This window comes from Corynebacterium sp. MSK035 (genome assembly GCF_030232615.1).
In the GTDB taxonomy this organism is placed as follows: domain Bacteria; phylum Actinomycetota; class Actinomycetes; order Mycobacteriales; family Mycobacteriaceae; genus Corynebacterium; species Corynebacterium jeikeium_D.
On the sequence record NZ_JASPJP010000003.1, the window covers coordinates 1 to 57,671 of the forward strand.

General features: G+C 58.5%; 50 protein-coding genes (1 of these 50 running past the window's edge). 41 read left to right on the forward strand and 9 right to left on the reverse strand.

The features are described from left to right. Positions 1-157 precede the first annotated feature (157 nt). Entirely contained in the window at positions 158-1,012 is an 855-nt protein-coding gene (locus QP978_RS02745) for a tyrosine recombinase XerC (protein WP_070566971.1), read from the forward strand. A 14-nt stretch (positions 1,013-1,026) separates the two neighbouring features. On the opposite strand, the gene QP978_RS02750 is transcribed toward QP978_RS02745, so the two are convergent. Next, positions 1,027-1,548 carry a murein hydrolase activator EnvC family protein gene (locus QP978_RS02750; protein ID WP_070854154.1) on the reverse strand — a complete coding sequence of 174 codons (522 nt, stop codon included), beginning with the start codon at positions 1,546-1,548 and terminating at the stop codon, positions 1,027-1,029. A gap of 378 nt (positions 1,549-1,926) precedes the next feature. On the opposite strand from QP978_RS02750, the gene rpsB reads away from it, so the two are divergent. The 5 genes from rpsB to QP978_RS02775 all read left to right on the forward strand — a co-directional run bounded on the left by rpsB (position 1,927) and on the right by QP978_RS02775 (position 6,124). Further along, positions 1,927-2,748: a 30S ribosomal protein S2 gene (gene rpsB, locus QP978_RS02755; RefSeq protein ID WP_040360682.1), complete on the forward strand. Its 822-nt coding sequence runs from the start codon at positions 1,927-1,929 to the stop codon at positions 2,746-2,748. A 55-nt stretch (positions 2,749-2,803) separates the two neighbouring features. Next, the gene (tsf, locus tag QP978_RS02760) at positions 2,804-3,631 is read left to right on the forward strand and encodes a translation elongation factor Ts (RefSeq protein ID WP_049170780.1); all 828 of its coding nucleotides are present in this window, start codon (positions 2,804-2,806) and stop codon (positions 3,629-3,631) included. A 181-nt stretch (positions 3,632-3,812) separates the two neighbouring features. Beyond that, positions 3,813-4,538, forward strand: a complete 726-nt coding sequence (pyrH, locus tag QP978_RS02765; RefSeq protein ID WP_005509726.1) for a UMP kinase — start codon at positions 3,813-3,815, stop codon at positions 4,536-4,538. Between the two features lie 83 nt (positions 4,539-4,621). Beyond that, positions 4,622-5,179 carry a ribosome recycling factor gene (gene frr / locus QP978_RS02770; protein ID WP_038628675.1) on the forward strand — a complete coding sequence of 186 codons (558 nt, stop codon included), beginning with the start codon at positions 4,622-4,624 and terminating at the stop codon, positions 5,177-5,179. A 39-nt stretch (positions 5,180-5,218) separates the two neighbouring features. After that, positions 5,219-6,124: a phosphatidate cytidylyltransferase gene (locus QP978_RS02775; protein WP_048735546.1), complete on the forward strand. Its 906-nt coding sequence runs from the start codon at positions 5,219-5,221 to the stop codon at positions 6,122-6,124. A gap of 21 nt (positions 6,125-6,145) precedes the next feature. On the opposite strand, the gene QP978_RS02780 is transcribed toward QP978_RS02775, so the two are convergent. Then, positions 6,146-6,574, reverse strand: a complete 429-nt coding sequence (locus QP978_RS02780; RefSeq protein WP_065421645.1) for a lipopolysaccharide assembly protein LapA domain-containing protein — start codon at positions 6,572-6,574, stop codon at positions 6,146-6,148. A 117-nt stretch (positions 6,575-6,691) separates the two neighbouring features. Between QP978_RS02780 and rlmN the strand changes: the two genes are divergently transcribed. Continuing rightward, positions 6,692-7,789 carry a dual-specificity RNA methyltransferase RlmN gene (gene rlmN / locus QP978_RS02785; RefSeq protein ID WP_049189669.1) on the forward strand — a complete coding sequence of 366 codons (1,098 nt, stop codon included), beginning with the start codon at positions 6,692-6,694 and terminating at the stop codon, positions 7,787-7,789. 117 nt (positions 7,790-7,906) lie between these two features. Here rlmN and QP978_RS02790 read toward each other — a convergent pair whose 3' ends face one another. Next, positions 7,907-8,308, reverse strand: coding sequence for a DUF2631 domain-containing protein (locus QP978_RS02790; protein ID WP_016422566.1), 402 nt, complete (start codon positions 8,306-8,308; stop codon positions 7,907-7,909). A gap of 215 nt (positions 8,309-8,523) precedes the next feature. On the opposite strand from QP978_RS02790, the gene QP978_RS02795 reads away from it, so the two are divergent. The 4 genes from QP978_RS02795 to QP978_RS02810 all read left to right on the forward strand — a co-directional run bounded on the left by QP978_RS02795 (position 8,524) and on the right by QP978_RS02810 (position 14,110). Next, on the forward strand, positions 8,524-9,756 hold the full coding sequence (locus QP978_RS02795) for a M50 family metallopeptidase (RefSeq protein WP_070546673.1): 1,233 nt from the start codon (positions 8,524-8,526) through the stop codon (positions 9,754-9,756). A 59-nt stretch (positions 9,757-9,815) separates the two neighbouring features. Further along, positions 9,816-11,663 carry a penicillin-binding transpeptidase domain-containing protein gene (locus QP978_RS02800; RefSeq protein ID WP_088611510.1) on the forward strand — a complete coding sequence of 616 codons (1,848 nt, stop codon included), beginning with the start codon at positions 9,816-9,818 and terminating at the stop codon, positions 11,661-11,663. Positions 11,664-11,731: 68 nt separating this feature from the next. Then, entirely contained in the window at positions 11,732-12,643 is a 912-nt protein-coding gene (gene map, locus QP978_RS02805) for a type I methionyl aminopeptidase (RefSeq protein WP_070856674.1), read from the forward strand. A gap of 3 nt (positions 12,644-12,646) precedes the next feature. Continuing rightward, complete coding sequence (locus QP978_RS02810; protein ID WP_016422570.1) at positions 12,647-14,110, forward strand: cobyric acid synthase; 1,464 nt, start codon at positions 12,647-12,649, stop codon at positions 14,108-14,110. Here the strand turns inward: QP978_RS02810 and mtr are convergent. Then, complete coding sequence (gene mtr, locus QP978_RS02815; RefSeq protein ID WP_016422571.1) at positions 14,107-15,531, reverse strand: mycothione reductase; 1,425 nt, start codon at positions 15,529-15,531, stop codon at positions 14,107-14,109. The two genes, QP978_RS02810 and mtr, sit on opposite strands and share 4 nt — an antisense overlap. Positions 15,532-15,613: 82 nt before the next feature. Continuing rightward, positions 15,614-16,654 (reverse strand): alpha/beta hydrolase, encoded by a 1,041-nt coding sequence (locus tag QP978_RS02820; RefSeq protein WP_284856816.1) that lies wholly within the window; start codon positions 16,652-16,654, stop codon positions 15,614-15,616. Between the two features lie 163 nt (positions 16,655-16,817). On the opposite strand from QP978_RS02820, the gene mqo reads away from it, so the two are divergent. From mqo to QP978_RS02855, 7 genes are all read left to right on the forward strand, one after another. Then, positions 16,818-18,314 (forward strand): malate dehydrogenase (quinone), encoded by a 1,497-nt coding sequence (mqo, locus tag QP978_RS02825; protein WP_016422573.1) that lies wholly within the window; start codon positions 16,818-16,820, stop codon positions 18,312-18,314. A gap of 93 nt (positions 18,315-18,407) precedes the next feature. Further along, the gene (locus QP978_RS02830) at positions 18,408-19,565 is read left to right on the forward strand and encodes a magnesium chelatase ATPase subunit I (RefSeq protein ID WP_016422574.1); all 1,158 of its coding nucleotides are present in this window, start codon (positions 18,408-18,410) and stop codon (positions 19,563-19,565) included. A gap of 106 nt (positions 19,566-19,671) precedes the next feature. After that, the gene (locus QP978_RS02835) at positions 19,672-20,349 is read left to right on the forward strand and encodes a vWA domain-containing protein (protein WP_016422575.1); all 678 of its coding nucleotides are present in this window, start codon (positions 19,672-19,674) and stop codon (positions 20,347-20,349) included. Continuing rightward, positions 20,330-20,950 carry a cob(I)yrinic acid a,c-diamide adenosyltransferase gene (gene cobO, locus QP978_RS02840; RefSeq protein ID WP_042389270.1) on the forward strand — a complete coding sequence of 207 codons (621 nt, stop codon included), beginning with the start codon at positions 20,330-20,332 and terminating at the stop codon, positions 20,948-20,950. Before QP978_RS02835 ends, cobO begins: the two co-directional genes overlap by 20 nt. Next, positions 20,944-22,320, forward strand: coding sequence for a cobyrinic acid a,c-diamide synthase CobB (locus QP978_RS02845; RefSeq protein WP_049170806.1), 1,377 nt, complete (start codon positions 20,944-20,946; stop codon positions 22,318-22,320). The genes cobO and QP978_RS02845 overlap by 7 nt, the downstream gene beginning before the upstream one ends. Positions 22,321-22,330: 10 nt before the next feature. Further along, the gene (gene cobA, locus QP978_RS02850) at positions 22,331-23,422 is read left to right on the forward strand and encodes a uroporphyrinogen-III C-methyltransferase (RefSeq protein ID WP_049170808.1); all 1,092 of its coding nucleotides are present in this window, start codon (positions 22,331-22,333) and stop codon (positions 23,420-23,422) included. Further along, positions 23,415-23,696, forward strand: a complete 282-nt coding sequence (locus QP978_RS02855) for a hypothetical protein (RefSeq protein ID WP_016422579.1) — start codon at positions 23,415-23,417, stop codon at positions 23,694-23,696. Before cobA ends, QP978_RS02855 begins: the two co-directional genes overlap by 8 nt. Here the strand turns inward: QP978_RS02855 and QP978_RS02860 are convergent. Further along, the gene (locus tag QP978_RS02860) at positions 23,693-24,430 is read right to left on the reverse strand and encodes a YaaA family protein (RefSeq protein WP_042389272.1); all 738 of its coding nucleotides are present in this window, start codon (positions 24,428-24,430) and stop codon (positions 23,693-23,695) included. The two genes, QP978_RS02855 and QP978_RS02860, sit on opposite strands and share 4 nt — an antisense overlap. Before the next feature lie 60 nt (positions 24,431-24,490). Between QP978_RS02860 and QP978_RS02865 the strand changes: the two genes are divergently transcribed. Beyond that, a complete protein-coding gene (locus QP978_RS02865) occupies positions 24,491-26,263 on the forward strand; it encodes a proline--tRNA ligase (RefSeq protein ID WP_016422581.1) in 1,773 nt (590 codons plus the stop codon). Here the strand turns inward: QP978_RS02865 and QP978_RS02870 are convergent. Further along, a complete protein-coding gene (locus tag QP978_RS02870; RefSeq protein ID WP_049189652.1) occupies positions 26,260-27,225 on the reverse strand; it encodes a DUF4439 domain-containing protein in 966 nt (321 codons plus the stop codon). The two genes, QP978_RS02865 and QP978_RS02870, sit on opposite strands and share 4 nt — an antisense overlap. A 101-nt stretch (positions 27,226-27,326) precedes the next feature. Between QP978_RS02870 and rimP the strand changes: the two genes are divergently transcribed. The 9 genes from rimP (at position 27,327) to QP978_RS02915 (ending at position 37,213) form a co-directional block, all read left to right on the forward strand. Then, positions 27,327-27,899: a ribosome maturation factor RimP gene (gene rimP / locus QP978_RS02875; protein WP_016422583.1), complete on the forward strand. Its 573-nt coding sequence runs from the start codon at positions 27,327-27,329 to the stop codon at positions 27,897-27,899. Beyond that, on the forward strand, positions 27,896-28,882 hold the full coding sequence (gene nusA / locus QP978_RS02880; RefSeq protein ID WP_016422584.1) for a transcription termination factor NusA: 987 nt from the start codon (positions 27,896-27,898) through the stop codon (positions 28,880-28,882). The genes rimP and nusA overlap by 4 nt, the downstream gene beginning before the upstream one ends. Positions 28,883-29,053: 171 nt before the next feature. Then, a complete protein-coding gene (locus QP978_RS02885) occupies positions 29,054-29,446 on the forward strand; it encodes a YlxR family protein (RefSeq protein ID WP_016422585.1) in 393 nt (130 codons plus the stop codon). Positions 29,447-29,575: 129 nt separating this feature from the next. After that, positions 29,576-32,464 (forward strand): translation initiation factor IF-2, encoded by a 2,889-nt coding sequence (gene infB, locus QP978_RS02890; RefSeq protein WP_284856817.1) that lies wholly within the window; start codon positions 29,576-29,578, stop codon positions 32,462-32,464. Positions 32,465-32,484: 20 nt separating this feature from the next. Continuing rightward, complete coding sequence (locus QP978_RS02895; protein WP_016422587.1) at positions 32,485-33,213, forward strand: hypothetical protein; 729 nt, start codon at positions 32,485-32,487, stop codon at positions 33,211-33,213. Positions 33,214-33,574: 361 nt separating this feature from the next. After that, positions 33,575-34,006, forward strand: coding sequence for a 30S ribosome-binding factor RbfA (gene rbfA, locus QP978_RS02900; protein WP_016422588.1), 432 nt, complete (start codon positions 33,575-33,577; stop codon positions 34,004-34,006). Positions 34,007-34,048: 42 nt separating this feature from the next. Further along, entirely contained in the window at positions 34,049-35,110 is a 1,062-nt protein-coding gene (locus QP978_RS02905) for a DHH family phosphoesterase (protein ID WP_049170820.1), read from the forward strand. 4 nt (positions 35,111-35,114) lie between these two features. Next, a complete protein-coding gene (locus tag QP978_RS02910; RefSeq protein ID WP_149420960.1) occupies positions 35,115-36,521 on the forward strand; it encodes an MATE family efflux transporter in 1,407 nt (468 codons plus the stop codon). After that, complete coding sequence (locus tag QP978_RS02915; protein WP_049170823.1) at positions 36,500-37,213, forward strand: 4'-phosphopantetheinyl transferase family protein; 714 nt, start codon at positions 36,500-36,502, stop codon at positions 37,211-37,213. The genes QP978_RS02910 and QP978_RS02915 overlap by 22 nt, the downstream gene beginning before the upstream one ends. Positions 37,214-37,229: 16 nt before the next feature. Here the strand turns inward: QP978_RS02915 and truB are convergent, their stop codons facing one another. Beyond that, entirely contained in the window at positions 37,230-38,216 is a 987-nt protein-coding gene (truB, locus tag QP978_RS02920) for a tRNA pseudouridine(55) synthase TruB (RefSeq protein ID WP_284856818.1), read from the reverse strand. A 64-nt stretch (positions 38,217-38,280) separates the two neighbouring features. Here truB and QP978_RS02925 point away from each other — a divergent pair, with 64 nt between their 5' ends. From QP978_RS02925 to galK, 7 genes are all read left to right on the forward strand, one after another. Continuing rightward, the gene (locus QP978_RS02925; protein ID WP_284856820.1) at positions 38,281-39,276 is read left to right on the forward strand and encodes a bifunctional riboflavin kinase/FAD synthetase; all 996 of its coding nucleotides are present in this window, start codon (positions 38,281-38,283) and stop codon (positions 39,274-39,276) included. Positions 39,277-39,417: 141 nt separating this feature from the next. Further along, positions 39,418-39,687, forward strand: a complete 270-nt coding sequence (rpsO, locus tag QP978_RS02930; protein WP_016422594.1) for a 30S ribosomal protein S15 — start codon at positions 39,418-39,420, stop codon at positions 39,685-39,687. A 509-nt stretch (positions 39,688-40,196) separates the two neighbouring features. After that, complete coding sequence (locus QP978_RS02935; protein ID WP_048733516.1) at positions 40,197-42,464, forward strand: polyribonucleotide nucleotidyltransferase; 2,268 nt, start codon at positions 40,197-40,199, stop codon at positions 42,462-42,464. 157 nt (positions 42,465-42,621) lie between these two features. Then, complete coding sequence (locus QP978_RS02940; protein ID WP_049170826.1) at positions 42,622-43,578, forward strand: aldose 1-epimerase family protein; 957 nt, start codon at positions 42,622-42,624, stop codon at positions 43,576-43,578. A 278-nt stretch (positions 43,579-43,856) separates the two neighbouring features. After that, a complete protein-coding gene (locus QP978_RS02945) occupies positions 43,857-45,518 on the forward strand; it encodes a sodium:solute symporter family protein (protein WP_172954607.1) in 1,662 nt (553 codons plus the stop codon). Between the two features lie 16 nt (positions 45,519-45,534). Then, positions 45,535-45,816, forward strand: a complete 282-nt coding sequence (locus tag QP978_RS02950; RefSeq protein ID WP_049170832.1) for a hypothetical protein — start codon at positions 45,535-45,537, stop codon at positions 45,814-45,816. Between the two features lie 9 nt (positions 45,817-45,825). Then, entirely contained in the window at positions 45,826-48,237 is a 2,412-nt protein-coding gene (galK, locus tag QP978_RS10880) for a galactokinase (protein WP_502870672.1), read from the forward strand. A gap of 32 nt (positions 48,238-48,269) precedes the next feature. On the opposite strand, the gene QP978_RS02965 is transcribed toward galK, so the two are convergent. Beyond that, a complete protein-coding gene (locus tag QP978_RS02965) occupies positions 48,270-49,658 on the reverse strand; it encodes an MDR family MFS transporter (RefSeq protein WP_284856822.1) in 1,389 nt (462 codons plus the stop codon). A gap of 236 nt (positions 49,659-49,894) precedes the next feature. On the opposite strand from QP978_RS02965, the gene dapB reads away from it, so the two are divergent. The 6 genes from dapB to QP978_RS02995 all read left to right on the forward strand — a co-directional run. After that, the gene (gene dapB, locus QP978_RS02970) at positions 49,895-50,677 is read left to right on the forward strand and encodes a 4-hydroxy-tetrahydrodipicolinate reductase (protein ID WP_284856823.1); all 783 of its coding nucleotides are present in this window, start codon (positions 49,895-49,897) and stop codon (positions 50,675-50,677) included. Positions 50,678-50,697: 20 nt separating this feature from the next. Then, positions 50,698-51,450 carry an FAD-dependent thymidylate synthase gene (thyX, locus tag QP978_RS02975; RefSeq protein WP_049170838.1) on the forward strand — a complete coding sequence of 251 codons (753 nt, stop codon included), beginning with the start codon at positions 50,698-50,700 and terminating at the stop codon, positions 51,448-51,450. A gap of 58 nt (positions 51,451-51,508) precedes the next feature. Next, on the forward strand, positions 51,509-52,414 hold the full coding sequence (gene dapA / locus QP978_RS02980) for a 4-hydroxy-tetrahydrodipicolinate synthase (protein WP_049170841.1): 906 nt from the start codon (positions 51,509-51,511) through the stop codon (positions 52,412-52,414). Continuing rightward, entirely contained in the window at positions 52,414-54,495 is a 2,082-nt protein-coding gene (locus QP978_RS02985) for a ribonuclease J (protein WP_049170842.1), read from the forward strand. Before dapA ends, QP978_RS02985 begins: the two co-directional genes overlap by 1 nt. 89 nt (positions 54,496-54,584) lie before the next feature. Then, complete coding sequence (locus QP978_RS02990) at positions 54,585-55,202, forward strand: TIGR03085 family metal-binding protein (RefSeq protein ID WP_284856825.1); 618 nt, start codon at positions 54,585-54,587, stop codon at positions 55,200-55,202. A gap of 105 nt (positions 55,203-55,307) precedes the next feature. Then, positions 55,308-57,671: the 5' portion of a DNA translocase FtsK gene (locus QP978_RS02995; RefSeq protein ID WP_049193034.1), read on the forward strand. Its footprint extends 933 nt past the window's final position; 2,364 of the gene's 3,297 nt are visible here — the first part of the coding sequence; it begins with the start codon at positions 55,308-55,310; the stop codon falls past the right edge of the window.

The window sequence follows — 57,671 nt, forward strand, 5'->3', positions numbered from 1 at the left end:
AGCTATTCTTTGGTGATTTGTGGTGTGTGGTCTGGGGTTATGGTGGCATGCGGACACACTTTTCTTTACTTAACCCGCATCTACTAAGGTCAGAACCGTGAAGCGCGCAACCAATAACGACGACAGGACTGAGCTGGATCTCGGGTTATCCGCCAATATTGAGGCCGTGCTCATGGATTTTCTCGATGAGCTGACTTATTCCCGCAGACTCTCTGACGCAACCGTCCGTGCCTATCGAGCCGATCTCATCCCCCTCCTCGCCGGCCTGGACCACATCAGTGAACTCTCCACCCCTGTCATCCGTGCGCACCTCGGCGCGAAGCATGCGGAGGGTGCTGCGCGGTCATCGCTGGCTCGCTTAACGACGTCCATTCGCCAGTTCTGTAGTTGGCTCGTAGCTCGGCAAATTCTCGATGCTGATCCGTCGCTGCGGCTGTCAACGCCGAAGAAGCATCAGCATCTTCCGGAAGTGCTCTCGCCGGAGAGGGTCGAGGAGGCAATCGAGAAAGTCTCCGCCGAGGACAGCGCAGTAGCAGCTCGAGACTTGGCCATTGTGGAACTGTTGTATGCCACCGGGATGCGTGTAGAGGAGCTGTGCAAGGCCGACGTCTCTGATGTGGACTTTTCCCGCCACATCATCTCGGTAGTGGGTAAGGGGAACAAGCAGCGCATCGTGCCCTTCGGTGCACCAGCGGAGGCGGCACTCAAAGGCTGGCTCCAGGTGCGTGGAAGCTTTCATGCTTCCGCACAGGCCGAACATGCGCTTTTTCTCGGTGTGCGTGGAGGTAGATTGAATCCTCGTCAGGCGCGCCGAGTTATTCATAAATGGGCTGATGTTTCACCGCATGCTCTCCGACATTCTGCGGCCACGGCCATGGTGGAAGGTGGCGCTGACTTGCGTGTGGTGCAGGAGATGCTCGGTCATTCGAGTCTGGCGACCACGCAGATTTATACCCACGTCTCAGCGGATCGTCTCCGTGAAGTACATAAGCGGGCACATCCGCGCGCTTAATTGCGCAGGGTTGTTTAATTGCGTACAGACTTGAGCACGATTGGTCTCCGCTGTATCAAATCCAGTGGGTTGAGATAGTCTTTGCCTCGCAGTGCGCCCCAATGCAGGCCCGGTTCGGGATGTTTGGCGTTGACCACAAGATGACCAATCACCTGGCCAGCGGCCACGTGGTCTCCCTTTTCTAACGCGGTATCTATGGGCTGATAGGTTGTGCGGATGCCATCGGCGTGCATGATTGACACGGAAGTCATTCCGGCGATCGAACCGGCGAAATGCACCACACCGGGAGCTGAGGCGCGGATTGGCTGACCCGGGGAGGCGTTCAGGTCTACTCCGCGATGTCCAGGCTGCCAGCGTTTTTCCGGTGGGGCGTAGTCGCGTAGAACTTTGCCGTGCACAGGGAAGGTATGTGCAATAGCGGATATTGGCTCGCCGGTAGCTGCAGGTGGGCTTGGGGGTGTTGTTAGCGCGACAGCGAGCACGAATAGCGCTAATGTGCGCATTAGCGAGCGCCTGAAACTCTGCTTGGTTGTCATGCGCGATAGTGTGGCGGACGCTACACCCGTCGACAAGCGGCAGTGCATTGCAAACGGTTCTAGCTGTGGATGACTTTTTGTCCTGTGGATAGCAGGGCGTGTCAGATATTGCGACCTGCGCGATGTATCAGATAAGATGACGCTCGCGGTGTCTGCCTTAATCGGGCGGTCATTAGCACAAAGACTACGCGCGCGACCCATTCCGGCTGGTTCACGGGTGCTCGGCAAGAATATCTGTCGGGTGTGAGGCAGCGGGGGAGCGCTAGGGCACAGGGAAAGCCTGTGCGTGAACTGTAACCACCTATATCGGATAAGAAAGGAAGGGAAGCAGCCGCAGCCCTAGTCAGGCTGGACGTGAGGATCTTCCCTGAATATGACATGGCTGTTGTATCCATGCGAGAACTGCTCGATGCAGGTGTCCACTTCGGTCACCAGACCCGTCGTTGGAACCCGAAGATGAAGCGTTTCATCTTCACCGAGCGCAATGGCATCTACATCATCGACCTGCAGCAGACCCTGACCTACATCGACGAGGCTTTCGAGTTCGTCAAGGAGACTGTCGCTCACGGTGGCAACATCCTGTTCGTCGGTACCAAGAAGCAGGCTCAGGAAGCCGTTCAGAACGAGGCAGAGCGCGTTGACATGCCATACGTCAACCACCGCTGGCTCGGCGGTATGCTGACCAACTTCGCCACCGTTTCCAAGCGCCTGGCTCGCCTGAAGGAGCTTCAGGCAATGGACGCTGCTGAGAACGGCTACGAGGGTCGCGGCAAGAAGGAAATCCTGATGCTGACCCGTGAGCGCACCAAGCTGGAGCGCACCCTGGGCGGCATTCGCGACATGTCCAAGGTTCCGTCCGCACTGTGGATTGTTGACACCAACAAGGAGCACATCGCTGTCGCCGAGGCTAAGAAGCTGGGCATTCCGGTTGTTGCCATCCTGGACACCAACTGCGACCCGGATGACGTTGACTTCCCGATCCCGGGCAACGACGACGCAATCCGCGCTGCTTCCGTGCTGACCCGCATCATCTCCACCGCTGTTGAAGAGGGCCGCAAGGCTCGCGCTGAGCGCGAGGCCAACGCTGCTCGCGAGGCAGCAGGCGACGCTCCGATCGAGTCCGCCGCTGAGAACACCGACCAGGCTGCAGAGATGGACGCCGAGGGCTCCACTGCAACTGAGACGGCATCCGCTGAGTAAAGCTGAACTTTCTAACCACCACAAGTTCTAACCACCACAAGGAGGAACGCCCAGCATGGCGAATTTCACTGCTGCTGACGTCAAGAAGCTCCGTGAGCTGACCGGCTCCGGCATGAAGGCTTGTAAGGACGCACTCGTCGAGACCGACGGAGATTTCGACAAGGCTGTCGAGATCCTGCGTATTAAGGGCGCAAAGGACGTCGGCAAGCGTGCAGAGCGCACCGCCGCCGAGGGCCTGATCGCTGTTTCTGGTAACACCATGGTCGAGGTCAACTCCGAGACCGACTTCGTTGCCAAGAACCAGGAGTTCATTGACTTCGCCAACAAGGTCGCCGACGCTGCCGCAGCAGTCAAGGCAAACTCCCCGGAAGAGCTCGCAGCAGCTGACCTCGACGGTCAGACCGCAGCTGACGCTACCCAGGAGCTCTCCGCAAAGATCGGTGAGAAGCTGGAGCTGCGTCGCGCCGCTACTCTCGAGGGCGACAACATCGCTGTCTACCTGCACCGCCGTGCAGCAGACCTGCCGGCAGCTGTCGGTGTTCTGGTTGCTTACACCGGTGAGGGCGAGGGCGCTGCAGAGACTGCTCACGCAGCAGCTATGCAGGTTGCTGCTCTGAAGGCTCAGTACCTGTCCCGCGAGGATGTCCCGGCCGACCGCGTCGAGGCAGAGCGCGCTGTCTACGAGAAGATCACCCGCGAAGAGGGCAAGCCGGAGCAGGCTATCGCCAAGATTGTCGAGGGTCGTCTGAACGGCTTCTACAAGGACGTTGTTCTGCTGGAGCAGCCGTCTGTCGCCGACAGCAAGAAGACCGTTAAGCAGCTCATGGAAGAGGCTGGCGTTACCCTGACCGGTTTCGTTCGCTTCGAGGTTGGCCAGCACTAATTCCCTGTAATTTGTGCATAAGCCTCTAGCTGTGAGCTAGTTTAAATGCCCCGCTCGGGAACCCGGGCGGGGCATTTTGCTGTCCTGTAGCCGATAATGCGGAGCGTCAAGTGCGCCTTGCTGTCGTGACCGGGTAGACTCGTCTGCGACTTTTTAAACGGTGTGAGAAAGGTGCATGGTCATGGCAGAATCTGTCGAGCGCAATGGCTTCAAGCGTGTGATGCTCAAGCTCGGTGGTGAGATGTTCGGTGGCGGCAAGGTTGGCGTTGACCCGGACGTGGTGCAAAACGTTGCCCGACAGATTGCGGAAGTTTCCCGAAAGGGCGTCGAGGTCTGTGTCGTCATCGGCGGCGGTAACTTCTTCCGTGGCGCACAGCTTCAGCAGCGCGGCATGGACCGCGCACGCTCTGACTACATGGGCATGCTGGGCACGGTCATGAACTGCCTGGCTCTGCAGGACTTCCTCGAGCAGGAGGGCGTGGACTGCCGTGTGCAGACTGCTATCAACATGGCACAGGTCTCAGAGCCGTACCTGCCGCTGCGTGCTAAGCGCCACCTGGAGAAGGGCCGCGTGGTCATCTTCGGTGCAGGTATGGGTATGCCGTACTTCTCCACCGACACCACCGCGGCCCAGCGTGCCCTGGAGATCGGCTGCGAGGTGCTGCTGATGGCCAAGGCCGTTGACGGTGTCTACTCGGCCGACCCACGTGAGGTGCCGGACGCAGAGCTGTTCGATGACATCACCCACCGTGAGGTTCTGGAACGGGACCTGCGCGTTGCTGATGCCACCGCCTTCTCCCTGTGCATGGACAACAACATGCCGATTCTCGTGTTTAATCTGCTTACCGACGGAAACATTGCGCGCGCGGTAGCCGGTGAGCAAATCGGTACTCTCGTCCACAGCTGATAAATTTGTTCGTAATACGTTCTTTCCACAGAGCGCTCTAGAACTATCTAGAACCCGCGTAGAAACCCGAGGTTAAAAACACAATGATTGATGAAGTCCTGCTTGACTGTGAAGAAAAGTACGGTAGCTCCGTAGAACACTGCCGCGAGGAGCTGACCCACATTCGCACTGGCCGTGCGAACCCGGCGATGTTCAACGGCGTTATTGCGGAGTACTACGGTGTTCCGACTCCGATTACCCAGATGGCTACCATTTCGGTTCCAGAGCCGCGCATGCTGCTGATTAAGCCGTATGAGCTGAGCGTCATGGGCGACATCGAAAACGCGATTCGCAACTCCGACCTGGGTGTGAACCCGACTAATGATGGCCAGGTCCTGCGCGTAACTATCCCGCAGCTGACCGAGGAGCGTCGTCGTGAGATGGTTAAGGTCGCACGTTCGAAGGGCGAAGACGCCAAGATCGCGATTCGCAATGTCCGTCGTAAGGGCATGGAAACTCTGAAGAAGATTCAGAAGGACGGCGATGCTGGCGAGGACGAGGTGCAGGCAGGCGAAAAGGAGCTGGACCAGGTCACCAAGAACTACGTCGAGCAGGTGGACTCCTTGGTTGAACGCAAGGAAGCGGAATTGATGGAGGTTTAGGCCTTCATATTCAACCGGGAGAGGGGATTTGAGGCGCCAATGCCAACGTCGAAGCCAGCGTCCAATAAGGAACGTGTTCTAGACGAACTACGGCTCATTAAGCCACGCAACTCAGCAGGTCGGAACCTGCCGGTTGCAATCACGGTGGGCGTAGCACTTGGTGCAGTCGTCATCATCGGCTTGCTACTGGGGGCGCTCGCCTGGACCGTTCTGGTCGCCGCGGCGGTTGGTCTCGCAACCTGGGAGGTCTGCGAGCGGCTCCGTGAGTCCGATTGGCAGGTCCCTCGCCCGGTATTGATTCTCGGCGGACAGCTGATGGTGTGGTTGTCTGCCTACTGGGGGATTGACGGTTTGGTCATGGGCCTGGCCGCGACTCTGATGCTCTTGCTGGTCGTTCGTCTGTTCTTACACGGGATGGCCGAAGCACCACGGAACTGGCTGCGGGATGTCGCAGTCGGTGTTTTCGTGATGATGTGGATTCCGTTCTTTGCCGCGCTAGCAGTGCAGCTGGTACGCATGGACAATCCCTGGGGAGTTGATCCGCGTCTGGTCATTGTGACCTTCATGATTGGGGTTATTTCAAATGACGTCGGAGGCTATGCCGCTGGTGTAATGTTCGGAAAGCATCCGATGGCCCCAAAGGTAAGCCCTAAAAAATCCTGGGAAGGGTTCGGCGGCTCTCTTGTACTCGCCACCATTACTGGAGCGCTCTGTGCGATCTTTATGTTGCACGCGCCGTGGTGGCAGGGCATCGTGCTGGGCATCGCCCTGGTTATCTCGGCTACGCTTGGTGACCTGATGGAGTCCCAGTTCAAACGAGATCTGGGGATTAAAGATATGTCCTCGATATTGCCGGGCCACGGCGGTCTGATGGACCGCCTGGATGGCATGCTGCCATCAGCCGCGATGACGTGGCTGATATTGCAGCTTTTCAGCCTGGTTTAATTTGGCTGGTTCAGTCGGGCTTTAGTTGTCGCCCTTACGAATCTGGCGGCGCAGATCAAACATTCGCCAGCCACCGATTAGCGCAGTGATGAGGGCGCCGAGGATAGCAGCGAACAGCATTCCGACACCGACCGGGAAGTTCCAGGCCCAGCCGAACAGGTTTAGTGTGGTCTCCTGCTGATTCTGCAGAATGAATACAAGCAATACGATCAGCAAAACTGCACTGATGACCAGGCCAACCCACATCGAGCCCGCGGTAGTCTTTTTCACCTTGCGCCGGCCAGGAGCGGGCGCTGGCTCCGGTGTGGAGTCCTTCTCTGCGGGCGCGTCAACGACTGGCTCTGGAAGGTTGTCCTGCTCTGGTGCAGGAGCCACGGAATCATTTGGAGAGTACGACGGAGTATCGTCGAAAAGCGGACTGTCGTTATTCGGCTGATTAGCGTTAGTCATACCTATCATTCAACACGTTTTGGCAGGTATGTACCACTTGTAAAGGTCCACTTAGTTGCGGCTGCCTAGTCGCTCATTAGGCCAAAACCGTTATTACATGCGAAAATGGGTGCCATCATGGCATCTTCACTTCCAATCGTTCTTAAAGCTCCACGTCGCGGCATGCCCGCGACCCATTTTGCGGACCTCGATGTTGAGGAACGGAAGGCTGCGGTCAAGGAACTGGGCCTGCCGGCCTTCCGCGCCGATCAGATTGCCCGGCACTATTACGGTCGGCTTGAGGCTGACCCTATGACGATGACTGATCTGCCGGAAGCAGACCGTCAAAAGGTCAAAGACAGTCTGTTCCCACCTTTGTTGACTCCCGTTCGCCACATCACCTGTGACGACGGCGAAACCCGTAAGACGCTGTGGCGTGCAGGTGACGGTACGCTGCTGGAATCCGTGCTGATGAAGTACCCGGGGCGTGCGACCCTCTGTATTTCCTCACAGGCCGGTTGCGGTATGGCATGCCCATTCTGTGCGACGGGTCAGGGCGGTCTGCAGCGTAATCTCTCCACCGCGGAGATTGTCGACCAAGTTCGTGAGGCCGCTGCCACTATGGCAGCCGAGGGCGGTCGCCTGACCAACATCGTATTCATGGGCATGGGTGAGCCGCTCGCGAACTACAATCGCGTTCTCGCCGCCGTCCATCGCATCACGCGGCCGTCGCCGGAGGGATTCGGCATCTCGATGCGCAATGTCACCGTCTCTACGGTCGGTTTCGCGCCGAACATCCGACGGCTTGCCGACGAGGACCTGTCAGTCACCCTCGCGGTGTCTCTGCACACTCCAGATGACGAGCTTCGCGACGAGCTGGTACCAATCAACAATCGCTTTACAGTGGCCGAGGTACTTGATGCAGCTCGCTACTACGCAGACAAGACAGGCCGTCGCGTATCTATTGAGTACGCTTTGATTCGCGATATTAACGACCAGGATTGGCGTGCAGACCTGTTGGGTAAGAAGCTCCATAATGCTCTGGGCTCACGTGTCCACGTCAACCTCATTCCGCTCAACCCAACTCCGGGTTCGAAGTGGGATGCCTCTCCGAAGAAGCAGCAGGAGGAGTTCGTCCGCCGCGTACAGGCGCAGGGGGTACCGTGCACGGTCCGCGATACCCGTGGCAACGAGATTGCGGCAGCGTGTGGTCAGCTGGCGGCCGAAGAGGTTTAGCCGACAAATAGCAAAAAATCCGCACCGAATTCGGTGCGGATCTTTTTGTGCGCTGTAGCGCTATAGAGCTGTTGCTATAGAGCTGTTAGGCCAGACTTTCAGCAAAAGTGGCTAACTCTACTGGTTCTGGCCTTCCGGCAGGCGGTTCCAGGAGCGCAGCTGAGAGTCGGTCAGGTTAGCGTAGACGCCAGTGCCGTTTACCTGGTCGCGTGCCCACTCCGGCTCAATGTGGCCTTCCGGCTTGTTGTGACCGGTAACGGTGCGAACCTGAGAACCCTGCGGGGCGAACAACTGCAACAGCAGGCCAATAGCAATCAGGGCGGCGATGACGACCAGCCACCAGTTCTCGACGTTGCCCTTGTGGTTACCAATGGTCATGCCCAGCAGGAAGATTACGGAAATCCAGCCGGCCTTCTGCATAGCGCTCTTGCTAATGCCGTGCCAGCCCCACTTCGCCGACGGCTCGTCGAGGGTGCTGACGCCGCGGTAAATTTCTTCCTTTGGCTCGTGGTTGCTCACTTGAAAGTCCTCCTGTTAACACTTTCGGCGAATTGCACTCTATATGCACTTCAGTCTATCTGCGGTTTTGCTGAAAGCGACTGAGCGCATTTTCAGACAATCTTGAGTATCGGGTGTAAGGATACCTTAGAACTTGCTGAAATTGGGACTTAGCCCGGCCGGAAACTGTTCGCCGGTGTGCTCGTTTGCCCAAAGTGGGGGTAGGGTGAGCACTCGTGACATTTCTTCTTGGAGTTTTACTCTTCGCAATCGGCATCGCGGTGACAATCGCCCTTCACGAATGGGGCCATCTCACCGCAGCTCGCCTGTGTGGAATGCGAGTGCGTCGATACTTCATTGGCTTCGGCCCAACGCTGTTTTCCTTCAAGCGGCATCACGCTGCGGCAGGTGGGCATGACACCGAGTATGGAGTAAAGGCAATTCCCTTTGGCGGATTCTGCGACATCGCAGGCATGACGGCAATGGATCCCATCGCTCCTGCCGAAGAACCCTACGCCATGTACAAGAAGCCGTGGTGGCAGCGCATTATCGTGATGCTCGGTGGGGTGGCAATGAACCTCATCGTTGGATTCATCATTCTTTACTTCATTGCCGTGACGTGGGGTTTGCCCAACATGGGTAAGGAAATGGCGCCACGCATTCAGGCGGTGCAGTGCGTCTCGCCGGCACAGCGTGCCGACGGCACGCTGGAGCCCTGCACTGGTTCCGGTCCTGCAGAGCGCGCAGGGCTACGTGCCGGAGATGTGATTGAGAAGATCAATGGCACCAAGATCACGTCCTACCCCGAGGCTGTGTCTCTCATCGGTAGCTCTGCAGGTGGCGACATCAAAATGACCATCGACCGCAATGGCAGCACCCAGACGGTCACGGTCACCCCGGAAGTCGTCAAGCGCAAGACTAACGACGGGCAGGACATCGACCAGCCAGCAATTGGTATCGCCTTCCAGCGACCAGAGACCATCCTTCACGAGTACAACGCAGTGACTGCCATCGGCGGTGCGGCCAGCTTCACAGGCAGCCTTTTCGGGGCGGTTTGGAACGGGCTGCTCTCCATTCCGGAGAAGGTTCCCGGCGTGGTCGCCTCTATCTTTGGTGCTCAGCGTGACCCGGCCAGCCCAATGAGTGTCGTCGGCGCGTCGCGTGCCGGTGGTGAATTGGTGGAGATGAACCAGTGGCCTTCATTCTTTCTGTTGCTGGCTAACCTCAATTATTTCCTGGCCGTGTTCAACCTCGTGCCGTTGCCGCCACTCGACGGTGGCCACATCGCCGTTGTTATTTATGAGCGCATCCGCGACCTGATTCGCAAGGCGTTCGGTAAGCCTGCGCTTGGGCCTGCCGATTACACCAAACTCATGCCAATTACTATGGCCTTTACCGCAGTCTTGCTGGTCTTCGGCGTTCTGGTTATGGCTGCTGACGTGGTCAATCCAATTGTGCTGAACCGCTGATAGCAGGTTGCGGCGCGCCAGCGTCGTCGTAAAGCAAAGCGGTGCTAACGTCAGCCCACATGGAACAAACTTCGCGCCGCAAGCCCCTGCTTCGCAGTATCTCGGCTGTGGCAATCACGGGTCTGGTGTTGTCATCCGCCGCGTGTACGCCGCGGCCTGACACCGGGCGCGAGGTGCTTGAGGAATTCCTGGGGGCGCTGGCGGGAGGGGATGTCGCTAAGGCGGCGGCGCTGACCGATCATCCGGATTCCGCTGAAGGAGATCTGAAGGCGGCCACTGCCGGCCTCCAGCCGGAGGGGCTTGAGTATGAAATTGCGGGTATCGATTCCAGTTCGAATCAGTCCTCGGCCGAAGTCACCATGAATTGGCAGCTGCCGCATCAGCGACGCTGGGGATATGACACCACTTTCACGCTGACCAAGACCGAGTCGGGGCAGCGTGATTGGGCACTGCGCTGGTCGCCAGCATCCCTGCATCCACAGCTGGGGCGTAATCAGCACCCAGAATTGCGCACTATCGCAGCTCCACGTCCGTCTGTGGTTGGTTCGGACGGTGCGGCCCTGCTCGAGCCAGGGACTGTGCACCGGGTAATTCTCAACCGTGATGGGGCGGAGAATGTGCAGTCGTCGATTAACCGGGCGGCGACGGTCATCAATAATGAAATGCCGGAAGATGGTCCGAAGCTCGACGCCCGAGCAGTGGGGGAGCAGGCAGCTGGTGGGAAGGGTAACTTTTCGCTGATTGTGCTGCCGGCATCCACGCCGCAGCGAGTCAAGGATGAGCTCGCGGACATTGACGGAATTTCTGTTAACGATGAAGCAGCGATGGTGCGACCCGACCCGGGGTTTGCGCCTGATTTGATGAGCCGTGTGGAAAGGCTAGTGGACACTGGTGACCACGGTGCCGATGGCTGGAATATCGTGGCGGCCAACGAGGGCGGAGCAGTCGTCGGCACGCTCTATGAGGTGTCTCCGGATGTAGCCCCGGCGGTGCAGGCATCGATTAGTAAAAAGGTGCAGGACGCAGCGCAGAAGGCAGTCGATACGCGGCAAGATGCGAAGGCTATGCTGGTGGCTGTGCAGCCGTCTACGGGCAAGATTCTGGCGGTAGCCCAGACGGCGGAAGCAGACAAGGACGGTGACCTTGCGCTGATGGGACAGTTCCCGCCGGGATCGACGTACAAGATTGTCACTGCCGCTGCAGGTGTGCAGCACGAGGGGCTAAATGCGGGATCGACTGTGCCGTGCCCAGGTTCGATGGAAATCGGGCCGCGAATTGTCACCAACTACAACGGAAGTGGTGTCGGGGATACCTCGCTGAGCGATGCCTTCGCGCGGTCTTGCAACACCACGTTCGGCAACATCTCCCACAAGTTGGAACCAGGGCAGTTCAAGGAGGAGTCCAAGAACTTCGGCATCGGAATCAACTATCACATCGCGGGCCTCGACACTATTACCGGCAGCGTGTCTGACGGTAGTGATGAAGTCGAGCGTATCGATGCGGGCTATGGACAGGGCAATGACTTGGCCAGCCCGTTTGGCATGGCGCTGGTTTCCGCGACGGTGGCGGCCGGGCGCACTCCGACGCCGTCACTCGTGCCAAGCGCGGGAACGTGGCAGTCCCAGACATCGAAACCGCTTCCACCTGAGGTTTTGAACGAGGTTCGCTCACTCATGCGGGCGGTGGTGACCTCTGGTACTGGTTCGGCCATTGCTGGTCGAGGTGAAGTCTACGCAAAGACCGGTGAGGCCGAGTACGCAGGCGGCTCGCATGCTTGGTTTACTGGCTACCGCGATGATTTGGCCTTTGCCACGCTCATCGTCGGAGGTGGTGGTTCGGAGCATGCCGTGGCGATTACCGATGCCTTCTTCGCCAATATGGATGAAGGGTCGGGGGACGAGGGCTAGAGCATTTCTGGCTTCGAAACCGGCACAGGCCGAAAGGCTAATCCGGGGGTAGGGGTAGAGTATGTTCCATGACTCAGCGTTCTCCACTTACTCAGCAAAAGTCCACGCCAATTCGCACTGTTCCGGCACATATTGAACGGCCGGAGTACGCCTGGAAGGACGAGGTTCAGGAAGGCGTCGGCGAGCCGCTGGTACAGACTCCGGAAGATATTGAAAATATGCGAGAGGTCTCTCGCATTGCTGCCAACGCGTTGGTGGAGGCCGGCAAGGCCGTAGCTCCGGGCGTGACCACGGATGAGATTGACCGGGTGGTGCACGAGTACCTGTTGGATCACGACACCTACCCGTCCACGCTGGGGTACCGCGGTTTCGAGAAGTCGTGCTGTGTGTCTCTTAATGAGATTGTCTGCCACGGTATTCCGGATACTCAGGTTATTGAAGACGGTGATATCGTCAATGTCGATGTCACCGGATACAAGAACGGCGTCCACGGTGACACCAACGCGACTTTCCTCGCGGGCAATGTCTCGGAGCAGCACCGTCAGCTGGTGGAGCGCACTTACAACGCCACCATGCGCGGCATTAAGGTCATTAAGCCAGGCCGTGAGATTAATGTCATCGGCCGCGTAATCGAGTCCTACGCTAAGCGTTTTGGATACAACACCGTTCGGGACTTCACCGGTCACGGTGTCGGGACCACGTTCCATAATGGTTTGATTGTCCTGCACTACGATGAGCCGAGCCAGGACACTATTTTCGAGCCGGGCATGACCTTGACTGTCGAGCCGATGATTAACCTCGGTGAGCTGCCGTACCACATCTGGGATAACGGCTGGACTGTGCAGAATGATGACTTCAAGTTCACCGCTCAGTTCGAGCACACGGTGCTGGTGACCTCCGACGGCTATGAAATCCTCACCCTGCCGGATGAGCAGAACGTGCCAGGCCAGTTCCAAACTGGTTGGAAGCCCGAGGCCTAACCCGTGCAGGCCCCTGCAGCTCTGATTGCCGGCTGCACCTCAGATGCCGGTAAGTCGGTTCTGGTCGCCGGCATGTGTCGGCTGCTCGCGCGCCGCGGCGTGAAGGTCGCACCCTTCAAAGCACAGAACATGTCCAACAATTGCGCTGTCACGCTCGACGGCGGCGAGATTGGGCGCGCGCAGGCTCTGCAGGCGCTCGCCTGTGGTCTGGAGCCGGATGTCTCCTTTAACCCGGTGCTTCTCAAGCCGGGCTCGGACCACACTAGTCAGGTGGTGGTGAAGGGCAAGGCCGATGGGCATGTGAGCGCTCTGACGTACCGGTCGCGGAGAAAAGCGCTGCGCGGAGTAGTTGCGGAGACATTGGAAGAGCTGCGGGGGCAGTTCGATGTCGTCCTGTGCGAAGGCGCTGGCAGTCCTGCCGAGGTCAATCTGCGAGAGTCAGACATCGCCAACATGGGGTTGGCAGAGCTCGCTGATCTGCCGGTTGTGGTCGCCGGTGACATTGACCGCGGTGGGGTGCTTGCACATTTCGTCGGCACGCATGCAATTTTGAGCCCCGAAGACCGCGCGCGGATTACCGGTTTTATCGTCAACAAGTTCCGGGGCGATGTTTCGCTGTTGACACCGGGATTGGACGTGGTGCGCGAGCACACCGGCGTGCCCGTACTCGGCGTAGTGCCTTTTATTCCGGGGCTGTGGATCGATGCGGAGGATTCGCTCGGCACAGTCGCTGGTGCGTCGGTAGGGCCGGCGAACGCACCGCTGGGTACGGAAACGTTGTCCGTGGCCGCCATTCGCTTGCCTCGCGTGTCCAACGCCACCGATATCGAAGCGCTTGCCTGTGAACCAGGGGTACACGTGCAGTGGACGGTCGATCCGTCGGTCGTTGCTCGCGCCGACCTGGTCGTGTTGCCCGGGACGAAGTCGACGGTCGCCGATCTCAAGTGGTTGCGCGAGCGTGGGCTTGACGACGTACTGGAGAACCGAGCTGCCCGAGGGCTGCCGCTGATTGGCATCTGCGGTGGGTTCCAAATGCTCTGCACCACTATCACTGACTCGGTGGAGTCGGTAGCCGGGACAGTGAACGGGCTTGGCGTGTTCGATACCGACATTGAATTCGCAGGGACGAAGACGCTGGTGAGCCACCCGGATGGCTCTTACGAAGTCCACAATGGACAGGTTGTGCGAAGCAGCGAGGCGCCTTTTATCACTGAGCCTGAAGAAGGGGCGCGGCGTGGCATGGTGATGGGCACGCACCGCCACGGCTACCTGGAAAATGATCAGGCGCGCCGTGAGTTGCTGATGGAAGTTGCAGTTGCCGTCGGTCGGGACGGCTTTGAGGTCAGCCCTAATACTTCGTTTTCCGGAGAACGGCTGCGGCAGGTCGACCTGTTGGCCGATGCAGTTGAGAAGTACCTGGCTGGGCCCGCATTGGCCCAGGCCACAGGTATTGAACAGCTGGGCTAGTTATCGAACTCCAGACCCAGGATCGCGTTTTCGATCAGCTCTGGCAGTGCTGGGTGGATCCAGTGCTGGCCCTTGACAACTTCGCGCACATCCATTTCGAAGCTCATCATCTGGATGCACTGCTGCACTAGGGTGGCAGCCTGCTCGCCGATGAAATGCGCACCCAGCAGGCGGCCGGTGGAGCGGTCCGCAATCAGTTTAGCGAAGCCGTCGCGATCCTCCAGCGCCCAGCCGTAGGCGACATCGCCGTAGTTCTGTACCTTCACGGTAATCTCCGTGCCATTTTCCGCAGCCCAGGCGCGAGCTTCATCCTCGGTCATACCGACCTGACCAATCTGCGGATGTGAGAAGACTGCCGACGGAATGTAGCGGTGGTCAAATTCGCGCAGGTCCGACGGGTTCAGCACGTTGTGGAAGACAACCTTGGCCTCATGGTTGGCAATATGCTTCAGCTGGTACGGGCTAGAGACATCGCCCAGCGCCCACACACCTTCGGCAGAGGTGCGGCCGTTCTGGTCAACCTTGATGCGACCATCGTCGTGCATCTCCACACCACCGGCTGCAAGGTCCATACGGTCACCGTTGGGAATGCGTCCGGTTGCCACGAGCAGGGCATCGGCTGCGAGCTCCGTGCCGTCGTCAAGCGTGGCCGTGACGATCTCGCCCTCCTGGGAGAGTTCAGTGATGGAGGTGTTCATGCGGATGTCAATGTCGCGGGCGGCAACCTCGTGGAAGCGCTCGGAGATAGCGGCGTCTGAGCCACGCAGCATGACATCGGAGCGCACCAGCATGTGCACCTTCGTACCGAAGGAGGCGAAGACGTGCGCGAACTCGCTAGCGATGTAGCCGCCGCCGACGACGATCATTTCGCGCGGGAGCTTGTCGACGCGCATGATGTTCTCGTTGGTGTAGTAATCGACCCCGGAGTCTGCGATGAGGCCCGGAACGTGAGGGCGGGAGCCTGCAGCGATGATGATGTTGTCGGCTGTGATGTCGACGGTTTCCTCGCCGATGCCAGTGCGAATAGTGCGGCGGCCGACGAACGTTGCGTGCCGGTCGTAGACATCGATATTGGGAGTCTCGTCCCCGCGGCGGTATGCCTCGCCGCCGTCGGCAATCTGGTCGACGCGCTGGGCAAAAACGCGATCCTGGATTTGCTTGAGATCAACGGAGTCGAAGGTGCCGTGCACACCCAGGCGGCTGGCCTCGCGGATGTTGCGGGCGGCATCAGCGGCCAGAACGAACATCTTGGTGGGAATACACCCAACGTTGAGGCAAGTACCGCCGAAGCGTCCTTCCTCCACCAGAGCGATACGGACATTGTCGTAGGCTGGGGCTGGAATGGAATTGCCGGACCCGGTTCCGATAATGATGACGTCGTAGTGGCGTGGGGTAGTCTCAGGCGAATTCTCAGTGGTCACAAGCACTCCTAGCATTCTGGTCAAACTAGTTTGGTTCAACCGTACTGAATGCTGATTTATTCCGAGTTCCTATTCTGTGCTCCTATTTTGAGCTGTCTCCTGGATTGACTGTGGCAAGGAACTGAAAGGTCTCATTAAAAGCGCGGTCAAGTGCTTCGGGTGCGGAAAGGTAGACGTCATGGAGAGCACCCGGAATCGCGACGTTGCGAGCCTGCGGTCCCAAGTGGGCAGTGGCATCGGCAATTTGCTCAGTGTTGAGGACAGAGTCAACGCGGCTGTGCTCCGGTGTGTAGTCGGAGCCGAGAAGGTAGTTGTCCGAGTGGAGGACGAGCGTCGGCACGCCGGTATCGATACCGCGGCTGACACGTTGCTGGCCGACGATGATGGCATTGAGCCAACGCCAGTTCTTGTCATGGCCAGCCAGCGGCTTGAAAGTGCGGTTGTACTCCCAACGCCCCTGGTGGTCGGCGCTAATGGATTTTCCATAGCCGCCCGCAGACTGCACTGGAATAAGACTGTTGGGGCGAATCCGCGACATAACACGAGTCACCAGCGAGTACACGGGAGCCTTTGCCCGGGAAACGTGCAGAGCCAGCCACGGTGAGTTCAAGACGGCAGCCGTGACGGAAAAATTGGGTGCTTGCGGGCAATGGCCGCCTGTGCTTCGTAACCAATCGAGCCAGAGCACGGCAATGAGACCACCAGTGGAGTGCGCATTAACAGTGACAGTTGTATGACCGGCGTGGTCTAACACTGCGAGTGCCCTGTTGAGATCCTCGAAGTAATTCGTCAGATCGCTGCAGCCATGCCAAGTCTGCCCAGGTTGGTGCGCGCGCCCGCACTTACGCAGGTCAATAGCGTAAAAGGCGTAGCCTTCGGCGTGGTACCGTTCCGCTACGTGCTTCTGGAAGAAATAGTCCGACATCCCGTGAATCCATAGAACCGCCGGACGTTTTTGGAAGTCGCTTGCCGACGAGTCGGGGCAGTAGCGGACCAATACCGCGTGTACGGATCCCTCACCGTCGGGGTCCTGGCCGAGTTCGATGACATGTTGGCTGTAGTCTTCGCCTAGGTTATCGGGGTTAAAGGTGGGGGTAACGAAATCGGGAATATCGGTAGTCACAGGGTCAAGCCTAGCGCCGATTACCGGGGGTAGTGGGAATGTGTGCCACAATAGATTATGGACTGAGACGGTAGCTCTCTTTTGCGTCTTTAGTTGTGTGCGCGCATGTGAGCGAGCGCTAGTTTGAATCACTAATCAAGTTAGTAAGGATGTTGACAGCAAAATGGCTGATAACAAGCTTCCTGCTTCCAGTGGCGACGAGGTAGACGTCGTCCTCATTGGTGCAGGTGTAATGAGTGCGACGCTGGGTGTGCTGCTCAAGGAGCTCGAGCCATCCTGGTCACAGGTTCTGTTCGAGCGTCTCGATCAGCCCGCCAAGGAGTCTTCCTCCCCGTGGAACAACGCTGGCACCGGCCACTCTGCTCTGTGTGAGCTGAACTACACGCCGGAGAAGAACGGCAAGGTCGATGTCACCAAGGCTAAGCTCATTAATGAGCAGTTCCAGGTTTCCCGCCAGCTGTGGACCTCGCTGATTGAAAACGGCACCCTGACTGACCCGAAGGAATTCATCAACCCAGTTGATCACACCACCTTCGCTCAGGGTCCGGAGCAGATGGCGTTCATGCGTCGTCGCTATGAGGCACTTGAGAAGGAGCCACTGTTCCACGGTCAGGAGCTCATTGAGGATCCGGACCGTTTCGCTGAGTACCTTCCGCTGATGTCCGAGGGTCGTGACTTCTCCAAGCCGGTCTCCGCTATTCGTAACCCGAATGGTACGGACGTTAACTTCGGTGCACTGACCAAGCAGTACCTGGCCGCACTGTCCGATATGGGTACTGAGATTCGCTACGGACACGAGGTCACCGGTCTGAAGCGCGACGGTTCCAAGTGGATCGTCACCGTGAAGAACCTGCACACCAAGGACGTTCGCACCCTGGTTGCCAACTTCGTATTCGTCGGTGCCGGCGGTGACGCACTGCCGCTGCTGCAGAAGGCTCGTATTAACGAGATTCGCGGTTTCGGTGGCTTCCCGGTCTCCGGTCAGTGGCTGCGCTGCACCAACGAGGAAGTCATTGCTAAGCATGACGCCAAGGTCTACGGTAAGGCTTCCGTCGGCACGCCGCCGATGTCCGTTCCGCACCTGGACACCCGTGTTATCGACGGCAAGCGCGGCCTGCTCTTTGGCCCGTACGCCGGTTGGAACATGAAGTTCCTCAAGAACGGTAACAACCTGGACCTGATTAAGTCCCTGCGTCCGGCCAACCTGCCGTCCATGATGGGTGTTGGTGTCCAGGAGATGGGGCTGACCAAGTACCTGATTACTGAGGTTCTGAAGGACTTCGACGCACGTATTGAGTCCCTGCGTGAGTACGTCCCGAACGCTCGCCCAGAGGACTGGGAGCTGATCGTCGCTGGTCAGCGCGTCCAGGTCATTAAGCCGATGAAGGCTCCGGTCTTCGGTACCCTCGAGTTCGGTACCGCGGTCATCAACTCGTGGGACGGCACCATTGCCGGCCTGATGGGTGCATCCCCGGGCGCTTCCATCGCTCCGGCCGTGATGATCAGCCTGATTGAGCGCTGCTTCGGTCGCCACATGGGCAAGTGGGCTCCGAAGCTGAAGGAGCTCGTCCCGTCCTACGGTACGCACCTGGCTGATGACCCGGCTCTGTTCAAGGAGGTCTGGGAGGCTTCCCAGAAGGCCCTGAAGTTGGAGCGCTAGTAACTCGCTGAAGAGCTTCAAAGAGTTCAATTAAGCCAACATTGTTCTACCCCGCTGTGAGCCATCCGTTCGCAGTGGGGTAGAACTGTGCTTATGGAAAAAATCACGTCAGCGACCACTGCACAAACAGAGCCCACTTTTCCTTTTACTGCGATCGTCGGGCAGCAGCGACTACAGCTTGCGTTGATTCTGACCGCGCTATCCCCGGAGATTGGTGGTGTCGTCATCCGCGGTGAGAAGGGCACAGCGAAGACCACTACGGTCCGCGCGTTGGCGCCATTTCTCAGCGGATCGTTGGTAAACCTGCCACTCGGCGCTACGGAAGATCGAGTCGTAGGCTCCATCGATGTGGAGACCGTCCTGACTACCGGACACGCACAGTTCAACCCGGGACTACTCAGCGCGGCTGACGGTGGCATTCTCTATGTCGACGAGATCAACCTGCTGCCGGATCATCTCGTTGACTCCGTTCTCGATGCCGCAGCCACCGGTCGCGTGGTTGTTGAACGCGATGGCATCTCGCACTCCGCAACCTCCAGGTTCGTGTTGGTCGGCACGATGAACCCGGAAGAGGGCGAATTGCGTCCCCAGCTTCTCGACCGCTTTGGTCTCGCCATCGACGTCACCGCATCCAAGGATCCGGCTGTCCGCGCGGAAATCGTCGCCCGCCGCCTCGACTTTGACGCCGACCCGGAGAGCTTTGTCACGCGGTTCGCCGCCGACGACGAGGCACTGCACGCCCGCATCGATCGCGCGCGCGCACTGCTTGACGACGTCGAATTGACCCCCAACATTCTTGGTCAAATTGCCACAGTGTGCGCTGCTTTTGATGTGGACGGGATGCGTGCCGACATCGTCATTGCACGTACCGCCCGCGCTCACGCTGCCTGGCGAGTAGCCGGGGACGAGTCGGCGCAGCCGGCACCCGGCAATCCAATTGAGATCACTGCTGAAGACATTAAGGTAGCTGCGGAAATGGCACTGCCGCACCGTCGTCGCCGTGACCCCTTTGATGAACCAGGACTGGACCAGGAACAGCTCGACGATGCTCTGCAGGATGCAGAGGAGCAGTTCCGAGATGACCAGAATCAGCCAGAGTCGGATTCGGAGACCTCAGACCAGCCCGAAGTCAAACCTGAGAAGCCCTCCCAGTTCGACTCCAACTCCGAGCCTCAGGAGCCGCAACAGTCGAATTCCGCGGGATCGAAGGGAGGTCGCGCCGCTGAAGGCGCCCCCTTTCGCCGTTCGTAAAATCAGCGTTGACGGTGTCGGCCAAGGGGATTCCGGCCGGCGTTCCAAGGCCATTGGCCCGCGGGGCAGCACCATTGGTGCCGAGCGGGGAGGCCATGGTCTCCACGTGCCGGCGACAGTGTTGGCGGCGGCCAATCGTGGCGCCCGGATGGGCGACTCGATGATCCCTCTGGAACCAGAGGACGTTCACGGCGCTATCCGACAGGGAACTGAGTCCAATCTGGTCGTCTTTGTCGTGGACACCTCGGGTTCCATGGCAGCACGCGACCGTCTGGCAGCCGTCACCGGCGCGGTCACATCGCTGCTGCGTGATGCCTACCAAAGCCGCGATAAAGTCGCTGTCATTACTTTCCGCGGAAATAACGCCGAATTAGTTTTACCGCCGACGAAGTCTATCGACACCGCAGTACGTCGCCTCGCAGATGTCCGCACTGGTGGCCGAACTCCATTGGCCGAAGGATTGCTGAAGGCACACGAAGTGGTAGTTCGGGAAGCCCATAGGGAGCCCACACGGCGCGCAATCATGGTCTTGCTCTCCGACGGCCGAGCAACGGGTAAAAATGGCCTGCAGCAGGCGAGGGCTGTGGCCGCAAAGATCCGTCGTCAAGCGTTGGCGGCGACGGTGGTTATCGACTGTGAGCGCTCTCGCGTGCGGCTGGGGCTGGCACAGGAACTCAGCGTGGAATTGGGTGCGACCTGCATAAATCTCTCCGAACTCAATGCCGAAGCCGTGGCGGGCGTGGTCCATGCCTATCATCGAGACCATGGCACAAGGAAAGCTTGACCCCAAATCAATTCCCAACGATGGACTGACCACCAGGCAGCGTCGCATGATTCCGATTACTGCGGTGCATACGGGCCCAGGTAAGGGCAAGTCCACCGCGGCATTCGGTATGGCGATGCGCGCGTGGAATCAGGGGATGAATATCGGTGTCTTCCAGTTTGTAAAGTCGGCAAAGTGGAAGGTTGGCGAGGAAGCTGTCATGCGCCGGTTGGGCGAGCTTCACGACGACACGGGGGAAGGCGGCCCGGTCGAATGGCACAAGATGGGAGAAGGTTGGTCTTGGTCGCGTAAGCAGGGCACTGAGGAGGACCATGCGGCAGCTGCTGCCGAGGGATGGCAGGAGATTAAACGCCGCCTGGAAAATGAGGTGCACGACTTCTACGTGCTCGACGAGTTCACCTACCCAATCAAGTGGGGTTGGATTGATGTCGACGATGTGGTGGAGACATTGAGGAACCGTCCCGGCCGCCAGCATGTGGTGATGACTGGCCGCGATGCGGATCCGAAGCTCGTGGAGGTCGCGGATCTGGTGACGGAGATGACCAAGATTAAGCACCCGATGGATGTCGGACGTAAGGGACAAAAGGGCATCGAGTGGTAGCGCCTGGAATTGTCATCGCGGCGACAGCATCAGGCACGGGAAAGACGACAATCTCCACGGGCCTGATGCGTGCACTGTCGCGCCGTCACGCGGTGGCACCTTTCAAAGTCGGACCCGACTATATTGATCCTGGCTATCACGGGGTAGCCGCTGGTCGTCCCGGCCGCAATCTGGATTCCTTTATGTGCGCGCCTGAGATGATTGGGCCGCTCTACGCACATGGAGCTGCCGACAGCGATATTGCGGTGGTCGAAGGGGTTATGGGGCTTTTCGACGGCCGCATTGGTGACGACCCGCTATCGGTGGAGGGCTCGACGGCTGAGATTGCCTCACTGTTGGGACTTCCGGTGGTGTTGGTGATTGATGCCCGGCATATGTCGCAGTCGGCGGCGGCTGTTGTCCACGGTTTCTCCACGCTTCGCACTGACGTCCGTGTCAGTGGCGTGATTATTAATCAGGTGGGCAGCCCGCGGCATGCGGACATCATTACCCGTTCTGTGGAGACCATGGGGGTCGAGGTGCTCGGCGCTATTCCGCGAGTGACTGATATTGAGGTGCCCAGCAGGCATTTGGGGCTGGTCACTGCAGTCGAGCAGGGTGAGCAGCTAGAAGCGGTCATTGAATCGATGGCCAACTTGGTGGAGACCTACATCGACATAGACCGGATTATCCAGCTTGCCCGGCAGCCCTATCCAGCTGAACCATGGAACCCCGCACAGTTCGTTGTACCGCTGGCTACTCAGCGCCGCGTGCGTGTAGCGGTCGCGGCGGGTCCTGCGTTCTCGTTTACCTATGCAGAGCACCGTGAGCTATTGCAGGCCGCTGGAGCCGAGGTCGTGGATTTCGACCCATTGGTTGACGAACTGCCGGAAGCCGAAGGCTACATCGTGCCCGGTGGATTCCCAGAAGAGCATGCCGACGCGCTATCTATTCGTGATGACATTCGCCGCGATCTACGTCAGGCTGCCGACGATGGTGCGCTGATCCACGGCGAATGCGCGGGGCTGCTCTGGCTGCTTGAAGATCTCGGTGGGCGCCGTATGTGTGGCATCATCCCGGGGCGAGCGCACATGGCACGGTTGAAGCTGGGGTACCGGGAGGCTGTGGCGCTGACTGATTCTGTGCTGTGCCCGGTAGGAACGCGCGTGCGCGGTCACGAGTTCCACAAGACAGCCCTAACCGATGACACCGCAAGTGTCGCTGCTGCGGCCGGGTGGCAACCAGCCTGGGGTTGGCGTGGATATCAAGGCGAAACAGTTCGCGACGGCTTCGTTTCCGAGTCTGGGCGGATTCATGCCGGTTACCTGCATGTTCATCCGGCGGGTGCGCCGGGGAACGTCAGTCGCTTTGTCGCTTCGTGCGCCGGGTAAAGTGTTAGCTATGAGTTTGCTTCTCAAAGACTACGGTGTGTTGGTGATTGGCGGTTCCACGGCTGCAGAGCGCGTGATTCCTCGGCTGTTGGACTCTGGCGCTGATGTCACTGTGTGTGAAGGTGGGGAAGTAACAACTGCGATTGAGGCCTGGGCTGCAGACGGCCGTATTACTTTGACCCGCACCGGTTTTACCGAGGCGATGAGCTGGGGCAAGGCTCTCATGGTCTGCTGTGACGAGGCGTTGTTGCGTGAGGTGACTCTAGAGGGACACCGCCGAGGTATTCTCGTCGACGATGAAACCGGGGCTTCCAGCCCGCTTACTCCTGTGGCGCTGACCGGCCGTCGCGCGTCGCGCGCTGGGGACCTCGCTGGTCAGGTCGCACTCGTAGGCGGTGGCCCGGGCGACCCCGGTCTGATTACCGTTGAGGGGCGTCGCTTGCTCCGGCTTGCCGACGTTGTCGTTGCAGACCACCTCGGTCCACTGTCGCTGCTCGGTGACTTGGAGCCGGATGTCGAGATTATTGATGCCGGCAAGCTTCCTTACGGCCGCGCCATGGCTCAGGAGCGCATCAATGAACTGCTAGTTCATCGTGCCCGTGAGGGCTACTTTGTGGTCCGGCTCAAGGGTGGCGATCCGTACATCTTCGGCCGCGGTTTTGAAGAGCTTCAGGAGCTGCAGAAGGCTGGGGTACCGGTTCGCGTTGTGCCGGGTATTACTTCAGCACTGGCGGTACCGGGGACGATTGGCATCCCAGTTACTATGCGTGGCGTCAACCATGAATTCACTGTTGTGTCCGGTCACGTCCCACCGGGGCACAGGAAATCGCTGGTCAATTGGGATGCGCTGGGCCGGATGCACGGCACTATTGCCATCATTATGGGAGTTAAGAACGGGCCAAAGATTGCCGAGGCTCTGATGAAGGCCGGCCGCAGCCCGAAGACTCCGGCTGCGGTCATCCAGGACGGCACGCTGCCGAATCAGAGGTCGCTACGCTGCACACTCGGCGAGCTTGGCGAGAAAATGGTCGAAGAGGCAATCAAGCCGCCCGCGGTTATCGTCATCGGTGAAGTCGCCGGTCTGGATGAGGGCGATGAGTAAGAACAACAAGTTGAGCAACAACAAGTCGAGGAAGCGTGAGCCAGAGCAGCAAAAGGCAGGGCTTGTTACCCGACTGCTTGCCGACGATCAGCTGCGTAGCGCCATCTGGATGGGCGCTGCGACCTTCCTGGTGTTCTACCTCGGAACCATGATCATCTTCCGACTCCTTCTCCTCGGCGGAGAAGGATCGCGATACGACAGCATTTTCATCGCTATTATCGCTCTGATTGCCGCCATTGTGGCAGGCCGAAAGCGCTACAACGACGACATTTAGTTTTCCGGGACGCGGAAGATGAGGGTGTCGTCGTCAAGCGAGACGTCGTATCCTGCGGCGCGTGCGATGTCGACGGCCTCTGTGGGGGAGGTCGGTGTCGTGTCGGAAAGGGCGATGGCGCGGGCAAATAGGCCCTTGTAGTGCTTGTTGAAGTGGCTGACGATTTTGCCCTCGGCGGTGAGCACGGTCATCGTTGTCGCGCTCTTGACTTTGCCCAAATTGGCGTAGGTGCCGGAACGAAGGTCGATGAGGAAGTCGACATCATTGAGAGCCTCGGTGATGGCGGTACCCCAACGGCGCTTCATTGTGGGAGCCGCGTCGGCAGGCTGATCCGCGAAGGGGAGCTTGACCGTACCAGAGAGACGGTAGTGGGGGATGAGGTCGTCCCCGCCAATGACACCGAAGAGCGCTGACCCGATGGCGAGTCGAGCACGGCCGGTTTCCGGCAAATCGCTGGGGGAGAGTGCGTCGTAGAGCACCCCGGTATAACGCTCGAGAGCCGGCATGGTCGGCGACTCTAGGAGCGCGGCATTAGCTGTGACTTCGTCAGCAAGCCGTGGCCCCAGCTTCAGTGTTTCCATCGCGGCTTCCCTGTTCGCACTTAGCGCCACGAGATCGGCTGCAATGCGCTCGCGGATGGGGTTGAGGGAGCCGAAGCTCAGCGAGGAAAAGTCTACTGCGGGATGGCTGCCACCAGTGGCTTTGGTTTCAGAGGGGGGTAGGACTACGAGCATGGGCACCATAGTAATGCCCCGCATGTTGCGAAGAATGATCGACGGGTAAAATCAGCATTCATGATTACGCGAATGTCCCAGCTGTTCCTGCGCACACTGCGCGAGGATCCAGCTGACGCCGAGGTCCCTAGCCACAAGCTGCTCGTCCGTGCCGGCTACATCCGGCGAACTGCCCCTGGTGTGTACTCCTGGCTGCCACTGGGCTTGAAGGTTCTGCGCAACGTAGAGAAGGTTGTGCGCGAGGAGATGGAAGGCATTGGCGCACAGGAGCTGGCATTCCCTGCACTGCTCCCGCGTGAACCGTACGAGGCGACGAATCGGTGGACCGAATACGGCCCCGAGCTGTTCCGTCTGAAGGATCGCAAGGGCGCGGACTACCTGCTGGGGCCGACGCACGAAGAGATGTTCGCGCTGGCTGTCAAGGATCTTTTCAGCTCCTACAAGGATTTCCCGACGACGCTGTTTCAGATTCAGACCAAGTACCGCGACGAGGCTCGCCCGCGCGCTGGTATTCTGCGTGGCCGCGAGTTCGTGATGAAGGACTCTTATTCCTTCGACATGGACGACGAGGGGCTGGAGAATTCTTATCAGCAGCACCGCGGTGCCTACCAGCGAATTTTTGACCGGCTGGGCATTAAGTACGAAATCTGCCACGCCACCTCCGGCGCTATGGGCGGTTCGGCCTCCGAGGAGTTCCTGGCTGTTAGCGAAAGTGGCGAAGACTCCTTCGTAGTCTCCACCGACGGTGAGTACGCCGCCAATGTGGAAGCCGTGAAGATTCCGGCAGTTGAACCGCAGCCGATTGAGGGACAACCGGAGGCGAAGGTTTACGAGTCTCCGAACTGCACCACAATCGCAGCACTTGTTGATTGGGCCAATGGTGCGGACCTCGGACGCGAGGTCACTGCTGCCGATACTTTGAAGTGCGTTCTCGTCGCCGTCGACCCGAAGAAGGTCGATAAGGAGGGCAACGCCCTGCCGGAACAGCTCACCGCAATCCTGGTTCCCGGTGACCGTGAGGTCGATGAAAAGCGTCTTGAAGTCGCATTTGAACCGGGTGAGGCGCGCTTGCTGGAGGACAAGGACTTCGCAGCCAATGACTTCCTGATCAAGGGCTACGTCGGCCCGCAGGGGCTCGCCGATCGCGGTGTGAAGGTCCTAGCTGACCCCCGCGTGGCGGAGGGCACAAATTGGATTACAGGAGCCAACGAGGAAGGCAAGCACATCGTCGATGTGGTCGCTGGTCGCGACTTCCAGATTGATGGTATTTGCGATGTCGCAGAGGTGCGTGACGGCGACCCGGCTCCGGAGGGGCATGGCACGCTAAAGATCGAGCGCGGAATCGAGATCGGTCACATTTTCCAGTTGGGCCGCAAGTACACCAACGCCTTTGAAATCGACATCCTCGATGTCAACGGTAAGCGTGCTCGTCCGACGATGGGGTCCTACGGCATTGGCGTGTCCCGCCTGGTCGCTGTCCTCGCGGAACAGCAGTTGGATGAAAAGGGCCTCAAGTGGCCAGTTGCCGCGGCACCGTACAAGGTTCACATCGCTGTGGCCGGCAAGAACGCCGAAGCAGCTGAGGCCGCTGAACAGCTGGCGGAAGACCTCAGCCAGCAGGGCATTGAGGTGCTTTTCGACGACCGTCCGAAGGTCAGCCCCGGTGTGAAGTTCAAGGACGCCGAGCTGCTGGGTATGCCGTTTGTGGTCATCTTTGGCCGTGGCTACGCGGACGGCAAGGTGGAGCTGCGTAACCGCCTGACCAACGAGACCGACGAGGTCGCCGCTGACGGCATTGCAGCTCACGTCGCGGAGCTGGTTCGCAAGGCTTAGAGCCCGGGCAACGGCTCCAAGTTGTTGCCACCTAGCGCTGCCGCTCCGGCGGCAGCCACGCCAGCTGCCTGCAGCGCGAACATACGCATCCGAGGGTTATTAGCAGCGAGCAATACGTCTTCCCACGCCTGGGCACAATAGCGCTCCAATGCAATCATGTAATCGACGGGTGCCGTATCTGGCGAAGGAGCGCCTTCCGGCATATAGCCAGGTGCGCTCTCCGGCACCTCAACGTCGGAATCCTCCAAAATTAGTCGGGCACGATCGCGCAAAATTCGGTGGCGCTCGCCACGGGCCAAAAGTGCAGTAGTGGTATCGCCTCCGACACGTGGTGCGGCTACGCCGACACCGTAAATCATCATGTATTCGGCTTGCAGTGCCTTAGTCATCTGTTCTTCGGCACCCGAGATTTCATCCCTGTCACTGGGAATCAATGGGACAAGCTCCTCCCACTCAGCGCCCGCAACACGCAGAGCGAGGACGATACCGCCATCGACAGCCGTGGCGAGGCGCGCAGTGTGCTCCTCCCGCAATGCAGTGCGTGAATCCAGGGCATTCGTCAGTACGGGATTGTTTCGCGAGTCCGTGAGCAGTAGCTTCGCGTCGGAACCGGTAACCAGGGATCCTGGGACTGCTACGTCCGAGCCACATTCATCGACAGGTTTACCGTCCTTGTGGGTGCCGCAGGCGCGTGTGATTTCCTTATCCAGTTCGGTAACCTGCGCGGAGCGCACCGCTGCGAGGTCAGGATTGGCGTCGCTAAGCGACTGTGCATCGCGCGCCGCCAGCGCATGGAGAACCTCAATGGCGTAATCGGGGCGCGGTGCCACCAGATGCGAGCACGCGGAAAGCGCAGGAAGTGATCCCACGGCGAGGGCAGCAGCGAGGAAGCCACGGCGCGAGAGAGTACGAGTGCGATGCGATGCGGAAGCAAAACTGGGGGAGGGAGGTTCAACAATCACCTCACTATGGTGCCACGGCGGGCGGCACTTTGTGTCAATGCGGTATGTGGAAAGCGCCCAGGTGCGCAATTCCTAGTACTTGACCTGTAGACTCTACGACTATGGCGATACCCGCACCCGAGAAAATTGAACAGTTTGTGAGCCCGGCGCTCGCACAAATCGGCCTGGATGTGGAAGATGTCAAGGTCGTTCGCGCCGGCGCAAAGTCACAGGTCATTGTGTTAGTTGACGCAGATGAGCGTCCTGACCTCGATGTTCTGGAACAGGCCACGTATGAAGTATCTTCGGCTCTGGATGCCGCGGAGGCACGTGGTGAAGCGGACTTCGGCGCTCAGGGCTACACCTTGGAAGTTTCCACTCCTGGTATTGACGCACCGCTGACCCAGCCTCGGCACTGGCGTCGTAACCGTGGTCGTATTGCGGAGATTTCGCTTGCCGACGGTTCCGCGATTGCAGCCCGCATTGGTGCGCTGTCGCCGGATGAAGAATCCATCATTCTCGTTACCTCTAAGGGGCCAAAGGGACGTTTGAAGGCTGTTGGCCAGCGTGTCCAATTAACCAATGTGGCCCGTGCAGTGGTACAAGTTGAATTCTCTAATCCGCCCGCAGCCGAGAAGGATTTTGCGGGACTAGACTATGACGATGCCTTGACCAGGCTGGAGGATAACAAGTGAAGATTGAACTAGCTGCCCTGCGAACCTTGGAAAAGGAAAAGGGTATTCCTGTCGACGAAATGCTGGGACTGGTCGCCCGAGCATTGCGTGAAAGCTACCGTAACACCACCGCACCGGCACAGTATGCGCGCGTCGAAATCGACCGTGAGACCGGTGACGTCATAGTCTTTGCCCAGGAGCGAGACGACGAGGGCAATCTCATCTCCGAATGGGACGACACTCCGGAGGACTTCGAGCGTACCGCTGCATTCGCTGTTCGTCAGACCATCCTTTCGCGTCTGCGGGATGCGGAGAGCGATAAGGTTCTCGACGAATACGCAGACCTGTCTAATCAGGTCATTTCCGGCGTGGTCCAGCGCGATGTCTATGCCAATGAAAAGGGCATTGTCGTCGTCCACATCGGTTCGGAGGCCAACGGCCGAGACGGTATTCTGATGCCGGCTGAGCAGCTGCCAGGTGAGGAACTCAAGCACGGTGACCGCATCAAGTGCTACGTCGTCGGTGTGAACAAGACACCGCGCGGTGTTGCGATTCACCTGTCACGCACGCATCCGGAGCTCATTCGTAAGCTCTTCGAACTTGAAGTTCCGGAAGTTGCCGATGGGGCAGTGGAATTGATTTCCATTGCGCGCGAGGCCGGTCACCGCACCAAGGTTGCTGTACGCCCCACGGTCAAGGGCCTCAACGCTAAGGGCGCCTGCATTGGGCCCCGCGGTCAGCGTGTGAACTCGATTATGAATGAGCTCAAGGGCGAGAAGATTGACATCATCGACTACGACGAGGATCCGGCGAAGTTCGTTGGTAACTCGCTGGCGCCCGCCAAGGTAGTTAGTGTCAAGATTCTGGACATGGACGAGCGCCGTGCACACGTTGTGGTGCCCGACTACCAGCTCTCTCTTGCTATCGGCAAGGAGGGACAGAATGCCCGTCTGGCGGCTCGTCTGACCGGCTGGCGAATCGATATCCACTCCGACGCGGAGTAGACACAACGTCAGCGTCCCAGCGGTTGCGAAAGTGGCGGGAAAGTGCCTAGGGGGTTGGCACTTTTCCGCCTTTTCGGGTTATGCTGGGAGGTGGCCAAACGACAAGGCGTGATTTTCCTATGCGAATTTTCGCGCTGAATTTCTTAGCAGGAAGGTGGGTGCGTCAGGAGTATGACGACTTCGCGGGTGCTAAACCCGAATTCGACAACTCATACGCCTGCACCCACACGTACCTGTATTGCAACTAAGCAGCGCCACAATTGCTCGGAGCTGCTACGCATTGTCGCCACCACCCGTTCAGATGGCTCAGTAGCCGTCGTTGCTGATCCGCATCGTCGGATGCAGGGGCGAGGTGCCTGGATCACCCCAACACTAAAGGCTTGGGAGATCGCCGACAAGCGCCGTGCATTTGGCCGCGCACTGAAGGTATCTACGCAGGTAGATGCGTTTCCGGTTAAACAGTTTATCGCCACGCACTACGAAGCGGCGGAGGGTTTCGCCCCCGCTGACGATGTGCGTGTCGCTAAGCAGGGAGGCAGGAAAAATGACAACAGAAAGACCTGAACACTGATGAGCACACGATGAAGCATCAGCGATGAACGGCAACAGATAAGAGGGAGCCCTGCAGGCGCTCTCGGTGCGCGGACAAATCCGCCATCGGGCGCTGCTCGGCCCCCACTAGTGAGGAGAGCAGTGTCCGGAAAGCTACGTGTCCATGAGCTCGCTAAGCAGCTCGGGGTCACCAGCAAAGAACTACTCGCCGAGCTGAAGGCTCAGGGCGAGTTTGTTAAGACCGCTTCTTCGACGGTGGAACCACCCGTCGTCAGGAAGATGAAGAAGGTCTACGAAGAGAAGAATGCTGGCGCAGGTGCTGACGCGTCTGCCCAGGCCCCAACTACCAAGGCTGCTGCTAAGTCGGGTGCCAAGCCAGCTGCAAAACCAGGCGCTAAGCCTGCTGCACCAGCGGCGGCAAAGCCGGGTGCCAAGCCAGCTGCAAAGCCAGGCGCTAAGCCTGCTGCACCAGCGGCGGCAAAGCCGGGTGCCAAGCCAGCTGCAAAACCAGGTGCCAAGCCTGCTGCACCAGCGGCGGCAAAGCCGGGTGCCAAGCCAGCAGCTAAGCCAGGCGCTAAGCCTGCTGCACCAGCGGCGGCAAAGCCGGGTGCCAAGCCAGCTGCACCGTCCCGTTCGCCGAAGCCGGGACAAGAAATGCCACGCCCGCCGAAGCCTGCTGGCCCGAAGCCAGGGCCGAAGCCAGGCGCACGCGCACCGCGTGTGGCGAACAACCCATTCTCGACCGGCGGATCCTCCCGTCCGGCACCGCGGCCGTCCAACATGCCGCGTCCGCAGGGTGGAAACGGCCGTCCGGGCCCGAAGCCGGGAGCACGCCAGGGTGGCCCTCGCCCGCAGGGTGGAAACGGCCGTCCGGGCCCGAAACCGGGAGCACGCCAGGGTGGCCCTCGCCCGCAGGGTGGACAGGGCCGCGGTAATAAGCCGAGCGGCAATCGTCCGACTCCGGCAATGATGCCTTCGCACCCGAACCCGGGGCAGATGCCTGCAAAGGCAAGCCGCGGTGGCGGTGGCGGTGGCTTCGGCGGCCGTGGTCGCGGCCCGGGTGGCCCGGGTGGCGGACCGCGCGGTGGTCGCGGCGGACGTCGCGGTGGAACTGCAGGTGCATTCGGGCGACCAGGAGGCGCCCCGCGTCGCGGACGTAAGTCGAAGCGTCAGAAGCGCAACGAGTACGAGGCAATGCAGGCACCATCCGTGGTAGGCGACGTTAAGCTGCCCAACGGTAAGGGCACGACCATTCGCCTCGCACGTGGTGCATCCCTGTCTGACTTCGCTGAGAAGATTAACGCCGATGCAGCATCGCTGGTCCAGGCGTTGTTCAACCTCGGCGAAATGGTGACGGCAACTGCATCGGTCTCCGACGAGACCCTGCAGCTGCTCGGCGACGAGATGGATTACAAGGTCCAGGTCGTCTCGCCTGAGGATGAGGACCGCGAGCTCCTCGAGTCCTTCGACCTCCAGTTCGGTGAGGACGAGGGCGACGATGAGGACCTGGAGCAGCGCCCGCCAGTGGTAACTGTGATGGGTCACGTCGACCACGGTAAGACGCGCCTGTTGGACACGATTCGTAAGGCCAACGTCGGTGGCCACGAGTCCGGTGGTATTACCCAGCACATCGGTGCCTACCAGGTGCCGGTGGAGCTCGACGGTGAGAAGCGCAAGGTTACCTTCTTGGATACCCCGGGTCACGAGGCGTTTACCGCCATGCGTGCTCGTGGTGCCAAGTCGACCGATATCGCGATTCTGGTTGTTGCAGCTGATGACGGCGTCATGCCGCAGACGGTTGAGGCTATTAACCACGCCAAGGCCGCTGATGTGCCGATTGTCGTTGCAGTCAACAAGATTGATAAAGAAACTGCAGATCCGCAGAAAATTCGTGGTCAGCTGACTGAATACGGTCTCACTGACGAAGAGTGGGGCGGCGACACTATGTTCGTCGATATCTCCGCTAAGCAAGGTCTCAACATCGATCAGCTTCTCGAAGCAGTGCTGTTGACTGCCGATGCTTCGCTGGATCTGCGCGCCAATCCGGATATGGACGCTCAGGGTGTCGCCATTGAGGCTCACCTTGACCGTGGCCGTGGTCCGGTGGCAACCGTTATCGTTCAGCGCGGTACGTTGCGCGTCGGTGATTCCATCGTTGTCGGTGACGCATATGGTCGTGTTCGCCGCATGGTCGATGAGTACGGCAACGACGTCGATGAGGCCGGTCCTTCCCGTCCGGTTCAGGTGCTCGGCCTGACCTCCGTACCGGGTGCTGGTGACAACCTCCTGGTTGTTGACGAGGATCGTACGGCCCGCCAGATTGCAGACCGCCGCGACGCACGTCGTCGTAATGCGCTGCAAGCACGTCGTCGCAAGCGCGTCTCCCTGGAGAACCTGGACGAGATCCTGAAGGAGACCAACACCCTCAACCTGATCCTGAAGGGCGACAACGCCGGTACCGTCGAGGCACTGGAAGAAGCCCTGCTCAAGATCGAGGTCGACGACGAGGTCGCACTGAACATCATCGACCGTGGTGTCGGTGCTGTTACTCAGACCAACGTCACGCTGGCTGCTGCGTCTGACGCCGTCATCATCGGCTTCAACGTTCGCTCCGAGGGTAAGGCCACAGAGGTTGCCAACGCTGAGGGCGTTGACATCCGCTACTACACGGTGATTTACCGTGCTATCGAGGATGTTGAGGCTGCTCTGAAGGGCATGCTCAAGCCGGTCTACGAGGAGAAGGAGATTGGTCGTGCAGAGATTCGCGCCATCTTCAAGTCCTCCGCAGTTGGCCTCATCGCCGGCTGTATGGTCGAGTCCGGCAAGGTCCGCCGCAACGCGAAGGCTCGCCTGGTTCGTGACGGCAACGTCATTACGGATTCGGCGACTATCGAGTCGCTGAAGCGAGAGAAGGACGATGCTACCGAGGTCGCAGCCGGTTACGAGTGCGGTATGGTGCTGTCTTACCCGGACATCCAGGTGGACGACGTTATCGAGGTCTACGAGATGGTCGAGGTTCCGCGCACGTAGCAACGTAAGCTAAACACTGCGTGAACTTTGATAAGGCGCTCCCTTCGGGGAGCGCCTTTTTGCGTATCGTGTTCGTTATGGGCTTCAAAACTAATCTCTTTGCACTCTCAGATGAACTGCCGCGAACGAATATTTTGAATTATCCTCCTGCGAGCGCAGAGGAGACTCTTGCGCAATTGGACAAGATTTGGCCAGGGAAATTCGCCTTTGATTCCGAAGAAACCATTGAGGATGGTCATAATTGGTACTTCCACGCGGTAGCGTTTGGGCCAACGCTGCTTTTCGGGACCGACGACGTATACGACCTTATTGAGGACCCAGCGTTGGCGAACGATCCTCGCGAGAGTTGGTCACTGTGCATCAATAGTGTTGTCGATTTCTGCCACTACAAGACTCCTACCAGGGAATTAGCAGCAAGCTGCGAAGACTATGATTTTGACATGCAGCGGTTTTTCAGCTCTGGACGACTGTTGGATTTCGAGGTACCGTTCGCTAACGGTGAACACGTCGAGGTACTACATCCGACGGATGTGGCTGAATGGGAACAAACCCATGGCAGCGCGGCGCCCAAGGATAAAAATGGTGAGGTAAGTTACCTTTTCCATCCGCTGGATTTAGGCAATGCTGCGGTTAAATGGATTTTCGGCATCGAGGGAGAAACACCATTGCAGGACAGTGTGATGGATTCACTGCCTGACTGCTCTCATGTTAATGGGTTACCGATGTACAACTTCGTGGAGCGCCGTTAAGAGCGTACGGGTAGGCTGCGTTTCAGCTGCGCAATTCCGTAGTAGCGACTCCCCATGCCGTCGATGACATCGATGGTGGTGGCAGTGTTGTCGTGATGATTAATGGGTTAATAACAAAGGGCGAGCGTGCGGCGAAGCAATTGGCTGCACTCGGTAAACGGGTGCGGGCGAAGTCGCGAAACATGCGGTTCGAAGTTGAGTAGTGTTTTGCGTGTTAGTATTAGCAGTCCTTTGTATTGAACCGTTTTGCCGGATCCCAAATGGGTCTTTGTCAGCGAAGGGGCACTTCAGGCCCCACGCTAAATGGGGTCTAGCTACGAATCGTTACGCACAGGTAGAGATAGATAGGGAGTAGCCAAAAATGGCAGATCCAGCACGCGCGCGCAGGCTGTCCAAGCGTATTCAGGAGATTGTCGCCAGCGCAATTGAGCGTGAGATTAAGGACCGGCGGCTGGAGTTTGTGACTATCACCGACTGCCGCGTCACCGGCGATTTGCACGACGCCACAGTTTTCTACACTGTGCGCGGACGTACGCTCGACGAGGAACCGGACTACGAGTCGGCAGCAGCAGCGCTGGAAAAGGCGAAGGGGCAGCTGCGTTCCCTGGTCGGTCGTGGCACCGGTGTGCGCTACACACCGACGCTGGCTTTTGAGGTTGACACCGTGCCGGAGATTTCCGCGCACCTTGAGGAGCTGCTCGATAAGACTCGCGCGCGCGACGCGGAATTGGCTGAGCAGGCTAGAAACGCAAAGCCCGCAGGCGATGCCAACCCATACCGCGACGAGGAGTAAAACTCTCCACCGGCCACATCTATCGATGAAAGGGGCACCCACGTGACCACTTCTCCGCAGGCTCAGGAGCAGGCAGCTCACCAGCTTTCCCAGGCGATTAATCGCCGCATGTCCAAGCCGATTCAGCAGATGCAGGATATGCTTGCCGACGCCAAGAAGGTCGGCGTCATTGCCCATGTTCACCCCGATGCGGATGCAATTGGTGCTGCATCTGCGATGGTCATGGCACTTGTACAGCGTGGCATTTCGGCTGTAGCCAGCTACGGTGAGAGCGATTTGCCAGCCAAGTCGCTGTTGACCATCCCCGGATGGGAGCGATTTGTCGAGTACACGGACTTGGATGAAGACATTGACACGTGGGTGACTGTCGACTGCGCAAGCCCGGGGCGCCTCGGTGCGCTGGAAGATCGCGTGATGGCCTCCGACCGCGTTATCAATGTTGACCATCACGCGACCAACACTCGCTTTGGGTCCGTCAACATGGTTGACGAACGCGCAGAGTCCTCGACCATGGTGCTCCTGGACTTCTTTGGTGTCTGGGGTATCAAGCTGACCACGCCGATGGCTCATGCTCTCTATGCAGGGCTGTTGACGGACACCGCATCGTTCCAGTTCGGCCATTCCCGCATGCACACTGCAGCGGCGCGCCTGCTGGATAAGGGGCTCAATCCGCGCACGATTGGTGCACAGCTGCTGGAAGAACATCCGTTTGCCTACCTTCCATTCCTGGGCAAGGTGCTTTCCACCGCGACATTGGTGCCCGAGTGGGGCGACGGCGCTGGCCTAATCCACGTCGTCATTGAGCACGACCAGACCGCCGAAGTTGGCCACGATGAGATTGAATCGGTCGTGGACATTGTGCGTACGACTAATGCGGCCGACGTCTGTGCCGTGCTTAAGGAGTATGAGCCAAACCAGTGGGCCGTCTCGCTGCGTTCTCGCGAGCTTGTCGATGTCTCCCAGGTCGCCCTGGAAATTGGCGGCGGTGGCCACGAGCGTGCCGCCGGTCTGACTCGGGAGTGCAGCAAGGATGAGCTGCTGCAGGCCATCCTGGACACCAGCGATGTCGCAGCCCAGGCACGCCGAGGCACGAGCGAGGCCTAGGGGATTGTCGGACTCGCGAGAAACTCAGGAGCGCACTGAGATTGAGCAAACTGGCATAGAGCAAACTGGCATAGAGCGAACCGGCATAGAGCGAACCGGGCACAGTGCGAAGTCAGATGTCAGCCTTCGCGCAATCGTTTCGCTTGCGCTGCCAGCGTTGGGTGTTCTTGCCGCGCCCGCACTCTATGTGCTGCTGGATACGGCTGTCATCGGTCGGCTTGGAGCTGTTCAGCTTGCGGCGCTTGCCGCTGGTTCGACGGTTTTTTCTGTGGTAACTACGCAGCTTACTTTCTTGGCTTACGGCACGACCGCCCGATCAGCGCGAGCCTTTGGCAGGGGCAACGTGGACGAGGCGGTTGAAGAGGGACTGCAAGCGACGTGGGTCGCCATCTTTGTGGGCCTTAGCCTCTTTGCCATCATCGTGGGGTTGGCACCAGTATTTACCGGTTGGTTAGCTCCTCATCCGGAGGTCGCTCATGATGCCGGGCAGTGGTTGCGAGTTGCTGCCTTCGCCATTCCGCTGACGTTGATTGCGCAGGCTGGAAATGGTTGGTTGCGCGGTATCCAAAACACTCGCGCGCCGCTGCTATTTGTGCTCTCAGGCCTTGTTCCGGCCGCCATTGTGATTGTGCCGCTGGTCCGCGCCTTCGGTCTCGAGGGCTCTGCGCTGGCCGTTCTCTTCGGCGAATTGATTACCGGCGGACTGTTCCTCCGCAGTCTTTTCAAAGAGTGCTCTAGCCGCAAGCTTTCCATGCGCCCGAATGGCGCCATTATCAAAAGCCAGCTGGTCCTCGGCCGCGATCTCATCGTTCGCTCCTTGTCCTTCCAGGTAGCGTTCCTCTCCGCCGCAGCGGTTGCTGGCCGCGTTGGGCCGACCACGCTCGGTGGGCACCAGGTCATGCTGCAACTGTGGAATCTGATTTCGTTGGTGCTCGACTCGCTAGCGATTGCTGCACAGACGCTCGTCGGTGCAGCGTTGGGCGGTAGCTCCACGGCCGTTGCCCGCTGGACTGGCAAGCGCGTGACGGTCTGGTCAAGCGTCATTGCCCTCGGCCTAGCGGCTGTTTTCGCAGTAGGTAATGCCAGCATCGTCCGCATTTTTACCGACGCAACAGGCGTGATTGACGCAGTCACCGCCGGACCATGGTGGATTCTTGTCGCAATGATTCCTATCGGCGGTGTCGTCTTCGCGCTCGATGGCGTGTTGCTCGGCGCCGGCGACGCAGCCTTCCTCCGTAACGCCACCGTTAGCGCGGTCCTGTGCGGATTCCTCCCACCGGTCTGGCTGGCGCAGGCATTTGGCTGGGGGCTGACCGGCGTGTGGTGCGGTCTCTTGGCCTTCATGATTCTGCGACTAATCTTTGTCGCTACCCGTTTCCGTGGAGAGAAATGGTACGGCATCAGCGCATGAGTGTGCTTGCCGACGTCCAGGAGTATCTGGCCAGGCATTTGCCCGCCGGTAGCCGGCTAGTTATTGACTCCAATGCCGAGCGTCCGTTTAGTGATGCGGAATTGCAGCAGCTCCGTAGCGCTGAGTTGAGGCTGTCTGATAGTGCAGCACCTGTTCGAATCCGTGATTTCACCCGAGGGCGCCTCGCTGCGCATGAGGCGGTGCAACGGCTAGGAGAGCCTGCCCCACATGGGATTGGCATGTCGACCACCGGAGCGCCGCTGTGGCCGCGAGGAGTCGTGGGGTCAATTAGCCATTGCGACGGGGCCGTGGCAGCCGTGTCCGCGAGCGCTGAACAGCTGCAGGGGATTGGCATCGATGTCGAGGTCGAGCAGACTCTAGAGTTAGGAATCATCGAGGCAGTCTTGCGCACTGACGAAGCACGCCTTGACCCGCTGGTGCAATTTAGCGCCAAGGAATCAATGTACAAACTCTGGGAGCCGATAGTCGGGCAGTGGCTAGACTTCGACGAAGTCTCCGTCCAACTGCGAAAGAAACGGATAGCAGCGCGAGGTTTTTCCCGAGGACTCACAGGCGGACCTTTACAGCTAACGTTTCACCGTGAGATTCCCGACGCCTTCTGCGGAGTAAAAGGCTTCTGGGCTCGCGGTGCAGGCATCGTTGCAACCGCGGTGTGGCTCGAGCAGTCTTAAAATCCTTGAGAGGTAGTCACAGCGTGGCCGGGCGCACCACGAAGACCGTCTTAGCCCGTTTGCCAGATTCTGTGAGCAGCGCCGGAACCTTTCCCGTTGGTGACACCGCCGCATAGACTCCAGGTTTTCCGATCGGCTCCAGCCACTTGCCCTGAGCCAAATCAGCCGCCTGCTGTTCAGTAATTTCGCGGGTATCAAAGCAACGCAGGCAGGCCTCGTCCAGACTCATCGGCAGCAAGGAAGCGGCGCGCTCCGGGACTGGGCGTCGCATCTCCGCAATTTCTGGATGGGCGGTGTCGAACTGCTCGGCCTTCGCCGTGAGCTCGTCGATAGTCAACGCCTCATCAATAGTGAAAACGCCGGCGGCAGTACGCCGCAGAGCAGTGAGATGACCACCGACTCTCAGTGCATCCCCCAAGTCACGAGCTAGGGCGCGGATGAAAGTGCCGGCAGAGCAGTCGACCTCCACGTCGATATCGATGCGCTCCCCGGGGCGCGAAGGATCGGAGTCGTGGCGGATGTCCAGAACCTCATAGCGGGTGATCGTCACTGGGCGCGCAGGGATATCGACCTTCTCACCACGGCGGATGCGCTCGTAGGCGCGGACACCGTCAATCTTCACCGCTGATACCGCCGCGGGTTTTTGCATGATTGTGCCGGTGAACTTCGCAATTTCCGCTCGAACCATTTCATCAGTCACCGATGCCGCCGAGGATTCGGAGAGCAACTCGCCTTCGGCGTCGTCGGTAAGCGTGGCAGCGCCGAGTCGAATGGTGGCTTGGTAGGACTTCGTGTCGGCGTGGACATGTGGCAGGAAACGGGTGCCGCGGCCGATGCCGAGGACGAGCACACCGGTGGCCATTGGGTCGAGGGTACCGGAGTGGCCGACCTTCTTGGTGCGGAAGATGCGACGGAGTTTGCCCACTACATCGTGGCTTGTCCAGCCTTGGGGCTTGTCGACGATAACAATGCCGGAGTCTGCAATCGGATCGAAGTCGGTCATAGACGCAATCCTATGTTGCGCTATATGCGGTGTGTTAAACGGTGACCAGTTACACTGGCTCTTTGTGGAGATTTGGTATGGCTTGGACAATGCACCCGAAGACCTGGGGGACACGGTCGTAACCATCGGAGTGTTCGATGGTATTCATCTTGGGCATAAGCGCCTGATAGCTGCTGCGGTCAGTGACGCTCGCGCTCGTGGCGTGAAGTCGCTGTTGATGACTTTCGATCCCAATCCCGTAGCGCTGTTTGCCCCGGATAAGGTGCCGCCGGCACTGTCCACCGTGTCCCGTCGCGCCGAGCTGGCAGAAGCGGAGGGAATCGATGCCATGCTTGTCGTGCCTTTCGACAAGAACTTCTCCAGCATCCCCGCAGAAGACTTTGTACGCACCGTTGTCCGCGACAAGCTGAATGCACAGGCCGTCTTCGTTGGCCAGAACTTCACCTATGGGCAGAAGGCCGCAGGTACCGCCGAGACTATGCCGGAGCACGGCCGTAAGTGTGGGGTCGACGTCACCATCGTCGACCTTCTCGACGTCACTGCCGCGGACTCGACCGAACGTGTTTCGTCGACACGTATTCGCGGTTTGCTTGCCGACGGTGCGGTGTCCGCAGCCGCCTCGTGTCTCGGGTACTTCTACCGTGTCGATGGTGATGTTCTTCCAGGTCAGGGGCGTGGAGGAGCGCAGCTGGGCTTTCCGACCGCCAATATTGACTTCGCTGAGGGCCTGGCAATCCCGGCTGATGGTGTCTACGCGGCATGGTTCACGGTTCAGCCGACGGCAGCCCGCCCGGAGCCGGACCCGAAGGGCGATATCGAGTTTGGGGTGCGCTACCCAGCGGCCGTGTCGGTGGGCACTAATGTGACCTTTGGAGACACTGATCGAACGGTCGAGGCCTACGTGATTGACCGTCATGCGGACCTCTACGGCACCGCTGGGCAGGTTGAGTTTGTCGACCGGATTCGCGGCATGGAGAAGTTCGACTCGGTCGAGGAGCTCATTGACCGGATGAACCAGGACGTGGCAGACACCGAAGCCATTTTGGCTAAGACCGATTAGCTGTTAAAGTAAAACGTCGGCTGTGACTGCGGTCCACAAGCAGTTGCGAGGAACCAGTTGCCAGACGCTGTTTGGTTCCGGGAAAGCCGAGAATGTGGACTGAAAAAACGACCATAATTTGATTCAAGGAGTTAGATTTACATGGCTTTGAACACTGCAGAAAAGGCTGAGATTCTCAAGGAGTTCGGCCTGCACGAGACCGACACCGGTTCCCCGGAGGCTCAGGTTGCACTGCTGACCGCACGTATTCGTCAGCTGACCGAGCACCTGAAGTTCCACAAGCACGATCACCACTCCCGTCGTGGTCTGCTGCTGCTGGTCGGTCGCCGCAAGGGCCTGCTGCAGTACCTGCAGGACAACGACGTTGAGCGCTACCGTAAGCTGATCGAGCGCCTGGGTCTGCGTCGCTAAGGTTCTCCTTAAGGTCCTGTTTGTCAGAGCTTCATTGGTGTAAGTTGCTCTGTTAATTCAAGGCTTTTAAGCTTTTTAGACTCGCCGTTTGGGTTTCCATTGGATGGAAGCTCACGGCGGGTCTTTTTTTTTGATCACTTGTCGTTGTGGTATTCACTCATCGATGCGCTGTAGCGTGGCCACAAGTGAATACCTCATCGACAGGTGGAGGGGCTGATCGAAAGCGTGCGCATAAGTGCCGGGGCACCATCGATAAGACACGGTAATTCGTCGATAAGACACGGTAAACCATCGATGAGTCAAGAAAAGTCATCGATAAGTGCCCCCCGCCCCGCAAACTCCTAGAACCCCGCGTAGGTGCAAGAACCCAGATGCAGTGAGAGATCTCCGATCCGTCCAATACGAGAACTTTCCGCGTTAGCTGGTAGAATGCGTGACGCAAACGAAGTTCATTCGATCTTTTACAGGCGACATCGATGATCGCCGCTATTTCTAGGAGTAAGAAACCTATGGCCAACAGCAAGGCTGTTGAATTTTTCTTTGATGAGGATTTCGGTATTACCGAGGCCGTTGCCACCATCGACAATGGTGATTTCGGCACCCGCACCATTCGCTTTGAAACGGGCCAGCTGGCTCGTCAGGCCGATGGTTCGGTGACCACCTACTTGGACGAGGAGACCATGCTCCTGTCCACCGTCACCGCTTCCAACCAGCCCCGCGAGGGCTTTGATTTCTTCCCGCTGACCGTCGACGTTGAAGAGCGTATGTACGCTGCGGGCAAGATTCCGGGTTCGTTCTTCCGCCGTGAGGGCCGCCCGTCTACCGATGCCATCCTGGCATGTCGTCTGATTGACCGTCCGCTGCGTCCGACCTTCGTCAAGGGCCTGCGCAACGAGGTACAGGTTGTTGTCACCGTCATGTCCTGGGATCCGAAGGACCGTTACGACGTTGTCGCAATCAACGGCGCGTCAGCTGCAACTCAGCTTTCCGGGCTGCCGGTCTCCGGCGCTGTCGGTGGCGTCCGCATCGCGCTTGTTGCTGATGACAAGCACCCAGAGGGTGCATGGGTCGCTTTCCCGACCGAGGAGCAGCACGAGCAGGCTCTGTTCGAGATGGTCGTCGCTGGCCGTATCGTCACCCGCAAGCGTCGCGGCAAGAACGTCGAAGATGTCGCCATCATGATGGTGGAGGCCGGAGCAGGGGAGACCGTCGTCAAGCGTATTGCTGACGGTGCACCGGCGCCGACCGAGGACATCGTCGCCGCTGGCCTCGAGGCAGCAAAGCCGCACATCAAGGTTCTGTGTGAGGCACAGAAGGGTCTGGCTGAGCGCGCAGCGAAGGAAACGCAGGAGTTCCCGCTGTTCCCGGCATACAGCGATGAGATTTTTAACGCAGTCGAGAAGAAGTCCGCTAAGAAGCTGGCCAAGCTGCTCACCATTCCGGGTAAGCAGGAACGAGATGACGCCACCAATGAGTACATGGAGGACGTCGAGGGGCAGCTGCTGGAGCGCTTCGTATCCGATGATGTCGACGAGCAAGCTGCATCTAAGCAGATTCGCGCTGCATACAACGCAGTGATGAAGCAGATTGTCCGTGAGAAGATTCTGGCTGAGGGCTTCCGCATCGATGGTCGCGGTGTCACCGACATTCGTGACCTGGGCGTTGAGGTCGGTCTGATTCCGCGTGCCCACGGCTCTTCGCTGTTTGAGCGCGGCGAGACCCAGATTCTGGGTGTCACCACTTTGGATATGCTGAAGATGGAGCAGCAGATTGACTCGCTGACTCCTGTTACCTCCAAGCGCTACATCCACCACTACAACTTCCCGCCGTACTCCACCGGCGAGACCGGTCGTGTTGGCTCTCCGAAGCGCCGCGAGATTGGTCACGGGGCACTGGCTGAGCGCGCTCTGCTGCCGGTCGTGCCGTCCCGCGAGGAATTCCCGTACACCATTCGCCAGGTCTCCGAGGCTCTTGGATCCAATGGTTCGACCTCCATGGGCTCGGTCTGTGCTTCGACTCTGTCGCTGTACAACGCCGGTGTGCCGCTGAAGGCTCCGGTTGCCGGTATCGCCATGGGCCTGGTTTCCGGCGAGGTTGACGGTGAGAACCGCTTCGTCGCACTGACCGATATTCTCGGTGCCGAAGACGCATTCGGTGACATGGACTTCAAGGTCGCTGGTACTGCGGACTTCATTACCGCACTGCAGCTGGACACCAAGCTCGACGGTATTCCGTCGAAGGTTCTGGCCGATGCTCTGTCCCAGGCTCGTGATGCACGTCTGGCCATCCTGTCCACCATGGCTGAGGTCATCGAGTCTCCGGACGAGATGAGTGGTCTCGCTCCGAAGATCACCACCGTTAAGGTTCCGGCTTCGAAGATCGGTGAGCTCATCGGTCCGAAGGGCAAGACCATCAACGGCATCACCGAGGAAACCGGTGCTGATATCTCTATCGAGGACGACGGCACCGTATTTGTCTCGGCAACTTCCGGTAAGGCCGCGGACGCTGCAATCGAGCAGATTAATGCCATTGCTAACCCGCAGCTGCCGAAGGTCGGCGAACGCTACCTGGGCACTGTCGTGAAGACTGTCGCTTTCGGTGCTTTTGTCTCCCTGACTCCGGGCCGTGACGGTCTGATCCACATCTCCAAGCTCGGTGGCGACAAGCGCATCGAGAAGGTCGAGGATGTCATCAATGTCGGCGACAAGATTCAGGTCGAAATCGCTGATATCGACAACCGCGGCAAGATCTCGCTGGTTCCGGTCGAAGACGATTAATGCTTGGCGACGGAGGATGTGCTTTAGGTAGCCTCCAACAACGCGTGTAGCGATGGCGCGGTTAGGTCACAAATTGACCTAACCGCGCTTTTGTTTTGGGTTAATCTCGGGTTTCGAAGGGATTAATTTTCGAACCCACGTGGAAGGTAATTTGCGCATGCAACTTGTCGCGCACGATCATGAATTCATCGACATTGCGGCCGGTGGCTATGTCGCAAGTATTTCCCAGTTCGGTGGTGGACCGAGATCACTGGAGTACTGTGGCCTGCCACTGCTGACTGACTATCCCAAAGGGTTCAATCCACCGTTGTCCGCAGGTACGCTCCTGGCTCCGTGGCCGAACAGGGTCGCTGACGGAGTATTCATCTTTGATGGGGAAGTCCATCGACTAGATATTTCGGAGCCGTCCCGGGCGAATGCTATTCACGGATTTGTTGCAGATCGCGTTTGGTCTGTGGTCGATTCTGATGACAGCAGCGTCACCTTGGGCGTGGAAGTTGAGCCGCAACCGGGCTGGCCTTGGGAACTCGGTATGACCGTGCGCTGGCAAGTCACGTCTGCAGATGGCCTATCGGCGGAGTTCACAGTGCATAATCGCAGCGATAGGGAGTGCCCGTTTGGTCTGGGCTGGCATCCCTATTTAAGCGCGTTGGGCGCTGACTTCGGCAGTTGCACACTACGGTTGCCCGTTGATAACAACCTGCCACTGGAGCCAATTCGAAACTTGCCCGCCGGCCCAGCGGTGCCAGCGGAGACAGTGGTTCCCAGCCTTCGAGAGGGGGTATCCCTGGATGGACTGTGGCTGGATCACTGCTTCTTTGCTGCCGCGGAGGCAGCGGGGAGTCACTCACCGTGCCGTCGTGAAGCACATTTGGTTGGACCAAATGGCAAGGGTGCTGTGCTCTGGGCCGATGATGAATTCCGCTTCTTCCAGGTCTATGTTGCCGACGCTGGACGACGAGAAGGATTTCCTGGGCACGGGAATGCGATTGCGGTGGAGCCAATGACATGTCCGCCGGATGCGCTACGCTCCGGTACCGGTTTGCTGCGAGTTCAGGCTGGAGAGACAACAACTCTTGCCATGGGACTGCGCGCGGAAACGGGCGGAAAATAGTTTTCCCAGCGCAGAAGAGTGCAGCCCCCTCAATCGGGTTAAAACCTTCTTAATTAATTCACCTGGAATTAAGAATGGAAAATACACTTGGGGACGAATGTAAAAGAATAGGTCTTCCTTTTGTTCCGGATAGTGGCTATCTGGCCCCACACTTCGGGGTAGGTCGAGCCACTTTCACGGCCTTGATGGGCGTGCACCAGCCAGGTGCCGAGAAAAAGAAATCCCAATTCGTGCATTTCCTGAATACGTTTTGACTCCCTAATTGTGAGGAGGCCGTCGTGATAGTGGCGCAATCAGCCCTACGGCTCGAGGCATCATGGGTGGATTACTCCATTGTTGCCCTATACTTCCTATTCGTCCTAGGCATTGGCTGGGCTGCACGAGCCAAAGTGTCCAGCTCCATTGACTTCTTCCTCTCTGGGCGCTCACTGCCGGCTTGGGTGACAGGGTTGGCGTTCGTCTCAGCCAACCTAGGCGCAGTGGAAATCGTCGGTATGTCCGCAAATGGTGTGGAATACGGTTTCCAGACCATGCACTACTTCTGGATTGGTGCGGTTCCCGCCATGGTGTTCCTGGGCATTGTCATGATGCCCTTTTACTATGGCTCCAAGGTTCGCTCAGTACCAGAATTCATGCTGCGTCGTTTTGGTCCCGGAGCGCACCTTGTCAACGCGATTTCATTCGCCGTCGCGCAGCTGCTCATCGCGGGTATCAACCTTTTGCTGCTGGCCAAAGTGGTCAATGCGCTACTCGGCTGGCCACTGTGGCTGACATTGGTCGTCGCTGCAGTCATTGTGCTGTCCTACATCACGTTGGGCGGACTGTCCGCAGCGATTTACAACGAGGTACTTCAGTTCTTCGTGATTGTCGCAGCTCTAATGCCACTGACTCTAATCGGTCTGCACAGCGTCGGCGGCTGGTCGGGGCTTAAGGAAAAAGTTGCCACTGAATCGCACTTCCACACCTGGCCGGGCACGGATATTTCTGGTTTTGACAACCCGGTAGTTTCAGTCATCGGATTGGTATTCGGTTTGGGATTCGTGCTGTCCTTTGGCTATTGGACAACGAACTTCGTGGAGGTTCAGCGATCCATGGCAGCCGATTCGCTGTCGGCCGCACGCAAGACTCCAATTATCGGCGCGTTTCCAAAGATGTTCATTCCGTTCATCGTGGTGCTGCCGGGCATGATCGCCGGCGCGACTGTCGCACCCATCATGGATCAGACTGCCAAGCCTAACGACGCAATTCTGTACCTAATGAGAGATTTGCTTCCCAACGGCCTGCTGGGCATCGCTATTGCAGGGCTACTAGCAGCCTTTATGGCAGGTATGGCGGCGAATATCTCCGCGTTCAACACAGTCTTTAGCTACGACATTTGGCAGACCTACGTCGTCAAAAATCGAGCAGATGATTACTACCTCAAGGTTGGTCGTATCGCTACCATTGGCGCGACCGGCATCGCAGTGTTCACCGCATTGATTGCCGATAATTTCGGCAACGTCATGGACTACCTGCAGACGCTATTCGGCTTCTTCAACGCACCGTTGTTCGCTACCTTCCTTATCGGTATGTTCTGGAAGCGCATGACGCCGACAGCAGGTTGGACGTCTCTGCTCGCAGGAACGGGTGCTGCGATTTTGTACTGGTACATCTCCGAGTTCACGTCGGCAAGCGCAACCATCTTTGAGCTGCCGGGGCAAGGCACTGCGTTCGCTGCCGCCTCCGTGGCATTCGTCGTCGATATTGTGGTGGCTGTGGTCGTTTCGCTCATGACAACGCCGAAACCCGATGAGGAGCTGGTGGGCTTCGTCAAGTCCGTCACGCCGAAGGCTCACTTCACAGACGCTGCTGAGGCAGAGCTGCCATTGTTACAGCGAACTGTTCCGCTGGGTATTTTGTGCCTGGTGATGGCCGTAGTTCTTAACATCGTTTTCGCATAGGAGCTAGTGAGAAATCATGTCACGGACACACAACAATTCAACTGTAGAAGCGACTATCAGCACCGGTAATAAGAAAGCAGGTGCCTTTGACATTCGCAATGTCATTGGGGCGCTGCTTGGTCTTTACGGCATCATTTTGCTGCTGTCGTGGCTGTTCCTCGATCCTGGAGTTAACCCGGAGACCAGTGTTGCCAAAGAGCCGATGTATAACCTGTACAGCGGCATAGCCCTGCTTCTCTTTGCAATCGTTTTCTATGCCTGGGCAAAACTGCGCCCAACGGTTGTCGAAGAATCATAAGGAGTAAAAATGACAACCGATGACCAGCCTTCTCACGCTTTTTCGGTAACGCGCACTACGCTTGCCGACGGTCGCGAGCTAATCTACTTCGACGATGAACCGGACTATGTCTCGGGCAAAAAGACTCGAAAGTTAACCGACGAACGTGATTTGCCACAGGCGATTACGGAGTCGGAGCTGCGCCAAGATCCGCTGACAGGTGATTGGTACTGCTACGCGGCGCACCGCATGAACCGCACCTTTATGCCTCCTGCTGGTGAGAACCCACTAGCTCCGACGCTGCCGGAACAACTTCCCACAGAGGTGCCTGCCAGTGACTACGACGTGGTGGTTTTTGAAAACCGCTTCCCTTCGCTTTCCATGCACATGGAAGTTCCGGATGACTTTGCCCAAACTGTCGACGGCGCCGAGATTTTCCCGCGGAAGCCGGCCTTGGCTCGGTGCGAGGTTGTCTGCTTTACCCCGAATGTTTCGGACTCCTTCCGGGATCTGACCTTTACTCGTGCTCGCACCGTTATTGAAGCGTGGGCGCACCGCACTGCGGAACTCAGCAAGCTCGAAGGTGTGAGGTTGGTGTTCCCCTTTGAAAACAGGGGCAAGGAAATTGGGGTAACGCTGCAGCATCCTCATGGGCAGATTTACTCGTACCCGTATCTGCCCCCACGTGCGGCAGCCATTGTTTCACGCGCGAAAGCCCACTTCGAAACCACCGGTCGTGACCTCTTTGAGGATGTCCTGGAGGCCGAAAAGGCTTCAGGTCGACGGATCATCGCAGAAGGGGAGTACTTCACCGCATTCGTCCCAGCTGCAGCTAAGTGGCCAGTCGAAGTCATGATTATGGCTAACCGCGCTGTCGGTAGTTTTCAGGAGCTGACCGATGCGGAGAAGGACGAACTGACAGCAATGTACCTTGACCTGCTGCGACGTATTGACCGATTCTTCTCCGGCATCGACAAAACGCCGTACATCGCAGCATGGAACCAAGCTCCGGTAGGCGAGGATCACCAGTTTGGCCGCCTCCACCTGCAGCTCTATTCCATGATGCGCTCTGCAGGACGCATGAAGTTCCTCGCGGGTTCAGAGTCCGGGCAAGGAGCCTGGATTTCGGACACGACCCCGGAGGCAATCGCTGACCGCTTCCGGGAAGTTGGCCAGACTCGCTGGCTTCCCACTCGCTCCCATAAACAGGCGGTATCTGACGTAACTGAGCAATTCCGCCGCAGTTTCGGTTCGGAACCACAGGGCGTCTTCCGCGCCCCAGGCAGAGTCAACCTGATTGGCGAGCATGTCGATTATGCCGGTGGTATCTGTCTGCCATTCGCGTTGGCACAGAGTACTTTCGCAGCGGTGGGTGCCCAGGCTGCTGGTGACTCGTGGACAGTGCGAGTTGTTTCGGACTTGATGGACAAGGACGACGCCGCAGACGGTGACAAGCCGGTTGCTATCGCAATGTCCGATGTCGGTCCGAACTCTCCTGCAAATTGGACGGGATACGCAGTTGGCACTATCTGGGCTATGCGTGAGGCAGGGCTGTTGCCCGCGGATTGTCCAAGCCTTGACATTGCGATTTCCTCCGATGTTCCGATCGGTTCCGGGCTCTCCAGCTCCGCCGCTCTGGAGTGTTCTGTCGGCGTTGCAGCCTTTGAGCTCGTCCACGGGCGCGCACCAAACGATGAAGAGCAGCAGGGAATTGTTGAGGCGGCTATCCGCGCAGAAAATGAGGTCATTGGTGCCTCTACCGGCGGTCTGGATCAGCGTATTTCCATCAAGGGCAAGGAAAACCACGCACTGGTGATTGATTTTGCGAAGAGTTCTGACCAGCTTGTAAAGGCTGCTTTCGCAGACGAGGACCTAGAGGTTTTGGTAATCAACACCAACGTTCGGCATAGTCTCTCGGATGGTCAGTATGCGACGCGTCGCGGAATCATCGATGCCGTGACAAATGGTCTTGGGGTATCTGATTTCCGCGGTCTGGATGATGCAGTTGGTGCTGCTATCAATTGGGCGAAGGAGAACGTCCCAGCTGAGGCAGATAGGGATCAATGGGTTGATACCGTGGCGCGCCGAGTACGTCACGTTGTTACCGAAATTGACCGGACGGCACAGGCGATTGAAAAGCTTTCCGAGGGGGACTTCGAGGCCTTTGGCACGTTGATGGTGGCAAGCCATCTTTCGCTGAGGAATGACTACGAAGTTTCCTGTCCAGAGCTGGATCTTGCTGTGGACGTAGCGCTTGAGCAGGGGGCGCTTGGTGCCCGAATGACTGGCGGTGGCTTTGGCGGCAGTGCCATTGCGCTGCTGCCACACGACCGTGTCAGTGCTGCAGCGAATGCAGTTGCGTCGGCCTTCCGTGACAGAGGAATGCCGGAACCGGAGTTTTTCGTTGGAAATCCCGGGCCGGGAGCAAGCCGCCTAGTTTAGGCGGTATTCCCCCCCCGGTCTTGGGGGGGGGGCTACTGTAATGCAATCTTCTTCCGCTGCGGCTTGAGCAGCGTGGTGAGGAAGATTAGCACCACGGCAAATCCCGCGGCGGTAAACATCGCAATGCTATAGCCACGAATCAAGTCGTCGGCGGCAGGAGCTGCTGCACCAGTGCCGGACAGGCCAGTGGCAATAACAGCTGACAGCGCCACAAACAGTGCGGTACCGACAGCGCCGGCAACCTGCTGTAGCGTGTTCATGATTGCTGAACCATCCGGGTAGAGGCGCTTCGGAAGATCACCAAGACCGAATGTGAACAGCGGAGTAAACAGCAGCCCCAGGCCAATCTCAAGGACGATGTGGCAGGCGACAATCCACCATAGCGGAGTCGATGCTGAGATGAAGCCGAGCCCGAAAAGACCGAGGGCAAGGACAATGGAGCCGGGAATTGCCAGTGGGCGCGGACCATAGCTGTCAAAGAGCCGGCCGACAGCCGGTCCCATAAGGCCCATAACCAGTGGACCAGGCATCACAATCACACCAATAGTCTTGACGTCGACACCTCGCAGATTGAGGTAGAGCGGCAAAATGATGATCACACCGAACATCAGCATGAAACCAATGGTCAGAATGATTGTGGACAGCCTAAAGCTCTTTGTGCGGAAGGTTCGAAGATCCAGCAGAGCTCGGTTGTGCGGTGCCAAACGGCGCTGGCGCATGATGAAGAACACCAACAGCACGATGCCGACTGCGCACAGGATTCCGTCGATAAGCGAAAACTCTGCGCCCACGCGGCTCAGCGCGTACACCAGCGGACCGAATGCGCCGGCACTGAGGAACACCGAGAGGATATCGATGGACTTCGCGGAGTTTTCCTCAATATTGGGAACGAGAATGACACCCACTACCAGCACAATTAGGCCGAGTGGCAACATCGTGTCGAAAAGCGCATGCCAATTGTTATTGGCAATCTCCAGAATGAGACCGGAGATGGTCGGTCCGATAGCAGGCGCGACAGCGATGACCACGCTCATTCGTCCCATCATGCGCCCGCGCTCATGCTCCGGTACTACGTTGAGCACCGTGGTCATCAGCAGCGGCAGCAGCACTGCGGTACCGGACGCTTGGACAATGCGTGCGAGCAGAACGATCGCGAAGTTTGGCGCGAAAGCACCGATGAGAGTGCCCACGACGAATAGTCCTTGACTGACCGCGAAAAGAATGCGGAACGGCACTGCCGAAATGAGAAATCCAGTGACCGGAATGACAACTGCCATGGTCAGTAGGAACGATGTTGTCAGCCAGCCTGCGGTAGCTGCGCTGATTCCGAGGTCCGCCTTGATGACGGGAATTGCGACACTCATGACCGTCTCGTTCAAGATAGCCATGAATGCCGCAGCTAGTAGCACATAAATGGCCATGTAAGCGTTTTTCGGCGCTTTGGCCTGTGCTGCTTCCGAACTTGGGCTCAATTCGGAATCTTCAGATTCAGAAACCAAGAGAAGTCACTTTCTAGATATAGGTACTGAAATAAGTAATTTTCTAAGATGTTGCGGCTTAGCGCAAGAAAATCCCCATCGTAAGCCGACAAAACGGCAAAGCCGACGGGGGCATTGGCACACAAGTTGCCCAACACATTCTAAGGTAAGGGATAGAGATGAACCCGTTGGGAAAGGACAAGAGAGCTGTGAGCAATATCAAGGTCGGCGTACTTGGCGCCAAGGGCAAGGTAGGGTCCACCATCTGCGAGGCAGTTGAAGCCGCCGACGATTTGGAGCTGGCAGCGGGTCTCGACTCTGGCGATGACCTGAATGAACTTGTCACCGCTGGTGTGCAGACCATTGTTGACTTTACTCAGCCCGACGCTGTGATGGGCAATCTTGAGTTCTGCATTAAGAATGGCATCAACGCCGTCGTGGGTACTACGGGCTTTACCAAGGAGCGCCTCGATCAGGTGCAGCGCTGGCTTGACGACGCCGACGGTGAGGCCAATGTTCTTATTGCACCGAACTTCGCAATCTCCGCGGTACTGACGATGAAGATGGCGGAGCTAGCCGCTCCGTACTTCGATTCCGCTGAAGTTATCGAAATGCACCACCCTTTTAAGAAGGATGCCCCCTCGGGCACCGCTATCCACACTGCTGAGGCTATTGCTCGTGCTCGCAAGGAAGCCGGCATGGGGGAGCAGCCGGACGCCACTGAGCAAACTCTCGATGGTGCTCGCGGTGCTGAGGTCGAGGGCATTCCGGTGCACGCAGTCCGTATGACCGGTTCGGTGGCTCACGAGACCGTTATCTTTGGTGCAGAAGGGCAGTCGCTCACCATCAAGCAGGACTCCTACTCGCGCACCAGCTTCGTACCAGGCGTTCTGCTGGGTGTGCGCAAGATTGAGGATTTTCCGGGCCTGACTGTGGGACTGGAGCCGTTCCTGGGACTTTAATGGCCGGGAGTTAACTGAAAATGTCTGAAAATGTCACTCTCAAGGCGCAGCTAATCGCCGCGACCAACTTCTTCCCGCCGGAGGACATCGACTTTGATACCGATGCCGATGGTGGGGAAGCATTGATTGAGTTCTCCGGCAGGGCTTGTTATGAAACGTGGGACAAGCCCAATCCACGAACGGCGACGAATAGGGGATATCTGCGACATGTGCTTGAGGTAGGCCACACCTCACTTTTTGAACACGCAAGTGCAAGCATCTATGTTCGTGGGCTGTCGCGCTCGTGTGCACATGAACTCACACGGCACCGCCACTTTTCCTTTTCGCAGTTGTCGCAGCGGTTTGTGCCGGCCAGTTCCAACAATGTTGTGGTTCCTCCCGCAATTGCGGAGGACCCGGATCTGTTGCGAGTTTTCGAAAGCGCGGTTGATCAGTCCCGTTTCGCCTATGGTGAGTTATTAGACGCACTGGAAGAGAAGTGGGCCGACGAGCCCAACGCTATCTTGCGGCGAAAGCAGGCACGCCAGGCAGCCCGGGCGGTTTTGCCCAATGCCACCGAAACTCGAATCGTGGTTACTGGTAATTTCCGGTCTTGGCGCCACTTCATTTCGATGCGTGCGACTGAGCATGCCGATGCTGAAATTCGGGAGTTGGCAGTGGCTTGCCTGCGGGAGCTGCAGCGCTGTGCTCCTGTTGCTTTTGGGGATTTTGAGATTAACACTCTGAAGGATGGGTCGGTCGTCGCGTCGAGTCCTTACGCCTTCGAGGGGTAATCGCACGTACAGTGTGAAGATATAGTCGATTGAGATTTTTAAGAAAAGGTAGTCAACAATGAGCACAGGAATTGCGTCAACTCGCGGTGCTGACATTTTCGGCACCGTCGCCGTAGCTATGGTGACCCCTTTTGATAAGGACGGAAACCTCGATGTCAAGGCGGGTGTGCAGCTCGCTGGTCATCTTGTAGACGGTGGCTGCGATGCACTCATTCTGGCCGGTACTACCGGCGAGTCGCCTACTACGACGGTTGAGGAAAAGCTTGAGCTTCTCCGAGCTGTCCGTGCAGAGATGGGTGACGAGGTTAAGCTCGTGGCCGGTGCCGGCACCAATGACACGGCCGGGTCCATCGAGCTGGCAAAGGCTTCTGTGGAGGCGGGCGCGGATGCGCTGCTCGTCGTCACGCCGTATTACTCCAAGCCGTCCCAGGAGGGGCTGTACCGTCACTTTACGGCAGTGGCTGACGCAACCGAGGCGCCGGTGTGTCTGTATGACATTCCACCGCGTTCGGTTATTCCGATTGAAGTTGATACCATTTACCGGTTGGCGGAGCACCCGAGAATCCAGGCTGTTAAGGACGCCAAGGGGGATTTGGGAGCTGCCGCCGGCATTATCGCTAATACTGATTTGGCGTGGTACTCCGGTGACGATGTGCTGAACCTTCCGTGGCTGTCTATTGGCGCCACCGGGTTTATTTCCGTTATTGGACATGCAGCCCCGCAGCTGCTGGCTGAGGTGCGCTCTTGCTTTGACAAGGGAGACCTTGCTGGTGCGCAGGCTGCCCACGCGAAGATGACTCCGCTGTTTGCCGCTCAGGCTGCACTTGGCGGTGTAAGTTTTGCTAAATCCGCTCTGCGTCTGCAGGGCATTGAGATAGGAGATCCACGCTTGCCGCAAATTGCAGCAAATGACCAGCAGCTTGAGGTGCTTGAAGAAGCTATGCGGAAGGCAGGTGTTCTGTAGTGGCTGAAGGACGCAATCGCGCCCGCAAGGTAACTCGTAAGGCTGGTCCGCCTTCCGAGTCCGACGTGGCTGCAGCAGAGCAGTCCAATAACTCTGCATCCAAGGGTTCCGACAAGGGTGGAGCTAAATCCAACGGCTCGAAGTCCTCGCAGCGTTCCGGTGAGCGTAAGAACTCCGGTAACGCTAAGAAGTCCCAAGGTTCCTCGAATTCTTCCAACCGCGGTTCCCGCGGTGGTCGCGGTGGCCGTGGAGGTAATCGCGGAAATAGTTCGAGGGGTGGCCGTGGCGGACGCGGTGGCAACCGTCGTAACGTAGTCCAGTCGATGCAGGGTGCGGACTTGACCCAGCGTCTTCCTGCACCGCCGAAGGCCCCCAAGGACGGCCTGCGCGTGGTTGCACTGGGCGGTATTTCCGAAATCGGTCGCAATATGACCGTGTTGGAGTACAAGAACCGCCTGATCATCGTCGACTGCGGCGTGCTGTTCCCGAGCTCGGATGAGCCGGGTGTTGACCTGATCCTGCCTGACTTCTCCTACATGGAAGACAAGTGGGATCGCGTGGAAGCTCTCGTGGTCACCCACGGTCACGAGGACCACATCGGTGCTATCCCTTGGTTGCTCAAGCAGCGCGCGGACATCCCGATTATTGCTTCTCGCTTTACCCTGGCACTGATTCAGGCCAAGACACAGGAACACCGTCAGCGCCCGAAGGTCATCGAGGTCAACGACACCAGCCACATTCAGCGTGGCCCGTTCGATCTGCGTTTCTTCAATGTCAACCACTCGATTCCGGAGTGCCTTGGCATCGTCATTAAGACCGGAGCCGGCATGGTCGTCCACACCGGTGACGTGAAGATGGATCAGACCCCGCCGGACGGAAAGCCGACTGACCTGCCGGCGCTGAGCCGCTACGGTGATGAGGGAATCGACCTCTTCTTGTGTGAGTCCACCAACGCTACGATTCCGGGCTTCTCGGGATCCGAGGCGGAGCTGGCTCCAACTCTGCGCCGTCTGATTATGGATGCCAAGCAGCGCGTTATCGTCGCGGCCTTCGCATCGAATGTTTACCGCGTGCAGGCGGTCATCGACGCAGCTGTTAAGGCTGGCCGCAAGGTTGCCTTCAACGGTCGCTCTATGATTCGCAACATGCGCATCGCGCAGGAATTGGGGCTGCTGACCGCTCCGGAAAATACCATTGTGGAAATGAACGAGGCCGCTCGCATGGCGCCCCACAAGGTCGTGCTGGTGACTACCGGTACGCAGGGTGAGCCAATGGCTGCGCTGTCTCGCATGGCCCGCCGTGAGCACCGTCAGATCACCGTCCGTGATGGCGACCTGATTATCCTCAGTTCTTCGCTGGTACCCGGTAACGAAGAGGCAGTCTTCGGCGTTATCAACATGCTGGCCCAAATTGGTGCCACGGTTATCACCGGTAAGGATGCGAAGGTTCACACCTCCGGTCACGGCTTTGCCGGCGAGCTGCTGTTCCTCTACAACGCAGCTCGTCCGTCGAACGTCATGCCGATTCACGGTGAGTGGCGCCACCTCCGTGCCAACAAGGAGCTGGCTGTGTCCACTGGCGTGAAGCCAGAGAACGTTGTCCTGGCTCAGAACGGTGTGGTAGTCGACCTCGTTGATGGCCGCGCTCGTGTAGTTGGCCAGGTTCCGGTCGGTAACCTCTACGTCGATGGCGTCACCATGGGTGACGTCGACGCTGACGTGCTGGCAGACCGTGCTGAAATGCGTGAAGGTGGTCTTATCACCGTCACAGCCGTCATTGATAACCGCACTGGCCGCCCGTTGGAGAAGCCACGGGCTCAGGCTCGCGGTTACTCGGACGACGCCAAGGAAGTGCTCGAAACCGTCGAGCAGGTCGTTGACGATACTCTCTTTGACCTGGCTGGCAGTGGCGAGAACAACCCGTACCGTATGGCTCAGGAAGTTCGTCGCCGCACCGAGCGTGTCATTAACCAGAAGTGGCGTCGCAGCCCGATGGTTGTTCCGACAATCGTGCCGATGTCCTCTGAGGCAGCCGAAGAGGTTACCGATGAGGAAATCCAGGAGTCGCGCGAAAGTATCTAAATTTCTAGAGCGTCTTTTAGCGTAAGAGCCCGCATCCACCTACAACCGTGTGGATGCGGGCTTCTCCGTGCCTGGTCTAGGCTGGAGCTATGACTCTTGCTGAACGGGAACGTGAAGACCTAGCTAATCTACTGCTCAGCGTCGGCCCCGACGCCCCGACCTTGTGCGAGGGGTGGACGACCCGGGATCTTGCCAACCACCTGTACATTCGTGAAAACCGTCTGGATGCCGCGGGCGGGATGTTCGTCAAGGCGCTTTCGGACCGCCTCGATGCTGTTACCGCTGAGGTCAATCGAATGCCCTACGTCGAAGTGGTGGGGAAGTGGGGTAGTGGTGCTCCGCGATGGAATCCAATGAACTGGGCAGACCGCTACGTCAACGCTGCGGAGAACTTCGTCCATCACGAGGATGTCCGTCGTGCCCAGGAAGGCTGGACCGTTCGTCAGCTGCCGCCCTCCGGAGTGTCGGACCTGTGGCGTCTGGTCACTACTGCCGGCCGTATGATGTTGCGCGGTTCGACCTCGACCGTGGTGCTAATGCGTGACGACGGAGTTGCGGTGACCCTAATCGACAACAGTGCTAAAGGTGCTCCAGTTGTGACTGTCCGCGGAAGCGTCGGGGAACTGGTGCTGTGGCTCTATGGCCGTGACGAGGTACGCGTCACCATCGACGGTGACGAATCGGGCATCAAGCGCAACAGTCTTTAAAATCACGTTCTCAGTTCTGGACGGTCGCGACAGCACGCCTGTTAAACAATGACACGCGTGTGACTAATGTGAAAACGATCCGGTGTTAGCTGTAAGGTAATGGTCATGTCTGCGACCAGCCGAACCAGAACTGACAATCGTCGTGGATCTTCCCGCTCTGCGGAGACAGATGCCACGCGGCGATACCCCGTGCACAGCGCCACGGAGGAATTCGAGCGCACTCCTAGCGCCATGTCGTTCGTGGCCAATAGCTTGGCCAGCGCCTGGACTGAAACTGCCCGCGGCGTGGCCGGTCTTGCCCGGCGGGTCAGCGGTCGCAAAAATAAGCGAAACGAAGAGGAGAATATGTCGCGGCGCGAAAGAGACGCCGATTTTTCGACGAAGCCCCGTAGGAAGCGTCGTAAAGCAGCTAGCGGCTATGACGATGTAATTGAACCGCCGGCACCGGCCTCCGTGCCAGCTGACGAGTTCGACGCAGACTTCGATGAGGGTGGCGAACCGGGATCGAAGGATGGCCTCGCACTACTCGTGCTGGCGTTGGCGATTGTGCTCGCTGGCTCGACATGGTTCCACCTGGCAGGGCCAGTGGGGGAGTTCATTGAAACGGCAGTGCGCACGCTCATTGGTATCGGCGCTTTTGTACTTCCGGTGCTGCTCGGTGTTGTTTCCGTATTAATGATGCTGGATGCTATGCCGCGCCGTGAACGTCTGACACCTACCATCACTGGAGCTTCGCTGATCGTGGTGGGGCTGCTCGCAATTGTGCATATCGGCTCGGGTCGTCCTGCGGACTGGCAGGGGCGACGTGCAGCTGGTGGCGCAATTGGTGGTTATATCGGTTCGCCGCTAGCAGCCGGGTTTACCTCGTGGGTCGCCGTGGTTTTGTTGCTGGGTATCGTTTTTTACGGCGCTCTGGTGCTCTCTGGCGCGACGGTGCGCCAGCTTATCGATGCCACTAAGGAATACTTCAACTTTTCCGAGTGGTCTTCGCGTCGTGCCGGCGACGAGCCGGAATCGGACGATCCCTACGGCAATGTCGATGACATGCTGGAACGTCGTGCGAGCTGGGATTCCGATACCGCATATGCCGATGAGGACTTTGACCAGCCGACGCAGCTAATTGAGCGTCGCCCAAGCCACAGCAGCCGCACGCAACATTCCTCGTCTCGTTCGACCGGTCGCCCTGCTTACCGAGCGTCCCGCCGTGGCGCGGATAGCCGTATATCCGCACCCGAACCCGCGCCTTACGACGAACCGGATACTGACGGTAACCTCTACGATCTTTTGGACGAAGAGCCGCAGAGGAACCGACAGGCTCCGCGACGTGCCCGTCAGGTTGAGGATGTCGACTACGATTCGGCAAAGACCACAGTGTTCGATGTCCGGAATGGGGCACCGCACTCCAATCGAGTTTCCCCAGTGGAGCCGGCGTTTCCGGCAGCTGAGTACGTGGAGGAAGCTCAGTCGGATGCAGTACATCGCGACACCGCTGAGACAGAATCGACTATTCCAGCTGTCGGGGGCACGAACTACCACGCTGTCGACGAGGATTATGACGAGTACTCCGAGTACCCGACGCAGGAGGCTGCTGCAGCTAATAACAGCGAACGGAATTGTGTTTCCGATTCCCGAGCTCCGAAACAGCCCGCTGTTCAACCTGAGGCCGTAGAGCCGGCGAGCGCGCCGCAGGGCGAGTCGTCTGTCGATGATTCGCGGGATGCAGTGTCTGAGGCTACCCGCCGCACAATGGATGCCATTGCCGCTCGTTCTGGTATCGATGCCTCTAAGATTCCGGCCACAACTCCGAAGTCTGAATTGGAAAAGGATGCCGAGGGTACTTCCGGTTCGTCGGCACGCACGCCGGAATCTGACTACCACCTGCCATCGACTAATTTGTTGATTCCAGGTGAGCGTCCCAAGACACGTACGGCGACGAACGACCGCATGATTGAGGCGATTACTGAAGTATTCGCAGAATTCAAGGTCGATGCTGCGGTGACTGGTTTCTCTCGCGGTCCGACGGTGACTCGCTACGAGGTCGAGCTTGGCCCGGGCGTGAAGGTCTCGAAGATCACGAACCTGCAGTCCAACATTGCCTACGCGGTAGCGACCGACAATGTCCGCTTACTGACTCCGATTCCGGGAAAGTCGGCCGTTGGTATCGAGGTGCCGAACAACGACCGTGAGATGGTTCGGCTTGCCGACGTACTCAACGCGCCCAAGACCGTTGCGAACGATGACCCGATGCTGATCGGTCTCGGTAAGGATATTGAGGGCGAGTTTATCTCGCACTCCATCCAGAAAATGCCGCACCTTCTCGTTGCCGGTTCGACCGGTTCGGGTAAGTCCGCGTTCGTAAATTCGATGTTGGTTTCGCTGCTGACTCGTGCGACCCCGGAGGATGTCCGCCTGATTCTGGTGGACCCGAAGATGGTCGAGCTGACTCCATATGAGGGGATTCCTCACCTG

Bases quoted from the DNA above. Each gene is read 5' to 3' on its own strand.
- QP978_RS02750 (WP_070854154.1), bottom strand. From the start codon at position 1,548: ATGACAACCAAGCAGAGTTTCAGGCGCTCGCTAATGCGCACATTAGCG.
- rpsB (WP_040360682.1), top strand. From the start codon at position 1,927: ATGGCTGTTGTATCCATGCGAGAACTGCTCGATGCAGGTGTCCACTTC.
- tsf (WP_049170780.1), top strand. From the start codon at position 2,804: ATGGCGAATTTCACTGCTGCTGACGTCAAGAAGCTCCGTGAGCTGACC.
- pyrH (WP_005509726.1), top strand. From the start codon at position 3,813: ATGGCAGAATCTGTCGAGCGCAATGGCTTCAAGCGTGTGATGCTCAAG.
- frr (WP_038628675.1), top strand. From the start codon at position 4,622: ATGATTGATGAAGTCCTGCTTGACTGTGAAGAAAAGTACGGTAGCTCC.
- QP978_RS02775 (WP_048735546.1), top strand. From the start codon at position 5,219: ATGCCAACGTCGAAGCCAGCGTCCAATAAGGAACGTGTTCTAGACGAA.
- QP978_RS02780 (WP_065421645.1), bottom strand. From the start codon at position 6,574: ATGACTAACGCTAATCAGCCGAATAACGACAGTCCGCTTTTCGACGAT.
- rlmN (WP_049189669.1), top strand. From the start codon at position 6,692: ATGGCATCTTCACTTCCAATCGTTCTTAAAGCTCCACGTCGCGGCATG.
- QP978_RS02800 (WP_088611510.1), top strand. From the start codon at position 9,816: ATGGAACAAACTTCGCGCCGCAAGCCCCTGCTTCGCAGTATCTCGGCT.
- map (WP_070856674.1), top strand. From the start codon at position 11,732: ATGACTCAGCGTTCTCCACTTACTCAGCAAAAGTCCACGCCAATTCGC.
- mqo (WP_016422573.1), top strand. From the start codon at position 16,818: ATGGCTGATAACAAGCTTCCTGCTTCCAGTGGCGACGAGGTAGACGTC.
- QP978_RS02830 (WP_016422574.1), top strand. From the start codon at position 18,408: ATGGAAAAAATCACGTCAGCGACCACTGCACAAACAGAGCCCACTTTT.
- cobO (WP_042389270.1), top strand. From the start codon at position 20,330: ATGGCACAAGGAAAGCTTGACCCCAAATCAATTCCCAACGATGGACTG.
- cobA (WP_049170808.1), top strand. From the start codon at position 22,331: ATGAGTTTGCTTCTCAAAGACTACGGTGTGTTGGTGATTGGCGGTTCC.
- QP978_RS02855 (WP_016422579.1), top strand. From the start codon at position 23,415: ATGAGTAAGAACAACAAGTTGAGCAACAACAAGTCGAGGAAGCGTGAG.
- QP978_RS02860 (WP_042389272.1), bottom strand. From the start codon at position 24,430: ATGCTCGTAGTCCTACCCCCCTCTGAAACCAAAGCCACTGGTGGCAGC.
- QP978_RS02865 (WP_016422581.1), top strand. From the start codon at position 24,491: ATGATTACGCGAATGTCCCAGCTGTTCCTGCGCACACTGCGCGAGGAT.
- rimP (WP_016422583.1), top strand. From the start codon at position 27,327: ATGGCGATACCCGCACCCGAGAAAATTGAACAGTTTGTGAGCCCGGCG.
- QP978_RS02885 (WP_016422585.1), top strand. From the start codon at position 29,054: ATGACGACTTCGCGGGTGCTAAACCCGAATTCGACAACTCATACGCCT.
- rbfA (WP_016422588.1), top strand. From the start codon at position 33,575: ATGGCAGATCCAGCACGCGCGCGCAGGCTGTCCAAGCGTATTCAGGAG.
- QP978_RS02915 (WP_049170823.1), top strand. From the start codon at position 36,500: ATGGTACGGCATCAGCGCATGAGTGTGCTTGCCGACGTCCAGGAGTAT.
- truB (WP_284856818.1), bottom strand. From the start codon at position 38,216: ATGACCGACTTCGATCCGATTGCAGACTCCGGCATTGTTATCGTCGAC.
- rpsO (WP_016422594.1), top strand. From the start codon at position 39,418: ATGGCTTTGAACACTGCAGAAAAGGCTGAGATTCTCAAGGAGTTCGGC.
- QP978_RS02935 (WP_048733516.1), top strand. From the start codon at position 40,197: ATGGCCAACAGCAAGGCTGTTGAATTTTTCTTTGATGAGGATTTCGGT.
- QP978_RS02940 (WP_049170826.1), top strand. From the start codon at position 42,622: ATGCAACTTGTCGCGCACGATCATGAATTCATCGACATTGCGGCCGGT.
- QP978_RS02950 (WP_049170832.1), top strand. From the start codon at position 45,535: ATGTCACGGACACACAACAATTCAACTGTAGAAGCGACTATCAGCACC.
- galK (WP_502870672.1), top strand. From the start codon at position 45,826: ATGACAACCGATGACCAGCCTTCTCACGCTTTTTCGGTAACGCGCACT.
- QP978_RS02965 (WP_284856822.1), bottom strand. From the start codon at position 49,658: ATGGCCATTTATGTGCTACTAGCTGCGGCATTCATGGCTATCTTGAAC.
- dapB (WP_284856823.1), top strand. From the start codon at position 49,895: ATGAACCCGTTGGGAAAGGACAAGAGAGCTGTGAGCAATATCAAGGTC.
- thyX (WP_049170838.1), top strand. From the start codon at position 50,698: ATGTCTGAAAATGTCACTCTCAAGGCGCAGCTAATCGCCGCGACCAAC.
- dapA (WP_049170841.1), top strand. From the start codon at position 51,509: ATGAGCACAGGAATTGCGTCAACTCGCGGTGCTGACATTTTCGGCACC.
- QP978_RS02990 (WP_284856825.1), top strand. From the start codon at position 54,585: ATGACTCTTGCTGAACGGGAACGTGAAGACCTAGCTAATCTACTGCTC.